Source organism: Bacillus cereus group sp. MYBK227-1 (assembly GCF_051916325.1).
Lineage (GTDB): Bacteria > Bacillota > Bacilli > Bacillales > Bacillaceae_G > Bacillus_A > Bacillus_A cereus.
On the sequence record NZ_JBQAGK010000005.1, the window covers coordinates 346,027 to 402,231 of the forward strand.

The window sequence follows — 56,205 nt, forward strand, 5'->3', positions numbered from 1 at the left end:
TGAAATCGCTCATGTCATCGCAGCTGCGGCGCCAGGAGGAAGTACTGCTGTAGACATCGCAGTTATTGTGAAGTTAACGCGCGTAGCAATGCTTGTGCCAGTAGCGATTTTAATTGGTCTATGGTTTGGTAAGAGTGAAGGTAGCAAAGAAAAGAAATCGTGGCGCGAACTTCCAATACCATGGTTCATTTTCGGGTTCTTAGCGATGAGTGCAGTGCATTCGCTCGGGATTATTCCAGAAGTTGTTGCGGGATACATTGTTGTTCTTGCTTACATGCTTATCGCAATGGCGATGGCAGGGCTCGGTTTAAATGTAGAGTTTAAAACGTTCCGTAAATTAGGAAGTAAAGCATTTGTGGCGGGGCTGATTGGCTCGGTTTGCTTATCGGTTCTTGGATACGTTCTTGTATATGCGTTAGGATTTATGTAGTAGAGGAGAAAGCTGTTCCCGAAGGTGTTTGGGGACAGCTTTTTCTTATGATTATAGTAGCGCTACGGATGTCGATATATTTGGAAAATCGCCGATATAAATGGAGTTGCGCTGATATATTTAGAAAGTCGCTGATATAAATTGAATTACTCTTGTACTTTGTTAGAGTAGATGTTCAATGAACCATTTTTCTAAAATTTGTAAAGATATCTTTACTTATAACTGGAAAATATTTATAATTTAAGTAAAGATATCTTTACTTTTGAAGGTGGATCCTATGGGTGTGAAAAATAAAATAAAAGAGTTAAGAAAGCAAAATCATATAACACAAGTTGAAATGGCAAAGGCGATGCAGGTGACGCGGCAGACGATAGTGGCGATTGAAAATCATCATTACAATCCGAGTCTAGAGTTATCTTTAAAAATTGCCCAATATTTTGGGGTGAAGGTGGAGGAAATCTTTACGCTGGAGTAAGGGGAGAGAAATGGTAGGAAAACGAGCATAGCGATAGGGGGAATAAAAAATGCAGGATGAGTTTGAGAGATTTCAGTCAGATAAAGCGTTTAAATATGTAGGGTTATTTTTTACGATTAGTTTAGCGATATGGAGTTTATATAATTTAATTGTTGATGGAAATGCTGGTATGCCGTTTGTTTTATTTGTACTAGGGCAGTGGGTGTATTTTCTTGTGAACTATTGGCCGAAGTGGAAATATAGAAATCGAAAAGAGGCTAATCATGTATGAGTAAGAGAGAGGTCATGAGATTCGTAGGGAGTTTGCTTGTAGCAGGAATTCTTTTAAATACGAGTTTAATGATTTTAAGTATTTCGTGGGGAACTATTTTTATATCAAATGTAGCGCTAGTCATTTTATATGGAATTTCGGAATATAAAGAGCAGAAGCGTTTGAAAGAAGAGGGAGTACCATCAATTGATGAGCGAGTTGTGAACAAGATGAAGTCATATTTTATGATTTGTATTACAAGCTTCGTTTTCTTGTTTATTATGTATCTTTGTGTAAATAAGTATTTAGATAGGCAAGCAGTACATGTAACTGAGCTATTATATATTGCTATTTTTGGTGTATTAATTAGTATCGCATCAACGAGTGTGTTAGCAACAAGGAATAATAGATAGAAAAAGGGGAACTGGGATGGGATTACCGGTGTTATGTGTCGCTACAGCTATATTTTCGCTTCTTTGGGGAATGCAAAACTTTTCTCGTAATCCAGTGCCGAGTATTTGTATTATGATTGGTACTGTAGGTTTATCGTATTATTTATTATTATTAGCCCATTATCATAAAACGGCAACGAGTGTTGTTGTTGGAGCACTTATTTTATTTTGTGGGCGCGCCATACAAAAGGGGTTATTTCCATAAAAGCTGTTTATACATTTTGTATAAACAGCCTTTTGTATTTTTTTTACAAAAAGCTTGAAAGTTACGTAACGTCATCTTTTATAATGAAAGGGAAGAGGTGATGGTAGTGATTTCAATACAAGAATTGACGAGAGAAACAGGGGTTACAGTACGTACACTACGTTATTATGATCAAATAGATTTATTAAAGCCGAGCGGAAAAACAGAGGGTGGACATCGGTTATATAGTGAAAATGACGTTATTCGTTTGCAACAAATTTTATTTTTAAAAGAAATGGGATTTTCATTAAAAGAAACTGCGAATATGTTAGTAAAAGGTGAGCTGGATTTAAAAAATTCGCTTGAAAAACAACTTCGGTTTGTACAGGAAGAACAAAAGAAATTTAATCGAATGGAGAGTGTTTTACAAGCAGTTGTTTATTCGGTAGATGTGGAGGGAGAACTCGATTGGAAAGTTATGTTTGAACTGATTCAGCTTTCGAAGCAGTCTTCTCGTATACGTGAAATATTTCAAAATGAAGTATTTTCAAAGGAAGAACAAAAATTGCTTCATAATTTACCAAACATGAGTAAGGAAGATCCGAATGTTTTAGAGTGGGTAGATTTATTAAAGCAATTACGCACTTTTATGAAAGACGGTAAAGAAGCTGCTAGTGATGAGGTACAAGGGGCAATGAAGAGATTAATGCAGAAGTGTTTAGAAATGGCCAATGGTGATGAAGCGTTTTTAGATAAGTTATGGGAAGTTAGAAAATCGAAGGAAGATTCACAGAAAATGAGCATGTATCCAATTGAAGAAGAACTTTTATTGTATATGGATGAGGCTTTTCGTATTTATGATGAAAGGGAGAAGGATAAATGAGCATACTCGCAGAATATCGTTGGTATTTTTTAATTGGGGCAGAAATTGTATTTTGGTTATCAGCTATCGGTTTCTTTTTACTTCGCTACGGATTCCGTTTGAAAAAGGCGAGTTTTATTATGGGAATTGTACTCCTCGTAAATGAAGTGTTTATTTTAACTTTAGGAGTAGTGGACTATTATCAAACAGGAAAGTTCTCTAACTTTCAAATTATTACTGTAATTATTTTATTGTATGCAGTTTTCTACGGGAAAAAGGATTTGAAGAAGCTTGATATATTTGCACAAAAATCAGTTGCGAAATGGCGTAATGAACCGGCGCCTATTATTGAAGAACAGGTAGAATTAACAGGCATGGCCTATGCAAAGCAGGAAATAAAAAATTGGGTATTACATCTTGTTTTATTCGTTGGTGTGCACATATTCTTTTTCTTCGCGTATGGATTTATTCCATTTGAACAATGGGGTAATTGGTTAGAATCGGGAATCGTTTTAAATAAAGCTGCAAGTCGCGTGAGCCAAGTGTGGGCGATTGTATTTTTAGTTGATACAGCAATTTCATTTTCATATGTGATTTTTCCGAAGAAGGAGAAAGGAAAAGAAAAGCTACTTTCATAGTTGAAAGTAGCTTTTCTGGTATACAAATAATTTTTATAGGAGAGGATGACAATAGAAAAAAGAATCAGCTGTATATGTCTATTTCTCTTTAGTTTAGTAGCATGTTCACCATCTAGCACTACAATTGATAAGAAGAATGATGTCATTGTAAAGGGAGTAGGAACTTCCAATCTAGATAAATTCGAACAGTTCGTTATGAACGTTGATCAAGGGGAAGTTGATAAAATAAGAATTGTACAGTATACCGATGAAGGTGACCCGGTTTTTCAAACGTTAGAGCATAGTGGGAAAGATATCCTTTATGTGTTAGATAGTAGACAAGACAAGTTTGCTGGTGACCATAAAGGATTACATAAAGATAGTTGCAAAAGTATTGTTAAAGAGCAGCGCGAATCAGAAAGTACTTATCGGTTAACAGATTGTACGAATGAAGATGGACGCAATGGATATGACTTATTATATGTATCAAAAAAATAGAGTTAGTAGAGGAAGGAAGTATTTACTCCTTCCTTTTTCTATGTGTATATTGTCGAAAACTTTACCGAATATCTGTTCGTTTTTTTAGGTTTTTTATAGGTATTCGTGGTAAAATAATAATACAGATTTTTTATGAGGAGGTCGGATTTTTTTGGAACGTCAATTTGAAATTGTCTCAGCGTATTCCCCGCAAGGTGATCAGCCGGTAGCTATAGAGAAGCTTGTAGAGGGAATTAATAGTGGAAAGAAAAAGCAAGTGTTGCTTGGAGCAACAGGAACGGGTAAGACATTTACGATTTCAAATGTCATTAAAGAAGTGCAAAAGCCAACACTTGTTATGGCTCATAATAAAACGTTAGCAGGGCAGTTATATAGTGAGTTGAAAGACTTTTTCCCGAATAATGCAGTTGAATATTTTGTTAGTTACTACGATTATTATCAGCCAGAAGCGTATGTACCACAAACAGATACGTTTATTGAAAAAGATGCGCAGGTTAATGATGAAATTGATAAATTGCGTCACTCGGCAACGTCTGCATTATTTGAACGGGACGATGTAATTATTGTTGCGAGTGTTTCTTGTATATATGGCTTAGGTTCTCCAGAAGAATACCGCGAGCTAGTTGTTTCGCTTCGAGTTGGTATGGAAAAAGACCGTAATCAATTGCTTCGTGAACTTGTTGATGTACAGTATGGACGTAATGATATTGATTTCAAGCGTGGTACATTCCGTGTGCGAGGAGATGTAGTTGAAATCTTCCCGGCATCACTTGATGAGCATTGTATTCGAATCGAATTTTTCGGTGATGAAATCGATCGTATTCGTGAAGTAAATGCGTTAACAGGTGAAGTATTAGCAGAACGTGATCATGTAGCAATCTTCCCAGCATCTCACTTCGTTACACGTGAAGAAAAGATGAAGGTCGCTATTGAAAATATCGAAAAAGAATTAGAAGAGCGTTTAAAGGAATTAAATGATAACGGCAAGTTGTTAGAAGCGCAGCGTATAGAACAGCGTACACGTTATGATTTAGAAATGATGCGCGAGATGGGATTTTGTTCAGGTATTGAAAACTACTCCCGTCATTTAACACTTCGTCCAGCGGGGGCAACGCCGTATACGCTATTAGACTATTTCCCGAAAGATTTCTTAATCGTTATGGATGAATCGCACGTATCAGTACCGCAAGTAAGAGCGATGTATAACGGGGACCAAGCGCGTAAGCAAGTGCTTGTGGATCATGGATTCCGTCTGCCGTCAGCTTTAGATAATAGACCGCTCACATTCGATGAGTTTGAAGAGAAAACGAATCAAGTTATTTATGTTTCAGCAACGCCAGGACCGTATGAGTTAGAGCAGTCGCCAGAAGTAATAGAACAAATTATTCGTCCAACAGGGCTTTTAGATCCACCAATTGATATACGACCAATTGAAGGGCAAATTGACGATTTATTAGGAGAGATTCAAGATCGTATTGCAAAAAATGAACGTGTATTAATTACGACTTTAACGAAGAAAATGTCAGAGGATTTAACGGATTACTTAAAAGATGTAGGAATTAAAGTTAACTATCTTCACTCTGAAATTAAAACGTTAGAACGTATTGAAATTATCCGCGATCTTCGCCTCGGTAAATTTGATGTACTTGTCGGCATTAACTTATTGCGAGAAGGATTAGATATTCCGGAAGTATCACTTGTAGCTATTTTAGATGCTGATAAGGAAGGGTTCTTGCGTTCAGAACGTTCATTAATTCAAACAATCGGTCGTGCCGCGCGTAATGAAAACGGCCGCGTTATTATGTATGCAGATCGTATAACGAAATCTATGGGAATTGCGATTGAAGAAACGAAGCGTCGTCGTAGTATACAAGAAGCTTACAATGAAGAGCATGGTATTACGCCGAAAACGATTCAAAAAGGCGTTCGTGATGTTATCCGTGCAACGACAGCTGCTGAAGAGACAGAAACATACGAAGCAACTCCTGCTAAGAAAATGACGAAAAAAGAGCGCGAAAAGACAATTGCGAAGATGGAAGCAGAGATGAAAGAAGCAGCAAAAGCGTTAGACTTCGAGCGTGCAGCTGAACTAAGAGATTTACTATTAGAATTAAAAGCGGAAGGGTGAAAAAAGTGAGTAAGAGCAAGGATTTTATCGTTGTAAAAGGTGCTAGAGCACATAACTTAAAAAATATTGATGTAACCATTCCGAGAAATCAGCTTGTCGTTGTAACGGGATTGTCTGGTTCGGGGAAATCATCATTAGCATTTGATACGATTTATGCAGAAGGGCAGCGCAGATACGTAGAATCGTTATCTGCGTATGCGCGCCAGTTTTTAGGACAAATGGATAAGCCGGATGTGGACACGATTGAAGGATTGTCACCAGCAATTTCAATCGATCAAAAAACGACGAGTCGTAACCCACGTTCAACTGTCGGAACGGTAACGGAGATTTATGATTACTTACGTTTATTATTTGCACGAATTGGTACGCCAATTTGTCCGAATCATGGCATTGAAATTACGTCACAAACGGTAGAGCAGATGGTAGACCGTGTTCTTGAATATCCTGAACGTACGAAATTACAAGTGTTAGCGCCTATCGTTTCTGGGCGTAAAGGTGCGCATGTAAAAGTACTTGAAGATATTAAGAAGCAAGGATATGTTCGTGTTCGCGTTGACGGTGAAATGCTTGATGTATCTGAAGATATTGCGTTAGATAAAAACAAGAAGCATTCCATTGAAGTTGTAATTGACCGTATTGTTGTAAAAGAAGGGATCGCAAGCCGTCTTGCTGATTCACTTGAAAGTGCATTAAAGCTTGGCGGGGGACGAGTGTTAATCGATGTTATGGGAGAAGAGGAACTTCTGTTTAGTGAACATCACGCTTGTCCGCATTGTGGTTTTTCAATTGGAGAATTAGAGCCGCGTATGTTCTCATTCAATAGTCCGTTCGGAGCATGTCCTTCTTGTGATGGACTTGGTTCAAAGCTAGAGGTAGATTTAGAGCTTGTTATCCCGAACTGGGATTTATCATTAAATCAACATGCGATTGCACCTTGGGAACCGACAAGTTCACAATACTATCCACAACTTTTACAATCTGTATGTAATCACTACGGCGTTGATATGGATATGCCTGTGAAAGATATACCGAAAGATTTATTTGATAAAGTGTTGTACGGAAGCGGGGAAGAGAAAGTTTATTTCCGCTATGTAAATGAATTTGGTCAAGTAAAGGAAAATGAGATTTTATTTGAAGGTGTTATTCCAAACATTGAACGTCGTTATCGCGAAACGAGTTCCGATTACATTCGTGAGCAAATGGAAAAGTATATGGCAGAACAAGCTTGTCCAAAGTGTAAAGGTGGACGCTTAAAGCCTGAGAGTTTAGCTGTATTTGTTGGCAATAAAACGATTGCTGACGTAACGAAGTATTCAGTTCAAGAAGTACAAGAATTCTTCTCGAATGTAGAGCTAACGGAGAAGCAACAAAAAATAGCTCATTTAATTTTAAGAGAAATTCAGGAGCGCGTTGGGTTCTTAGTGAACGTTGGTTTAGATTATTTAACGTTAAGTCGTGCCGCAGGAACTTTATCAGGTGGTGAGGCGCAGCGTATTCGTTTAGCGACGCAAATTGGTTCTCGTCTAACTGGCGTACTTTATATTCTTGATGAGCCTTCAATTGGTTTACACCAGCGTGATAACGATCGTCTTATTCGTACATTGCAAGAAATGCGCGATTTAGGTAATACGTTAATCGTTGTTGAACATGATGAAGATACGATGATGGCTGCTGACTATTTACTTGATATAGGGCCTGGTGCAGGTATTCACGGTGGACAGGTCGTTTCAGCGGGGACACCGGCTGAAGTTATGCAAGATGAGAATTCATTAACAGGGAAGTATTTAAGTGGTAAAGAGTTTATTCCAGTTCCACTTGAAAGACGTAAAGGTGATGGACGTAAAGTAGAGATTGTCGGTGCAAAAGAGAATAATTTAAAGAACGCGAAAATGTCATTCCCGCTTGGTACGTTTGTAGCGGTAACGGGTGTATCTGGTTCTGGTAAAAGTACGATGATTAATGAAGTATTATATAAATCGTTAGCACAAAAGTTATATAAAGCGAAAGCAAAGCCAGGTACTCATAAAGAGATTAAAGGTCTTGAGCATTTAGATAAAGTAATCGATATTGATCAATCGCCAATCGGACGTACACCACGTTCAAATCCAGCAACGTATACAGGTGTATTCGATGATATTCGTGATGTGTTTGCCCAAACGAATGAAGCGAAAGTGCGCGGATATCAAAAAGGACGTTTCAGCTTTAACGTAAAAGGTGGCCGTTGTGAAGCGTGCCGTGGTGATGGAATTATTAAAATTGAAATGCATTTCCTACCAGATGTGTATGTTCCGTGTGAAGTTTGTCACGGTAAACGATATAATCGTGAAACGTTAGAAGTGAAATATAAAGATAAGAATATTTCTGAAGTGTTAGGGATGACAATTGAAGATGGAGTAGAATTCTTCGCCAATATTCCTAAAATTAAGCGTAAACTTCAAACGCTTGTAGATGTTGGGCTTGGTTATATGAAATTAGGTCAACCAGCAACAACGTTATCTGGTGGGGAAGCACAGCGTGTGAAATTAGCTTCTGAATTACACCGTCGTTCTACAGGTCGTACGTTATACATTTTAGATGAGCCAACGACTGGTTTGCATGCGCATGATATTGCACGTCTTCTAGAAGTGCTGCAACGTCTTGTTGAGAGCGGTGAGACGGTACTTGTAATTGAACATAATTTAGATGTAATTAAAACAGCTGATTATATCGTTGACCTTGGACCAGAGGGCGGAGATAAAGGTGGACAAATCGTTGCTTCAGGAACGCCAGAGCAAGTAGTGAAAGAAGAACGCTCATACACAGGTAAGTATTTAAAAGAGATTTTAAATCGTGATAAAGCAAGAATGAAAGAGAAAATAAAAGAAGTAGAGTTATCGCAATAAGTTTATTGATGAAAACCGAGTGGAAATGACGCTCGGTTTTTATTTTACGAGGAAAAACTGGTAAGCATGTTAGTAGGTATACAAGCATGAAAGGTAGAATAAGTTGATATAAGTGTTTGTATCATACTTGCGTTTATTATCTATTAGCGTATGATGAAATATATATGTTTAAAAGGATGTGTGACGAAATGAGATGGATTGTATCACTTCTTGTAAATAGCGTTGTGTTAATCGCTGTATCGGGACTTTTAAAAGGGATTGCACCAGATGCATTTTACGTAGCAAATATACAAACTGCAATTATTGCGAGTATTATATTGGCGGTTTTAAATGTGTTCGTAAAGCCATTTTTAATTTTAATTACGCTACCAATTACTGTTGTAACTTTCGGCTTCTTCTTAATTGTTATTAATGCGATTACGTTAAAAATAGCAGATTCATTATTAGGAGATGCTTTTAATATATCAGGATTTGGTGTAGCGATTGTTGCGGCAATTTGTATTTCAATTTTTAATATGATAATTGAAAAGGCAATTGTTGAACCTCTATATGAAAAAAAGAGAAAGTGACAAAAAGAAAAACATTTCATTATTCGTATGAAATGTTTTTTTCTATTTATTAGAAACCGTATTTCTTGTTTCCAGAAAAAAATGGTACAATATCCGATAGAATGGAATTTTACATCAAACGAGACTGAACCCGCAGCGGAGTGGAGGTTTATACATATGCCGAAAGTAAGGACAAAAGATTTAATTGAACAATTTCAATTGGAGTTAATCAGTGGTGAAGAAGGCATTCATCGTCCGATTGATACAAGTGATTTATCACGACCTGGAATTGAAATGGCAGGATTTTTTACATATTATCCAGCAGATCGTGTGCAGCTTCTTGGAAAGACGGAGCTTACGTTCTTTGACACGTTAACGTCAGAGCAAAAACAAGAGAGAATGAAAGCGCTTTGTACTGAGGAGACGCCATGTATTATTGTAACTCGTAATCAAGATGTACCAGATGAGTTATTACAAGCATCACGTGAATCAGGTATGCCTTTATTACGTTCTTCTCAAACGACAACTAGATTATCAAGTCGTTTAACAAACTATTTAGAAGGTAAGTTAGCACCAACAACTGCTGTTCATGGTGTGTTAGTAGATATTTACGGTGTTGGTGTTTTAATTACAGGTCAAAGTGGTGTTGGTAAAAGTGAGACAGCTCTTGAGCTTGTAAAGCGTGGTCACCGTCTTGTTGCGGATGATAGTGTAGAAATTCGTCAAGAAGATGAAGACATGTTAGTCGGAAGCTCACCAGATTTAATCGAGCATTTATTAGAAATTCGTGGTCTAGGTATTATTAACGTTATGACGTTATTCGGTGCAGGGGCAGTACGAAATTATAAGCGTATTACACTTGTTATTAATCTTGAAATTTGGGATCAAAAGAAAAATTACGATCGCTTAGGTCTTGATGAAGAGAAGATGAAAATTATTGATACAGAGCTTACGAAGATTACACTTCCAGTTCGTCCTGGTCGAAACTTGGCTGTTATTATTGAAGTAGCAGCGATGAACTTCCGTTTAAAACGTATGGGAGTCAATGCAGCACAGCAGTTCTCTGAACGATTAATGAGTGCAATTGAGTTAGGAAATCAGGAGTAAACTTTGGAGAGGGAGGTCATATACATATGCTGTTAGCTTCTGTACCACAGCTTGACCGTGTAGCTATCCAACTTGGGCCGTTTCCTGTGTATTGGTACGGGATTATTATCGGTACAGGTGTGCTATTAGGTCTTTGGCTGGCAACTCGCGAGGGAGAAAGGCTAGGTATTCCAAAAGATACATTTGTTGACCTTGTATTAATTGCAGTACCGATCGCTATTCTTTTTGCGAGAATGTACTATGTTATTTTTGAATGGGAATATTACGCACAAAATCCGAGTCAAATTATTAATATTCGTCAAGGTGGTTTGGCGATTCATGGTGGTTTAATCGGGGCTGTTATTACAGGTGTTCTTTTTGCGAAACGACGCGGACTTTCTTTCTGGAAGTTGGCTGATATTGCTGCACCAAGTATTTTACTAGGACAAGCAATTGGCCGATGGGGAAACTTTATGAACCAAGAGGCGCATGGTGATGAAGTAACGAGACAGTTTTTAGAAGGTCTTCATTTACCGGATTTTATTATTAATCAAATGTATATTGAGGGTGTGTACTATCATCCGACGTTTTTATATGAATCATTATGGAATTTTGCAGGCGTAATTTTACTACTTGCATTAAGAAAAGTGAATTTACGTCGCGGGGAGTTATTCTTCACATATTTAATTTGGTATTCAGTAGGACGCTTCTTCGTAGAAGGCTTACGTACAGATAGTTTAATGCTAGGACCACTTCGTATTGCACAAGTAATGTCAATTGGACTTGTTGTTATTTCTATTATTTTCATTATTGTGAGACGAAAAATGGGGCAAGCTGATAAAAGATATTTAGAAAATTAGAGACAAGTAGCATCTTATTATAAGATGCTGCTTCTTTCATATTCAGGAAGGCGAAAGGACTAAGGCGATGAGAATAAATACAGTTTTATTTGATTTAGATGGAACTTTAATTAATACAAACGAACTTATTATTTCTTCTTTTTTACATACTTTAAATACATATTATCCAAATCAATATAAGCGTGAAGATGTATTGCCATTTATCGGTCCATCTTTGCATGATACTTTCAGTAAGATTGATGAAAGTAAGGTTGAAGAGATGATTACAAGTTATCGCGAATTTAACCATGATCATCATGATGAATTAGTAGAAGAATATGAAACTGTATATGAAACAGTTCGAGAGTTGAAGAAGCAAGGTTATAAAGTTGGTATTGTTACAACGAAAGCGAGACAAACCGTTGAGATGGGATTACAGTTGTCAAAGCTTGATGAATTTTTTGATGTTGTCGTGACAATTGATGATGTAGAGCATGTGAAACCACATCCAGAGCCACTTCAAAAAGCGCTTGAATTATTAGATGCAAAACCAGAAGAAGCATTGATGGTTGGGGATAATCATCATGATATTGTCGGTGGTCAAAATGCGGGGACGAAAACAGCTGCGGTTTCATGGACGTTGAAAGGTAGAGCGTATTTAGAGGCTTACAAGCCGGACTTTATGCTAGATAAAATGAGTGATTTGCTACCGATTTTGTCTAATATGAACCGTTCATAAAGGTCCAAGTAAGTTAGTAGAGGAGCGAGCTAAGTGCGACGGACAACGCGCTATCCTGTTTCAGGAGAAAATTCATTATGGAATGTGTATAAAACAGTGTCTTTTTGGAAGGTAATGAAAAACTTTATTATTATCCAAATTGCACGTTACACGCCATTTTTATCTGTGAAGAATTGGTTGTACCGCACTTTTTTACGGATGAAAGTAGGAAAGAAAACATCATTTGCGCTTATGGTAATGCCGGATATTATGTTCCCAGAAAAGATAACTGTGGGAGAGAATTCGATTATTGGCTATAACACAACGCTTTTAGCACATGAATATTTAATTCGTGAATATCGACTTGGAGAAATCGTCATTGGAAATGAAGTGATGATTGGAGCGAATGTAACAATATTACCAGGTGTGAAAATTGGAGACGGTGCGACTGTTTCAGCTGGCACACTTGTTCATAGAGATGTACCGAGCGGTGCTTTCGTAGGTGGAAATCCAATGCGTATTATTTATACGAAAGAGCAAATGACCGCCAGAGAAGGTTCATGGTGAAAATGTAACATTTCTCCTCTTTTTTTATGAATAAAAAGGAAATAATTGAGTATAATATACTGTTTTGTTTTTTACGGAATCGTTTATACTTATAGATAGAAGAATGTGTGAACGAAGAAAACAAAAAACTGGAGGATATATGGGGAAAAATCAAAGGATATATAAGGAGAACGGACAAGTTATCTCTTTTAATCAATTAGCGGACTTCTTTTATAAAAAAGGGATGAGAGCTTACAAAGGACAAAAATTGCAAGATGCAATTAAATATTTTCGAAGAGCGGCACAAAGTGAGAAGGAGCCGTTTATTTTATGTCAATTAGCAACAGTATTATCTGAGGCTGGTGAATATCAAGAGTCGAATCAAACCTTCTTAAAGTTAGTTAGATCTAATCCTGAACTTGAACAGTGCTATTATTTTATTGCAAATAATTATGCATATATGGGGTTATTTCAACAGGCGAAGAAATATGCGGATCGCTATTTAGAAGTTGCAAAAGAGAAGGAATTCGTAGAAGATACATTAGAACTTCTAGAGATTATGGAAGAAGAAGCAATGGGTGCGGAAGAGATTGAAGATGAAGATGATTTAATTGTTATGCAGGAAGAAGCGAATCGTTATATTCGTAATGGACAATTAGAAGAAGCAATTGCTACATTAGAAATTGTTACGAAAGATTATCCGGAATTTTGGTCAGGTCATAATAATTTAGCCATTGCACATTTTCAATCGGGTAATGTAGACAAAGCGCTGAAGTTAACAGAAATGATTTTAGAGAAAAATCCTGGTAATATACATGCGCTTTGTAATACACTTATTTTTCTATATTCAATTGGAGAGCATAAACAAGTAGAAGCATTAGCGGGACAGCTAGTTTCAGTATATCCAATTTCATTTGAACATCGTTTGAAACTGGGAACTACACTTGCAACAATTGGTTATTTCGAGCATGCATATAAATGGTTCAAACTATTAAAGCGTCAAGGATATGAGGGAGACGTTAGTTTTTATTATTGGTTTGCATATTCTGCTTATATGGTGAAAGATCAGCAACTAGCTGAAAAAATGTGGCAATATGTCGTGGAATTGCATCCTGATAAAAAGGGAAAAGAACCGTGGAATGCGCTGAATTTAACAGATGAAGGACAAAACGTGTTATTTGAAGAATTACGAAAATCATTTCAGCAAAGTGCGACGCTAGAAGAACAAATGCTAGCTTTATATTTAATGAATGAATTGTCAACGCCGGAGAAGGTGGGATTCTTCTTTGATATAACGCAAGCGAAGAACGGTGTTCCCATCGTATCACAACTTGCAAAGTACTTCTTTTTACTTAATAGTCATAAGAGTATTCCAGCTGATTTACAGCAATTTGAGCAGTGCGCGAGAATCGCGGATGCATTATACAATTATACGAAAAAAGATGATGAATTAATTGAAGAGTGTTTACACTTTTGGTTTTGTACGTTCATACGTTTATATACATCTGGAGACATATTTACAAATGTGTACGGCTGGTCAGCTGCGATTGAATACATTGTACGCGGCGAACAAGGAAATAAAATGACACAGTCGGAGCTTGGAGATGTATATAATGTATCTGTAGCGACTGTCCGAAAGTATGTGCAAGCTGTTAAGCGTACGCACACATAAGATAAGCAAATCATTGGGAAAAAAATGATGCTAACAGTATAATGAGGGTAACTTAATTGTGTAGGAATGGATAGGAGTGAATAGTGTGTCAGAAGAAAAAATTTATGATGTCGTTATTATTGGTGCAGGACCAGCTGGTATGACAGCTGCAGTATATACATCTCGTGCAAATTTAAGCACATTAATGCTTGAGCGTGGTATTCCAGGTGGCCAAATGGCAAACACGGAAGATGTAGAAAACTACCCAGGTTATGAGTCTATTTTAGGACCAGATTTATCAAATAAAATGTTCGAGCATGCGAAGAAATTTGGTGCTGAATATGCATACGGTGATGTGAAAGAAGTCATCGATGGTAAGGAATACAAAACAATTATTGCTGGTAAAAAAGAATATAAAGCACGTGCAATTATCGTTGCAAGCGGTGCAGAGTATAAAAAAATTGGTGTACCGGGTGAAACAGAACTTGGCGGCCGCGGTGTATCATATTGTGCAGTATGTGACGGAGCATTCTTTAAAGGAAAAGAACTTATCGTAATTGGCGGCGGAGATTCTGCTGTTGAAGAGGGTGTGTTCTTAACGCGCTTCGCATCAAAAGTAACGATCGTTCACCGTCGTGACACGCTTCGTGCACAGAAAATTTTACAAGACCGTGCTTTCCAAAACGAAAAAGTAGATTTCATTTGGAACCACACGATAAAAGAAATCAACGAAGCAAGTGGTAAAGTAGGAAGTGTAACACTTGTGGACGTAAATAGTGGAGAAGAGAAAGAAGTCAAAACTGACGGCGTATTCGTATACATCGGTATGTTACCTTTATCAAAACCATTTGTTGAACTAGGTATTACAAATGAAAATGGTTACCTTGAAACGAACGAGCGTATGGAAACGAAAAATCCTGGTATTTTCGCAGCTGGTGATGTTCGTGAAAAAATGCTTCGTCAAATTGTAACTGCAACAGGTGACGGTAGTATTGCAGCGCAAAGTGCACAACATTACGTAGAAGAATTATTAGAGGAATTAAAAACTGTATCAGAAAAATAAGGGATAATATACCTTGTGAGAAGAAAGCTACCGACAGGAGCTTTCTTCTTTTTTTGTGTGAAAATGTCAAAGTTTTGTCAAAAAATATAAGGATTATAAGCTTGCTTATTGATATACTGGACTTTACGGAAAAATCACTATAAGAAATGAGGAATTTATTCAGTATGGAATGGCGTAATATATATCGTGGATTTTGTATGGGCGTTAGTGATTTAATTCCTGGTGTGAGCGGCGGTACAATCGCTGTTGTGTTAGGGATTTATGAACAATTGCTTGCGGCAATTAGTGGATTCTTTAGTCGTGAATGGAAAAAACATTTAGGATTTTTAATTCCACTTGCAGCTGGTGTGGCAGCGGCATTTTTAACGTTAAGTCACGTTATTAAATATTTACTTGCAAATCATTATGAACCGACTCAATTTTTCTTCCTCGGTTTAATTATTAGTATATTACCGATGTTAATGAGGGAAGCTGATGCAAAGTCGTCGTTTAAAGGTAAGCACATCGTTTTATTAATAGTTGCAGCAATTCTTGTTGCGATTACAGCTTTCTTTAAACCAGATAAGGCAGCAGATCCAATTACGACGTTAACAATTTTAAATGCAATTGGTTTATTTTTCGCAGGATGGATGGCTAGCATGGCCATGCTGCTTCCTGGAATTAGTGGATCGTTTATTTTATTAATTATTGGTGTGTATCCAACAGCAATTAACGCTTTAACTACACTTAACTTACCTTTAATCGTGGTTATCGGTGCTGGTGTTATGGTTGGATTTGTTGTAAGTAGTAAAGGCATTAGTTTTTTATTAGATCGTTATAAAAGTATGACATTTGCGGCAATTATTGGACTTGTAATCGGTTCGATTGTAATTGTATTCCCTGGGATTCCGACTGGTGGATTTTCAATTATAAGTTCAATCATTACCTTTATTTTAGGATTTGCGATTGTTACTTATTTCGGTAAGAAATAAGGGCTTTAATCCCCTTGGCGATAAAAATCGTTAAGGGGATTTTTCATGCTATTCATTCAAAGTATAAGCATTTACATTGCTTGTTATAGAAAGCTTTTTTAAAATTGCTGAGTAGCATATGCTTAGCGAAAGAGGACTGGCTCCTTCGTTGTAGCAAACTGTTTTTGATAGTATAATGAAAGAAGTATGCAGTGAGAAATTTTACTGCAAGTAGCTGAGGTGAAGAAACATGCAAAGAGTGACAAACTGTGTGTTAATTAGAGATAATGAAGTACTCTTACTCCAAAAACCTCGCCGAAATTGGTGGGTTGCACCAGGCGGGAAAATGGAGCGTGGTGAGACTGTAAGAGATTCCGTTGTTCGCGAGTATCGTGAGGAAACAGGTATTTATTTGAAAAACCCAGCGTTAAAGGGGGTCTTCACCTTTGTCATCCAAGAAGGTGATAAAGTTGTTTCTGAATGGATGATGTTCTCCTTTTTAGCGACAGATTTTGCAGGAGAAAACAAACTAGAGAGCGAAGAAGGCATCATTGGTTGGCATACATTTGATAAAATTGATGATTTAGCAATGGCGCCAGGAGATTATCACATTATTGATTATTTAATTAAAGGAAATGGCATAATCTACGGTACATTTGTATATACCCCAGATTTTGAGTTGCTTTCATATCGATTAGATCCGAGTTAAACCGTCAAGGAGAGGATACAATGACAGAGAATAATGATATAAAAATGGTAATTATTACAGGGATGTCTGGAGCCGGAAAAACAGTAGCTTTACAAAGTTTTGAAGATTTAGGATATTTTTGTGTGGATAATTTACCACCGATGTTATTGCCAAAGTTTATTGAGCTTATGGCGGATTCAAAAGGGAAAATGAATAAAGTGGCACTTGGTATTGATTTACGTGGCCGCGAGTTTTTCGAACATTTATGGGGAGCACTTGATGATTTATCAGAACGTACATGGATTATTCCTCATATTTTATTTTTAGATGCGAAAGATAGTACGCTTGTAACTCGTTATAAAGAAACGAGACGTTCGCATCCACTTGCACCAACTGGTTTGCCGTTAAAGGGAATCGAAGCAGAGCGTAATTTATTAACAGATATGAAGGCACGAGCGAATATTGTGCTTGATACATCGGATTTAAAACCGAAAGAATTACGTGAAAAAATTGTTCACTTGTTCTCAACAGAAACTGAGCAAGCATTTCGTGTAAATGTTATGTCATTTGGATTTAAGTACGGTATTCCAATTGATGCAGATTTAGTATTTGATGTTCGTTTTTTACCAAATCCATATTACATTCCACATATGAAGCCATTAACAGGACTAGATGAAGAAGTTTCTTCGTATGTACTGAAATTTAATGAGACACATAAGTTTTTAGAGAAGTTGACGGATCTGATTACTTTCATGCTGCCTCATTATAAAAGAGAAGGCAAAAGTCAACTTGTAATTGCAATTGGATGTACAGGTGGACAGCATCGTTCTGTTACGCTTACAGAATACCTTGGGAAACATTTGAAACCAGAGTATAGTGTTCATGTATCTCATCGTGATGTGGAGAAGAGAAAGGGCCATTAAGGGATGAAAAAAGAGAGAAAGCCTAAAATTGTCATCATGGGAGGCGGAACTGGACTCTCTGTTTTATTAAGGGGATTAAAGCAATATCCTGTTGATATTACAGCAGTTGTTACAATTGCTGATGATGGTGGCAGTTCGGGTAGATTACGTGATGAGCTAGAAATTCCACCTCCAGGTGACATCCGTAACGTACTTGTTGCGTTATCGGATGTAGAGCCACTGGTGGAAGCTTTATTTCAGCACCGTTTCACAACAGGAGACGGACTGAAAGGTCATGCGTTAGGAAATCTATTGTTGGCAGGTATGACCTCGATTACAGGAGACTTTTTCCATGCAATTACAGAAACAAGTAAAGTATTAAATGTCAGAGGACGTGTATTACCAGCAGCGAATCAAAGTGCGGTACTTCATGCGGAACTTGAAGATGGGGAAATTGTAACAGGTGAATCAAAGATTCCTTATTACGGAAAGAAGATTAATCGTGTCTTTTTAACTCCAGAAGATGTAGAGCCATTGCATGAAACGTTGGCTGAGATTAAACGAGCTGATTTACTTGTTTTCGGTCCTGGAAGTTTGTATACGAGTATATTGCCCAATTTAGTTGTTAACAAAATTGGAGACGCTGTTCTTGCTGCAAAGGCGAAGAAGGTATATGTATGTAACGTTATGACACAAGCGGGTGAAACGATGGGATATACTGCTTTTGATCATGTGCAGGCGTTACACGATCATTTAGGGCAACCATTTATCAATACTGCAATTGTAAATAACCGTGAGATTCCTTGTGAATTACGCAAGTCATATGAGGAAGAAATGTCTACACCAGTTGTAGTGGATGAAGAACGTTTTGTTGAAAATAATATTGATGTTATTCAAGAGAGATTAGCGAAGTATGATGATCATGTTGTAAGGCATGATACGTTAAAGTTAGCGTCCATTTTATATTCATTGTTATAAATATGCGTTGCCTCGTTTGAGGTAGCGCTCCTCATTCATATAGGACAAGAATTTTGTTCCATAATAATCGTATAAGGAGGTGTTGACTGTGTCATTTGCATCAGAAACAAAGAAAGAGTTGACGAATCTTGAGATGAAGGAATGCTGTGAGAAAGCAGAATTATCAGCGTTACTTCGAATGAACGGGTCGCTTTCTTTTTCAAACCGTCGTCTATCTATCGATATTCAAACGGAAAATGCGGCAATTGCAAGAAGGATTTATACGCTTTTGAAAAAAGGATATGACGTGACGGTAGAATTGCTTGTCCGTAAAAAAATGCGCTTGAAGAAAAATAATGTATATATTGTGCGGCTTGTTGAGAAGTCTCGCGAAATATTAGCTGATCTTCATATCGTTCGAGATGACTTTTCATTTATTCGAAATATATCACAAGAATTGATTGAGAAGAAATGTTGTAAACGATCGTACTTACGTGGCGCATTTTTAGCAGGTGGTTCAGTAAATAACCCAGAAACATCATCTTATCATTTAGAAATCTTTTCGTTATATAAGGAACATAATGATGCTATATGTGAACTGATGAACGGATTTGATTTAAATAGTAAGACGTTGGAAAGAAGAAAAGGGTACATTACGTATTTGAAAGAAGCAGAAAAAATTACAGAGTTTTTAAATATTATAGGTGCTCATAATGCACTTTTAAGATTTGAAGATATTCGAATCGTACGTGATATGCGTAATTCTGTAAATCGTTTAGTGAACTGCGAAACAGCTAATTTAAATAAAACAATTGGTGCAGCACTAAGACAGATTGAAAATATTCGTTATATTGATGAGACAGTTGGTCTTGATATTTTGCCGGATAAATTACAAGAGATTGCACAATTACGAAGAGATTATCAAGATGTAACATTGAAAGAGTTAGGTGAGATGGTATCCGGGGGGAAGATTAGTAAGTCGGGTATTAATCATCGTTTGCGTAAAATCGATGAAATCGCAGAGAAATTACGCGCGGGGGAAACGCTAGTAAAAAAATAAGAGGTTAAAGGGGAAATGGAGCTGTGGTTCAAAAACGAGTTCAGGTTTCATTAAAAAACGGTTTACAAGCACGTCCGGCTGCGTTGTTTGTACAAGAGGCAAATCGCTTTCATGCAGATATCTTCATCGAGAAAGATGGAAAGACAGTAAATGCAAAGAGCATAATGGGGATTATGAGCTTAGCAATTGGAACTGGAAGCATGATAACAATTACAACAGAAGGTTCAGATGCAGAAGAGGCTTTAGAAGCATTAGCTGCATATGTACAATAAGAAGCTATCGCGTATATGCGATAGCTTTTTGTTTTGTTGTTTGTGCGGATTAGCGGGGAGGGGTATTTAGCTGGTTTGTCCTTGTCGGAGATTGTCGGTAAATCGATATGTTGTGTCGAACCGTTGATATATTAAAAAAATCGTTGATATAATTTAAGTTTTGTTCGATATAATTGAAAAATCGTTGATATATTTAGGTGAATACCAGGGTGGGTATCCAGAAGGAGGTGCATGATAATAAAAAAGCACCCTGTAATAGGGCGCTTTTTTATGTATCCAGCTCCAGCGGCTAGAATCTCCGGTCGCTTCGCCCCTTCATTCGAGGCAAAAAGCGCCTCGGAATCAGGTGCTCCATCGCCCTGCGATTCTGAACGAGCCGCTTCCGCTTTTAGTTATTAACGATTTGTAAAGATCTTATCGATTAAACCGTATTCTAAAGCTTTTTCTGCTGTCATGAAGTTGTCGCGGTCTGTGTCGCGTTGTAGTACTTCAAGTGGTTGACCAGTGCGGTCAGCAAGAATTTGGTTTAGTTTTTCACGTAAGAATAGGATACGTTTTGCAGCGATTTCGATTTCAGTCGCTTGACCTTGTGCTCCACCAAGTGGTTGGTGAATCATTACTTCACTGTTTGGAAGTGCATAACGTTTTCCTTTTTCACCTGCTGCAAGTAAGAATGCACCCATAGATGCAGCCATACCGATACAGATTGTTGATACTTGTGGCTTAATAAACTGCATTGTATCATAGATTGCCATACCCGCTGTGATAGAACCACCAGGGCTGTTGATGTAGATGTGAATATCTTTTTCTGGATCTTGAGATTCCAAGAATAAAAGCTGGGAAACGATTGAGTTAGCTACGTTGTCATCAATTGCACTACCAAGCATAATGATGCGGTCTTTTAATAGTCGAGAGTAAATATCGTAAGCGCGTTCTCCACGATTTGTTTGTTCAATTACTGTAGGAATTAAATTCATCTGTTATTTCCTCCTTATAAAGCTTTCTTAGTCTTATAATACAATTATGGTCAATAAAGGTCAAACGAAACCACTTTAAATCAAAAAAATATGTAGTTGTACCATGAAATATTCGCTATGTTTTCGAAATTCCCTGCTTATGTATCTTCAACATCATAACCGAATTACATAAATTTAAACGTTATGAAAACTGGAGAAAAAAGAAAAGAACGCCTTTTAACTGAAGCGTTCTTTCGATAATTAGTCTTTTAAAAGATAGGTTACTTTATTTAAAATCTTTTCGATTTGTTTGGCGTTTTTACTATACATTTCGCTTGCTGATTTCGACTTTGTTTCTAGGGAAAATAGTTCAAGATCAGCATGACATTTTTTTAAAGATGCTAATAATAAAGGTTTATTTTGAGGAGAAGGCATTTGGAGTTTGTCATTGTAAATGTCGATAGTAAGTTGTCCGTATGAATCCACTTGACCGAGGAAGACATTTTCAATAACAACACCGAGTTTTTCTAATTCTGAATGTAGCCAAGCGCGGTTATGTCCGCTTGCTGAAAGAGGTTCATCTAGTACATTTCCATCCATAATAACAGTTTGTGGTTCTTTCTCGTTTGGTACTTTTAAACCGATGTCTTTTGCTGTAAGTGGCTGAGAATCTTTCTTTAATAATACATTTAATTCTCCGCTCGGTTCTAAGACAGCAAATTCGACTTCAGCTACGCTGAACGCACTTTTTCCACGGAGAAGTTCCAGTAATTCGTCACTCGTATATTTTTCTTTCTTCAAGTTATCTTCGAGTATCTTTCCGTCTTTTATTAATACGGTAGATTTCCCTTCAAAGAAGTCCCGAGCTGTTTTGTTCTTTAAAGAGAGGATTCCTGTTAAAAAAGGTACCACAGCGAAAATGAGTATCGCAAAGACGCCGTGAAAAAATTTTGAATCGAGCCCTGTAGATACTTGGGCAGCGATGTCACCAATCGTCATTCCGGCTATGTATTCAAAAAAGGAAAGCTGAGAGATTTGTCTTTTCCCTAACCATTTCGTAATAGCGAATAAAATAATTAATATGAATACAGAGCGAAGAATGACAAGTGTCCATTCCGGCAGGTGAGACATAGTCGTTTCCTCCAGTCTACTTAAAACCCTTTATATTGAGGTTCTTCACGTTCTAATACTGAAATTCTATCCTTTAAATCAGCGATGACGCTGTCCATTTCTAACATACATTCATGAAATACGCGTTTTGATTCTTCGTCTTGTGAATTTAATGAAAGGGAGCTTAAACTTGCTTGGGCGCCCCTTACACTAGCAAGGCAAGTTTTTACGCTAGCGATAACAGTCATATAAATACCTCTTATCCTTTCGGTTTGAATAATAATGCTCCAATGAAGCCGAAAATAATAGCTGCTGATACACCAGCGCTCGTTACTTTAAACATGCCGGTAATAACGCCAACGATGCCATGTTTTGCAGCTTCTTCCATTGCGCCATGAACGAGGGCATTACCAAAGCTTGTAATAGGTACAGTTGCCCCGGCTCCAGCGAAATCAATTAATGGCTCATACAAATTAAATCCATCTAATATAGCTCCAGCAACAACGAGTGTTGCCATTGTATGAGCGGGTGTTAGTTTGCCGACATCAAACATAAGTTGGCCGATTACACATATGAGTCCGCCAATGACGAAAGCCCAGAAAAAAATCATTGCGTTGCACCTCCAAATTCAATCGAAACGGCATGAGCGATACATGGAATTGTTTCTTCTTGTTGGAATGTAAGTGGAGATAGTAAAGCGCCTGTCGCAACGACAAGTATTTTTTTGAACTCTCCTCTTTTCATTCGGTTTAATAAATGACCATACACGACTGTTGCGGAACATCCAGGCCCGCTAGCACCAGCTATGACAGGTTGTCCTTCTCTGTAAATGATAATTCCGCAATCTTGAAATTGTTCGCTCGTTACTTTCGTTCCGTGTTTATGTAGTAAGTCATAAGCAATTTCGCGTCCTACATGTCCGAGATCGCCTGTTACGATTAAATCGTAGTAAGAGGCATCAATTTGGCGTTCACGTAAATGGGCTTCAATTGTATCAACTGCAGCTGGAGCCATTGCGCCTCCCATATTAAACGGATCCGTTAATCCCATATCAATCACTCGTCCGATTGTTGCAGAGGTTACTCTTGGACCGTGTCCAGTATCGCTTAAAATAGCTGCTCCTGCTCCGGTTACTGTCCACTGTGCAGTAGGCGGCTTTTGTCCGCCGTATTCGGTAGGGTAGCGGAATTGTTTTTCTACAGCAGTATTATGGCTTGAAGCTCCAGTTAATAAATATTTTGCACCTTTTGCATTTACGATACTTGCCCCAAGTGCTAAACCTTCCATAGAAGTAGAGCAAGCCCCGAATAGTCCGAGATAAGGAGTGCCAAGTGTGCGGCAAGCAAAGCTTGTTGGAGTGATTTGATTAATTAAATCTCCTGCGAGTACGAATTGAATATCGTCTTTACGAAGTTCTGCTTTTTCAGTAGCGCGGCTACAAGCTTCTTCGAATAAAATTTTATGTGCTTTTTCATAGGAATCTTGTCCAAGCCATAAATCTTCATGAAGGATATCGAAGTCTCCTGGGATGTTCCCCTTTGCTTCAAATGGTCCACCGACAACCCCTGTTGAGATAATGACTGGTTTGTTTTCAAATACCCACGTTCGGTGTCCTTGTAACATTTATAGCCCTCCCCATTGAACGAGAATAGTTTTAATAAGTGCGATGACGAAAGCGGAAAATACACCAAATAAAATAACAGAACCAGCTAGTTTAAACATATTGCCGCCAACGCCAAGGACAAATCCTTCCGTTCGATGCTCAATACATGCGGCAATAACAGAGTTACCAAATCCAGTAACAGGTACAGCTGTACCTGCTCCGGCAAACTGTCCAAAACGATCGTATATACCAAATCCAGTTAGTAACATGGAGATGAAAATGAGAGTTGCGACTGTTGGATTGCCTGCTGAGCGTTCAGTGAAATCAAAATATGTGATATAAAAAGTAGAAATGAGTTGTCCGATGAAGCAAATAAAACCACCGACGAAAAAGGCTTTTATACAATTTTTTAAGACAGGTCGTTTCGGTTCGCGTTCTTGTTCGAATTTTTTATACTCCTGTTGTACAGGGGTTAAGTTTTTATCTTTACTAGCCATTGCAATCCTTCCTTTTCTTTTAAAAAGCGTTAAGTGTTAGACTCCATTTTTTTACCAATGAATTTTAATTGTTTATTAATTTCATCTTTAGATACTTCTTTTTCCTTAATTTTTCTTTCGAGTTTTTCGAGTAACATAAAGATTTTTTTATCTGTACTGACACGAACATCGAAAGTAGGGTGCTCATCACTTAGTTGCTTTTGAAGCTTTTTACGCAGCGGCTTTAATCCAAACCTTTCGTGATGCTCAGGTGTAACTGCTATGTAGAGATCTAAATTTGAATTTACTGCTGTGCTTTTTATAATTTCATCCATAGCGAGAGCTCTTTTTTTCGCTCCTTGTGATATAGATTGATTAAAGGATTCCGTACTCGTCTTTGTTAACTTTGGACCTTTTTCTTTCTCCGTTCGTTTTGCTTCTTCTTTCACTTTTTTATCTAAAGGACTATTATCACATCCGGTAAAAGAGCTAAATAGAAGTGCAAATAATGCGGTTATGAGGCCGAGTTTTCGCATAATTATCATTCCATTTCTATTGCAATATGTAATGTGATAGAAAAAGGATGACTGCATATCATCCTTTTTCTATTTCACAGCAAGACCGATTCGTTATTGCTGTGAGTATTGTGGTTCTTCTTGTTGGACTTCTTCAACGCGCGGGTTTAAAGAATCGATAATCGTTTGTGTTTGCTGCGCAGCTGTTTGGAAAAGTTGCTTCGCTTGTTGGTTATCCGTATCAAGAGCGAATCCCTCTAAGCTAGCTTGTGCACTTTTTAATCCAGAGACAGTTTGCTTTAATTTTGTAATTACAGTCATTGAATGAAGCCCCCTTTGGAATATCAATTCAAAGATTATAATTTGTGAGTTGGGCTGAATTTATGATTGGAAAATTTAGGGGTGGAATAGATTTTATATGCTTTTAGCTAAGGTGCATAAGGTATTATGGGGATATTTTTATTGATTTAGATGGATTTTATTGCTATTATTATGAGAAGAAAATGAAGTGTTTTCTATAATCATGCGCCCATAGCTCAGTCGGATAGAGCGGTGGTTTCCGGTACCACGTCTGGTATGGATAAGGAAGCTAATCGAGGGTTAGGCGCTATATAAAGCCGTTTGGTATTGTTTTTAACGCTTAACTTGAGCGAGAACAAACCGCAATTGTCCTACGAAGGCATTAGCGAGTTAGTGTCGCATAGTTAGGACATGCTACGGACTGTTAAATGAGAATAATGAAAATATATTTACGGAGAGCTTCCGTCTGAAAAAATTCAGATAGGGGGCTCTTTTTTATTATGTTAAAAAACAGACGAGTTGTAAAAAGACGAAGAGAAATAGTTGATTTTATCGATACTACCGAAGAATTAAGCACAGAAACGGTGATAAGAATTGTTACGCAGGCTTTTCAAGCGGAAGGGTTCAGAAAGCGTACCATCGATGATTACACAAAGCTTTTTCATTATTTTATGCGAGAGTTAAACATCGAAAAGGTTGAGATTATTACCGCGAAGCACGTGCAAATGTATATTAATAAATTACTTAGTCGGGAATTAGCTCCCGCTACTATAAATATTCGCATATCAGCATTGAAATCGGTTTTTAAGCGACTACATGAACAGGGATATATCAAAAGTAATCCTGCAGTGGACTTCGTGAAATTGCGTACTGATGAGGCACCGATCTTTACGCTAAATAATAATCAAATCAAGCGTCTCTTTCGTGTTGTAGATAAGACTACCTACGCAGGTTATAGAGATTACTGTGCTATGTTGCTTATGTTACATTGTGGTCTACGTGTGAATGAGGTTAATCAGTTAGAAGCTAATGATTTAGATTTTGATAACCTTACGATTATGTTATCAGGGGCTAAGAATAAGAATCGAAAAACTAGAGCCGTTCCTATGACAAAGAAAATTGCGGAAGAGCTACGAATGCTTATCGATGAAAGTCGGGAGTATTTCGAAGGCACTACAAATGTTTTTCTTACGCAAGATGGAAATTCGATAGATAATGATTTGTTGCGTAAGCGTATGTATCGCTATGGGCAGTTAGCGGGGCTTTCAAAAGAATGCCGTCCATCACCGCATAGTTTGCGTCATACTTTTGCTACGAACTTTTTGCGAAATGGTGGAAGTGTTAACGCACTAATGCGAATTATGGGGCATGCGGACATTACAACAACTATGCGATATGTTCGTTTAAACGACGAAGCAGTAAAAGAACAATACGAGAAAGTAGCCGCCAAGAACGACTACGGAGTATAACAACGAAAAAAGCCTCCAACCGCCATTGGAGACTCAAAACTATACATATCGAAACTAAATAACGGACAAGCCGTATCAGTCCGACCATCTACTTTGCATTCTATCGAAAAAATTCGAAGATTGCAAGGCGTCTTTAGTAATGTCTTTTTTAGGTACTGATGCGGTAAGTCAAAAAGCGGAAGCCGTACCGCTTAAAAAACGTAAAAGGTGAGCGAGAGCCGACGCAAATAAATCAGCGCTATACAACCAACATGTATCCCCTTCCGCATGCGTATAGGCTAGGTGATTGCGACCATTAACGGCAAGGAGTGGCAATACGTTGTTCTAAGGAACAGGGTGTATTATCGGGCTTAATCGTAAGATTGGGCGCATATTGGGACGTATGGATATGAGATAGTGTGTGCGAAAGTGCAGGGACGGAAGGGGCGTTACTACGATACACTACAAGCGATCCGACGCTAGTAAAACGCCTTACCCCTTATTTGCATAGATACTACGAAATTATGACAAAGTTTAAACGCTTTGTTATTTTTTATCGATGCGAATAGGGGTGAAAACTGCGCCCAACTCAACCTAGCTTCGCTCACCTCGGCTAGTCGCCGTCCACCGATTGTCAATAGCGTAAATTCGATATTGAACGCCACTAGCGGAAGTGAGTTGAATATCGGAGGGTACAGGTGCTATAAGAGGTGGAAGACTTACATATGGAAAGCAGACTTAATATAAGACAATACGCAAATAAAGGCGAAGACATAAGCGCAACATTAAATAGAATAGCGATACTGGCTAAAGAAGAAGTGGAAGATTATTACACTGGAATATGTGATAATAAGTATGTAGAAAAAATCGAAGCTCATTACATACCGTTGATTGAACGCTTAGCTAAAAATAATTGGTATAAGACAAATAACGAGGTACACTTTATCGATGATTGTTTTCGTAGGATAAGATATGCGATTAGAACTTTTGATATAAATAAGGGCGATTTCGATAAGAGGGTTAAGTGTTTTATTTATCAGGCTTTACGTAAATATTGTGGAGAAAGAGGAAAAAGAAGAACGGTACTAACACTTATAAGTGATATAAACGTACTTGAAACGCTAGAGGTTTGTGCAGAAAATGCGGAAGAGAAAGCGATCTGCAATATAATGACTACCCGAGATACTTACGCAAAGCTATATGAAAACATATGCAAGAAGAAAATAGATTTTATTGTACTAGATACTATGATACATACGGCAGAGAATTACAATAGGGTTACAGAAGCCGAAATCTCTAGAGTATTATCGAAAAAGACGGGGCGATCATTTGATTCCGCTAGAAGTACGGTGAGAGGATTTAAGCAAAGAATCCGAAAAAGAAATATTAGAAAGGAAGATAGGGCGTGAAGGATAGAAAGAAAGAGAAAAATACAAGGGTGAATCTGTTAATAGTTGCATTTGTATTGCTGGTTGTTACAAAGATAATTGGAAACGTCATTATAGGTGGGGTAGCAGTATTGTTTGCGATGGCTGTAGTCGCATCGGTTATTACTGCGAGAATAGGGGGCTTTATGCGGAAGAAGAAAGAAGAAGAAGAAGAAGAAGAAGAAGAGGACATATAAAGATTTGGAAAAGATGGAGGAATTATGCTATGAGGAACAAGCGTAAAGAGAGATATTTAATTATATTCGCATTTTTATTTATGTGCGCAGCGAAGGCATTCGGAAACCTATATGTAGCAGCATTCGGTGTTGTATTTGGATTATCGGTAGGTTTGGCATGTGTTACTGAGATGGTTGGCGATTTTATACGCAGGAGGAAAGGAGAAGGAGACGCCTGATGAATTGATTTAATAAAGATTGTGGTGAATACATAAAGGGTAATATCGAAGTATGTTACGTATGGGAATTTGAGTGTCCTTTTTGAAATCTACTATTAATATATAACAAATTAACATAGGTTGATTGATATGCATTAAAATACACGGGGGAATTACTATGAAGCCATTGAAGAAAGTAGTTTTATTAGGTGTGGCGACAATGTCAATCTTTAGTGCTTGCTCTACGAAAGAAAAAGCGGATTATGAGCCATATAAGAAACAAGAATCTGTTGAAACTGCGCAAGGAGAAGAGGAAACATCCAATCCGTCTAAGGTCGAGAGGATTGAATATGAACCTACGAAGGATGAGAAACCGCAACAAGTGGAGGAATCCACGAAGGAAGATGCGGAGATTAACGACAGACGTCCATATTATAAAGATGCAAATAACGACGCGCCAACCGTATCACTAGAACAGTATGACGGCATCAAGGTCGGAATGTCTGCGAATAAAGTCAAGGAGATAGCGGGAATGCCTAGATTCATCGAGAAATATAAGTCGTTCTCTATCTACGGATATTTAGGGCGTGGTGGAGAAGGCACGATGACTATAACGTTTAATCCTGATGGTAGTGTAACGAAGAAAGAGCAAGATGGTCTTAGAAATACTCAAGTTAATGAAAATAGTTCAACTGGTAATGGTGACCGTAATTCTAAACCTGCTACGAAATCTAGTACTAAAATTCCGAACGATTACTGCGGACATGGGCACGATGAAACGAAGGAACCAGAGCATGACTGCGATAAGATTATTGATGAAGAGGCACACCGAAGACATCTAGAGCAACAGGAAAGAGAATATGAAGAACAGCAACGTAAGGAAGCGAAAAAATACCAAGATGAAATGACTGAAGAGGATAAGGCGAGAATCTTACGTCAAGAAAAACGTTGGAATACGCCTAGCGGTGGTATTGGTGCTACTTGGCAAGATGAATTAAAAGAAATAGAAGAGAAGGAAGCGCAAGAGAATGCACAACAATAGCACATTACAACGGGCGGTGGGAACTGATTTTTTGTGACTGGCGGAATAAAAGGGGGATGTATAATGGACGTAATTTCAAAATGGACTAATCATCATATGAGCATTAGGGGAAGAAAAAATTTGGTTTCCTCTGATGAAATGTGGAGTGAAAAGTTTATAGATTTACAAAATAATAAAGGTAATTTAGAAATTGTTAAATCAAATACTTTGCTATTCAGGGTTCATAATGGTGGGAATGATGAGCCAGATTATGATGATTATAATGATCGGGGAGAAAATCAAAACGAGGAGTATGCGTATAATTATAATAACTGGCTAGATGAGAATAATGTTGAGCGTATTCGTTTTGATAATCATTGGGTATCATTTACAAAAAGTGTAGATGTTATCGGTTCAAATTATTTTGGTGAAAATGGACGCAGAGGATTTGTTATAGTGATTTCTTCTGATAAGGCAATTGATATTTCTTCTTTGAGAACTAGAGGATTCGATGAGCAAGAAGTTGTTGCTCCAATGGATAGAAAAACACTAAGAGAAATATTGAATTTCAAAGACTTCATAAAGAAGTATGGTACTGGAAATTCTGATTATGAAAAAAGCGAAAAATACCAAGACGAAATAAAGGGAATGGAGATTCAGAAATAAAATAACGTAGCCGACGCAAAAGAACGCATAATAGCAAAGGCAAAGGCAAAGGCAAAGGCATTTGCGTCGGTATATGTGTAGCGAGAGTATTGCGCATGTGCAACGCCAGTTGTTGTTAAGTTGTTGTTAATTGAGCGTTTTGTATTGAAATGTTGCTTAGAGCAACGTTATAATAGGAATATGGATGCATTGGCAGTGCATTGTAAAAGCAGAGGCTAAAGCAAAAGTATTGCAAACGCAAACGTAAAAAGCAGACGCTTAAATGTATACAAAAGCCAGAGCGTTTTATAATATGCAGAATATTTACTGGCATTTAAGGAATACTATATAAAGAAAAAAGTCTCTCAAGTGCTACCAACACTGAAAGACTTTAGATAAAAATATTACTTCTTTCCTTTGCTCATGTTAATCATTCCCATAACAACCATGAGTAAAGAGCAAACCGCAGTAACGGTGATTGCATCCATATGTATTCACCACCTTACGAAGCTTGTCGTACTACCAATACGACGGGCTTTTTTCGTATATTCGTATTATAACCCAACTTGGTTATAGATTCCAAAAGTTATTTTCTATACAAAAAACTAAATCTTTATTTTGAAACTAATAGGAACAAGCCTAAAGTAATCATGAACTACTATGCTTTGAGGTATGCGAAATTGTATAATAATTTCCTAACACTTCTAAGCGAAGCGGTACGCATTAATTTGCGCCCACTTCGTTTTTTTTGTTTTATTGTTTAGTAATGTATCTCGCCATTCTTTCTATAAATTACCAATAATTAGGCGATATGCAAAAGCTGCTTTTTACTTTCTCATTTTTTCTTTTCTTGTCAAAATATCTTGTTTATAAAATAATTTATCGCGAGTTGTCTCTTTAATCGGTGTTATTTTCCCCTCTTTTACCAATTTGTTTAAATACTGTCTAGAACACCCGAGAATATCTAATGCTTCCGATGAATTTAAAATTTCATCTTGTATAAATTTTGTTAGTTGTTCTTTTGTTTCAAATTTAAACATTCTTCTTCTCCTTTATATACAGGATAATTATATTAACCAACATTAAAAATACAGCTATTCCAGTAAAAATAATGTAGATATAACTCCCCGTATCTAGATTGTTATAATCAAGGGTTGTTAAAACAAAAATTAAAAATATAGCAACAGGGACATTTGTCCAGATGAATTTTTTCATAATTAGTATGAATGTGTTATAATCTTAGGTATAGGAGAGGCTTCTCTCTCCCTGTGGTTACTTTGAGTCGTCTTCTTGGTGGGAGCGACTCTTTTCTCTTTAACCTTGTAGTATATGTATCTACACTGTTTTCACTTAGTAATGATAACTGGCTCAAGGCTACTATTACAGCACCTAAGACTATCCACAAATTCATGCTTTCACCTCCATTTCCTTATAACCTTATTATACAATATAGTTGATATGAGGCAATTGATTCGTATGCTTTTTCCTTAAGTTGATTAAAAACGCAAGTAGCGAAAATCTATTTCTCTTAAAAGAATACTAAATAAATGATAAAAGGGTGCTAGGTTGATTAGTCTATTTACTATTTTCCACCTTTCCCGCATTTGTTTCGTACCTCTGTTTATTTATATTTCATACTGTATAAATCGAATGTTAATATTAATGTAAACTCGTGTAATATTTCCGATGAAACGGCGAATCCCTTGCGAGAGTAAGGTTTACGTTGGTTACGTCTAGTGAAGATAGTTACAACCGTTTACGTATATACGACCTCATAGGGATTGGTACACTTCGCTACATTTCGGTAGTTATCGCTAGTGATTTATGATAGATTGCGTATAGTGAGCGTTTTACATCAATACATATGTGTAGTACTTTGTGTAGATTTGTAGTTATAGCTATACATCAGCAGAAGCTGATTGTGGAGGTCTATTCGAAATTTCAAGGGGTGAAGAAGTCAGCACATAATAAAAAGACACCGACCTATTCTGTCGATGCTTCTTGCTGGTCCCGTTGCTTTCTAGCGAATCGTTGTAGCGTACTCATGCTAATACCCGTTGCTTCCGATAGCTGGCGGAATGAGTAGCCCATTTTCTCTTTCATACGCATAGCTTCGACTAGTTTTTTATCTGAATGCGACTTCGGGCGACCTTCCTTGTAATTCGGATTCTGTCTAGCTACTATTTTACCTTCTTGTGTTCTTTCTAAGATTAGGTTGCGCTCCATTTCTGCGACTGCTAATAACGTTTGTAAGAAGAATCGCCCCATTGTCGTATCTTCTAGTAGTCCTACGTTGAGAACGTGAACCCTTATACCTCTTTTGAATAGCGCTTCAATTATCTCGATACCTTCCTTTGTATTACGTGCAAGGCGATCTAGCTTCGTTACTGTCAGTGTATCTCCTTCGCTTAATACTGTGAGTACCTTCGATAGTTCGGGGCGATCTGTAGTCGTTCCCGTGAACTTTTCCGAATAAATGACATCGCATCCTTCTACTTTTAACGTTTGTAGTTGTGATTCTAAATCTTGAGTTACCGTTGAGACACGAGCGTATCCATATTTCATAATTAATCCGTCCTTTCTGCGCCATCACTTTTGACATAGAGTTACGACATAATAAGATGATGCTATATTACTACACTTTAAAATCTGTGTCAAATCTCGAGAGTTATGACATAAATATGATGACATTGCACCAATTACCCACGGACTTATAAGAATAGAAATACCCCGCTATATGTTTTATATTTTCACAAGTCTGCACATCATTCGACCAATAGCCCGCATCATATTACCAAACCATCGATACATAATTGCAATACCCCGACGCATTTAACCCGTCATACCATACCGCCACAATGCGCACCATATAGGCTCATATAGGCGCTTCTATCTGCGTATGTCGTAAGTATTCTAAGTAATTAACGACTCGTTCGCGAAGTCCTAGACGTTGCTAAATGATGACCTATTCCGTAATACACCACGCCAATACCATCGGCACACCACACGATACCACGGCGGTATGATACGATACCACAACGCAATGATGTGATAAGGCAATGGCGTGAAGAGTTACGTTGTGTTTGCGCGAAGAACTTCGATTGAATTATTCTGCTGAGAACTTTCGTGGAGAAGGACTTCGAAACTCAAGGGGTTGAAAAAGAATGCGACGAAAACTTTATGCAATCTTTTATTCATCTTCTTCGAATCGAATGCGAAAGAAGAATGCTTTCAAATCAACGTTTCTTTTAATGCATAAAACTTTTATCGAAATGAATGTTCGTCGAAAGTGCGAAGAAAGTTATTAAATCAACGTTTCAAAACAACTTCCGAAAGTAACACAAAGTCCTTCTGTTGCATTCGTTATTCATTCGATTGAATATCGCATTCACCAAGCCGACATCCCATTCCCCGAAATCTCACAACCCCCCAAGCCCACCGTCAACACCCCCTGAAGCAAGCCCCTACAAAAAGTACCCGCAATTTTTGAACTGAGGGCGTTGTTCTTGACGCAATCACTTACGAAATCCTTCCGCATATCTATTAACAATATTACGCAATGTATTGGTGTTTATATATACGAAGGGACAAACAATCTTATTAACGGACGTAGCGTCCTTATTATATTGTAACTGACGCATTGCGTTAGATTACTATCACTGGTGACGGCTTCCCCACCGTCCCTCTTTCTTCTATATAAAGAGTATCGGCGCTTCGCTTCGAGTGTTCGCACTGCTCTCACTATCAACTATATTACTGCGTTATTTATTAAAGAGATTATCGCATTCTACAAATAATACTGGGAGCGCTAGCGAGTAGTGATGGAGCGCAATCTTTCTATTTGTGCGTAGTCATAATTAGTTATCAGTCGTTGTTATGTAGTTGATGCGTAAAAATAAACATACCCAAGATATACAATAATAAGAAGGGATTCAGACCTATAAACAGCGAAATCCCTTGTGGGAGTAAGAGTGAAGTCACTTTTGTACATTGCACATTTTGGGCATGATTTGAGTATTTTGTTGCACATTTTGGGCATCTGTTTACACCAGCCTATAGTGTATATCTGATTGCTTATGAATAAAAAGTAGCATATTTTGTGTAATTTCCACACGATATACAAAAAACACTCCTTTGGACGGGTTAATAAGTGTAAGGGATTAAACATCTTTTATAAACCACCACAAAGGAGAATGGACAATATGGACTTAAATAACTTAGGAAATCAACTAATAACAACGGACGGCGAAATTATCGATATAGAGTCGTTAAAAGTAGCGTTAATCAACGGTGTGATTAAAGCACAGAACCGCCAAAAGGACGGTTATAAAAAGGCGTTACGAAAAAAGAAAACACGAGATGGACGTGCATTCGCGAAGGTAGCGAGAGCGATCTCAGAGCAAAACGATGACCTGAAGGGCGCAGATTTAGGCGTACTACTCGATTTAATGCAACATATCTATTATGAGCGTGGCGGATTATTAATGAATAGTAGCTGTCGTGGAAGGCGTGAACTCGACCCGATGACGATTAAAGATATTATGAACGTTACGGGGAAAAGTCGCAGGGGTATCGACCAAATTATCGCTAGACTAGAAGAGAAAGACATCGTAATTGTCGATAGAACTAATAAGACTGCGAAATATTATCTAAACGAAAAATACATCGCTTGCGGAAAAGGCGACATGGAGGATGATTATGTAATGGTATATAAAACGCACACGAAACGAATCATGGACAGATTAGCGGACGCAGAAAAAGGAATCATATTTAAACTATTACCGTACATTCATATGGAATCCTGCCTACTCGTTGAAAATCCAAGTGAGCGTGACTTAACGAAGATTGAGCCATTAACTATGAGCCGTATCGCAGAAGTTACGGGATTAAGTAGGAAATCAATCACGAATCGCTTAAAAACAATGATTAATGCGGGGGCTATCGCACGAATCGAATGTAGCAGAACTGCTTACTCAATTAACCCACGTGTAGCATGTCGAATCCCTAGTGAAGACGTACCAAGTGATATTATGATGCAATTCGATATCTTAGAATCTAAAGTTCAAAACTAATAATGCGGAGGGCTTAACGGCTCTCCTATTATTTAAAATAAATTAAAGAACTTTGCGTTAGGTATGCAAATAAATGGCTGTTAGCCACCGATACAGTATGAAGGGGTAAAAATACTTTATCTAAACTTAAAACATATAAAATACATGGTTTTTATATTACTAACTTAACTTTGCTCTGTGTTCACCTGCACTGAGCTGATTCATAGGGGGACAGGTATGTCAATCCTGTCTCCGCCTCCATTTTAATTTGGAACCATATCAAGTATATGGTAGTAATATCAATCGATTAAATATAAGGAGTTGATAGAAAGTGAGCGAAACAGCTAAACGAGCAAATGCGAATAGGATACGTCTCATCAGAAAAATCCTTGGTATGACTCAAAAGGAGTTCGCAAAGCAATTCGGAGTACAACCACTTGCAGTAACTCGGTGGGAAACTGCGAAGCAGGTCCCTAACGGTTACCGAATGCGTAAAATGGAACAATTAATCGGTAGTAATAACTTATATAAGCTAGACATTCTTATTAGGGATATAGCGACAAAAGGTGCAAGACAGGCGGTATCATCAGAAATTAAAAAGCTGAAACAGGAGGGGAGCGATCAAAATGACGAAGTCAACGAACGTAAATCGACCGATTCTAGTAACGAATATTCATAAATTACACGGTAAAGAGTTTCTAGTTTCGTATGTCTATGATTTTGGTAAACAAGTAGCTGAATTCGTAGTGCCAGTCGATGAAGTGCGTCATTTACCAACACAATTCCGAGAGTACGTACATAAGAACTGCAAGGCGCATAATCCAGCGTTTGATTTATTAACCTGCACCGAAGAAATATTCAAAATGTGTATCAATGAAACGGATGTCTCACAATTCTTCAAACATAAGTCGGAAGTGAGCGAAACATTCCGCACAATGGAACATCCGAAAGTTACTAATGCGTTATGTAGTATTTACGAATTAGTACCCCCTGAAGAAATACCAAAGAAGAAAGTATCTAAAGCAGAGAAATTCTTCATTAAAGTATTAAACAAAGTAGCGGAAACACTTAATAAACTGACTAAATTAATCAAAGGAGATGTTGAGTAAAATGGAACTAATGCGTTGGGATGGGAAAACTAGATGGCTATCGAAGAACACTAAGGAGAATGAGTTTGACGCGAAATACAAAAAGGCTGTAGCAGAAGCCAAAGAATCCGTGAAAAAAGCGACCGAGAATTACGAAGCTATCTTATTGAAAGAGTTTGCAGGTGATGATGTAGTTGCTGATAAAAAGAAAGCGTTGGTGTCCATTGAAAAGGCGAATAAGATACTAAAGATCGCCGAAGACGAATTAAAAAAAGCAGAGGAATATTCGTCAGTAAATCTAAGGGATAACATGACTATCGATGAGTTAGCGGATAGTTGGTGGCAATATAGAGCTGAAGTTCGTGCGACACAATTAGCGCCGATTATTGAACGGCAAAGAAACGCATTGAAAGAGTTTTATGAATCCCTAATAGAGTATGAGAAATTCGCAGATAAATATGAAGAAGACCACAAGTGGGCTAGTGACTTAACGCGTAGAATTAGAGGGGAGAAGGGCTATTATTCCCTAGGCAGGATAACAGATAGGCGCGATATTATATATCCTTCTGACAAAGAGTTAGAACTAGCACGAGTACACAGACGTGTACCAACTAGATTACTAAAAGGAGATGAATAATATGAACTCAATGAATCTAAATGAAATGAGAGCAGATATTCTTAATAAGTTACGAAATGGTGTGGAATTAACACAAGGAGACATGACAAGCGCAAGCCGTGTTGCATCAAGTAGTGGGCATATTAACGATAAGGTTACATATGTAACGGTTAAAAATACGTTACAGTCTCAATTAAAGAAAAGGGGTAAGTAAGGTAAGTACGATTTAAACAAATAAAGAACAGCGATTAGGACGTTATCCGCAGAGGGTAGCGTCTTTTTGTTGCATTTAAACAATGAAGGGAATGAGGAATATGTCAGCATCAGCAGGTGAAGTCAGGGCAAGGCTTGTCCTAGATAACGCTCAATTCCGTGCAGGGGTTGCACAATCTCGTGCGGATATGCAAGGACTCGACAGAGGTTCTCAAAGTACATCGAAAGGAATGTCAGCACTAGGAAAGGCGTCGGCTATCGCAGGAGTTGCGATGGTGGGCGCTATTGGTGCTTCGATTAAATCTGCGATGAACTTCGAGCAATCTATGGCGAAGGTTAAGGCGATATCAGGAGCAACGGATAATGAGTTCGCTCAATTAACGAATACAGCGAAGCATTTAGGTGCTACCACACAATTCAGCGCAAGTCAAGCAGCGGAAGGTCTATCGTTTCTATCGATGGCAGGATTCAAAGCGCAGGACAGTATGGACGCACTTCCATCCGTTCTTAACCTTGCAGCGGTCGGCGGAATCGAACTCGGAAAGAGCGCAGATATCGCATCGAATATCATGACAGGATTCGGATTGAATGCGAAAGATACCGACAAGGCAGTCGACGTTTTAGCGAAGACAATGACAACGGCGAATACCGATCTTGACATGTTAGGTATGGCAATGAAATATGTTGCGCCAGTTGCGAAGTCATTAGGTTGGGGAATCGAAGACTCGGCGACAGCAATTGCGAAGATGTCCGATGCAGGTATTCAAGGTTCGCAAGCAGGTACGTCATTGAGGGCAGCCCTACTATCGTTAGCGAATCCGACAGGACAAACCGAGAAAGCATTCAAGAAATTAGGGATTTCCGTAGTAGATGCGAATGGGCAGTTTAAACCACTTCCTGAACTAATCGGACACATCAGCGGAAAGATGGAAGGAATGACGGACGCACAACGTACCGTGACCGCTGCAAGGTTAGTAGGTACGGAAGCATCAGCAGGTTTCCTTGCGTTACTAGACCAAGGACAAGGTTCATTACAAAAGTACAAGAACGAACTAGAACTGTCAGGTGGAACAGCCGAACGAGTAGCGAGAATTCAGCAAGAAACACTTCAGGGGGCATTTACGCAACTACAATCCGCAACGGAAGGCGTAGCAATTGCAATAGGTGAAGCAATGCTTCCTGCGTTCACGAACCTAGCAAGCGGTATGACATCGATGGTCGGCGTTCTCGGAAAGCTAGACCCGCAATTCGTATCATTCGGATTAACACTCGGAGCAGTTACGGCAGGAACGGCGCTTATCGGTGTCGGAATCTACAAAATAATTACCGCAATGAGAGCATTATCTGTCGCTATCGTAACGAACCCAGCTACGATGTGGATTGCAGGTATCTCAGCAGGTCTTGGAGTACTGACGGCTGCGATGGTGCATGGCAAGAGCGAAGCGGAACAGTATAAAGCGGTCAGTATGGATACGTATAGGGAAATCGGCGAACAAGCACGTACAGTCGACGACTTAGCGACTCAATTCGATGAAATGCGTGGGGAAATCAACCTAAGTAATGACGAGTTACTTCGTTACAGGGACGTAATGAAAGAGGTTGAGAGAGTTGAAAATCCTGAAAAGAAAAAAGCACTAGTTGATGAAATGGATAGACTCGCTAAAGCGTCAGGTGTATCGCATGAAGAATTGAAAAAGTTCTTAGGCGTCAATGACGAAATGATTGCGAAAGCACCTGCCACGGCGCAAGCATACAGCAAAAACGGCGAAGCTATCGCATTAAGTGCGGACGCAGCTCGTGAGTTGGTTTCCGCCCTTAAAGAGAAGCAGAAACTCGAATTAGACCAGCAGTTAAACCAGTCGTACAAGAACCAAGCGAAAGACCTGAAGGACTACGCGCAAAATGTCAAGGAAGGAAACGAGAAAATCGCCAATCGTAAGAATCTCGTTAAAGACGTAGAAACGCAACAGAAGAAAGTAAATGAACTAGAAGCAAAGTACAACGAAGCGGTTGATAAAGGACAAAAAGGTAAAGCACACATGCTCAAGAAGGAGTTGTCTCATGAAGAAGCGATCTTGGGCAAGAAGAAGGAAAAGATAGATGCGAATGAACTCGCAATCTCCCAGCACCGTACCGAGATTCAATCGATTGTAGACAAACGAAAAGAAGCGGAAAACATCGTACGTACTCGTGTAGCTGAAGCGATGCAAGCAACGAAAATCTCGTATGAAGTCGGAAAGGAAGTCGAAGCAATCGATAAGGCTCTCGAAGGTCATAATAAAACGATTGCATCTTACGAGAAGAAGCAAGCCAATCAGCAGAAGATTACCGAGAAACAACAGGAAGAGTACGAGAATGCGGTAAAGAATAAGGGTGTGTTAGAAGAGACAAAGAACTCTATCGGAGAGTTGCGAGAGAAGCATGCGAAGAATACCGAAGAGTACGATAAGCAACTCGAAAAGGCTGGGAAGTTGAACGAGAAGACGAAAGAGCCTGTCGATAAGAAGGTGAATCTCGAAACTGACGAAGCTAAGTCGAAGAACAAAGAAGTCGAAGGTGAAATCGAAAAGCAGAAAGACAAAAAGATGGGAGTGGACGATAAGCAAGCACAAGACGGTATCAAGAAAACCGAGAAAGATATCGAGAATAAAAAGGATAAGAAAATGGGCGTCGATAAAAAGGACGCTGAGAAGGGAATCGCCGATATCGATAAGAAAGCGGTAGCCGAAAAAATCAAGAAAATCTTCGGTAACACGACAGCAGCGAAGCTACTTATCGACCTTCTCGACAAGCAAGCAACGGCAGAGAAAACGAAGAAAGTCAAGGCAGACAAGTCGCAAGCTGACTCGGCAATTGCGGATACTGACCGCAAAGCCCTAGCAGAGAAAGTCAAGAAGATTCTCGGTGACGGTAAGATGGCGGACGCAGTAATCAAAGAACTCGATAGTAGTGCGGAGAAGAAAAAGACAAAGCCGATAGATGCGGATACGTCGAGCGCAGATTCAAAGCATGAGACATTAATGGGCAAAATCGTGAAAACAGCAACGAAGCGAATCTCACTGGAATGGCTGGGCGATCTTAATCCGCTAAAGTACTTCCATTCAGGTGGAACGGTCGGTGCATCTCCTTCGAATAGGTCTACTCGACCAAAGTATCACAGTGGCGGGAATCCTCGTGGACTAGTCGGCAAGGGAGCGAAGTTCGACGAAGTAGATGCGAGATTACTGAAGAACGAGATGGTACTTACGCAAGCACAACAGTCGAATCTATTTAACTTCATTCGTACTGCGAATCGACCTTCGACAATGGGCGCAGTAGCGCCGAATAAAGGTGGAGGACAGGTCGGAAATACTATGATGACTGTAAACGTCAATGTCGCAGAAATGAATGTACGTGACGACCAAGACTTACCGAAGTTGGCGAAAGAAATCAGTCAAGAGATGGCTAGAATGGAACGACAAAAATCAAGAGCGAGGGGGCAATGGTAGCAGGGGAGAAATGGCGATGCTTAACGGTGTCGCCTTCTTTTTGGCGAGAAGAAGGTCGCCGAGAATCGCAATTCTATCGATTTATCTTTTATTTCGTGGGTAGTAGGGTATCTAATTGCGTCAGAATCGCACCCTAAAGCTCGTGTAGAAGAGATTTTTATGCTTGCCTATTAGGATAGCGTCAGGATATAATATCCATATGTAAAGAAGCGAACGTCTATGTGTTGGTGTTCGTATCCTACGTTTAACTTTCGATAAGAACAAATCGGAAGAAGACGGAGGCAAACCGTTGATATTATCATAATCTCATGCGCCCATAGCTCAGTTGGATAGAGCGGTGGTTTCCGGTACCACGTCTGCCGGGGGTTCGAATCCCTCTGGGCGCGTCAAAAAGTCCTAACTTACGTTTTGTAGGTTAGGACTTTTTTTATTTCCCTCTTGTTATATCTGGTAATAAGATTTACTATTAGTACTTGATGATAATTTTTAACCTTATTATTTTCTTTCAATATTATTCAAATTTCGGTTGTAAGTTGTAAATCTCATTAATACATATAAATTAATAATATTTTGGAATGGGTGTCTGCGTGAGGATTCTCCTTTTACCAAACTTATTGTACAATAGAAACAAGGGGGAGATTAGTTTGAAGGCAAGTCTTTTACAAGAACAAAGCTTACGTTTGGCAATGACACAAGAGTTAAGGCAAGCGATTACAATGCTCCAGTATAATGTACAAGAATTATCGGAGTTTTTGTATGAGCAATCGTTAGAGAATCCCCTTATTGAGTTAGGTGGTTTTGAGAGGGAGAAGAAAAAGAGCTCTAACAACAGTAAAAGTACCAGCAAACAAGTCGAGAATCAGATGGAGATCTACAGTGTGGATTCTACAACGATTCAGCAACATTTATTAAATCAAATACAGTATTATAAAATAGATGAAGAAGAGCGAAAAGTAGCTTCCTTCATTATTATGAACATGGATGGAAATGGATATTTACAAGAAACGAATGAAGAGTTAGCAGAGCTCCTTTCTGCGCCCATTCATGTAGTCGACCGCTCTGTAGAGCTTGTCCAATCACTGGAACCAGCAGGGGTAGGGGCGCGTAATATTCAGGAATGTTTAACCTTGCAATTGAAGCGCTTACAAAGACGTAATGGATTAGCAGAAGAGGTTGTAGAAGATCATTTCGCTTATTTCGTGAAGAAAGATTGGCGAAAGCTCGTTCAAGTGTTGAAGTGTAGTAATGAGGAATTGCAGAGTGCGGTAAATTGTATAACGTCATTACAACCAAAACCAGGTCTTGCGTTTTCTTCAGATAAACCACTTTACATTGTACCTGATATGGCGGTGAAAAAAGATGGCGATCGCCTCGTCTTACAAATGAACGAGAGAAATATGCCGAGAATTGAAATTCATTCTGAATATAGTGCGCTTCTTAATAATAGTGAAAGTGAAGTAGCATCTTACGTATCAGAAAAGTATCAGCATGTGCAGTGGATTATGCGCAGTTTGAAGCAGAGAAAACAGACATTGCTGCAAGTAATGACTATTATTATGGAAAAACAACGTGATTTCTTCTGGAAAGGTCCAGAGTATTTAAGACCTCTCGCTTTAAAAGAGGTAGCTGAAGAGTTAAGTGTGCATGAATCGACAATTAGTCGTGCGACGCGAAATAAATATGTGCAAACACCACACGGTTTATTTGAGATGAAATCGTTCTTTAGCAATGCCGTTTCGACGACTGAAGATGAAGCAGTTTCTACAAAACGTGTAAAACAATTTATTCAAACGTTAATTGGGGCAGAGGATAAGAAAAAGCCACTTTCAGATCAAAAGATTTCAAAATTATTAGAAGAAGAGCATGAAATTGTTATTTCTCGAAGAACAGTGGCGAAGTATAGAGAACAAATGCATATCCCAGCTTCGTCATTACGAAAAACGATCGGATAGGTGAAGAAGATGAAAGTTGTACTGTATACTAAAAAAGATTGTGGCCTTTGCGTGAAGGCAAAACAAGTTTTACAGGAAGTACAATGTGAATATTCTTTTCAAATCGAGGAAATAGATATATATGAAGATAATGACCTTTTAGAAAAATATCACTTAATGATTCCGGTTGTAGAAATGGACGGAAAACAAGTAGAATATGGTAACATTCACAAAGGTGTCATAATAAACTATATAAAGAATGCAGTTAAGAGTTGAATAAGTTTCTATCTCCTGTTACAATAATACACGTAGCAGGGATTATTTTTTTAACCTATGTGGGACACAAAATGTCACTACGGGACGTAAAGTGACCACGAAGGAAAAATGAACCGATGTAGTGAGGAGAAAAGATATGCGCTCATGGATTCAGAACACAAAAAAATTATTACCTGATCTGCTACCTGTTATGCAAACGAGAATGCAAATTCTTCAATACATTAGGCTCATGCAGCCGATTGGAAGAAGAAACTTATCAGCAAGTCTCGGTATGACAGAACGAGTATTGCGAAGTGAAGTTCAAGTTTTGAAAGAACAAAACTTAGTTCACGTCGCTTCTTCTGGAATGACTTTGACAGAAGAAGGAACAGCTTTAGTTCTTGCTTTGGAAGACTTTATGAAAGAAATTTCCGGGTTAAAGGTTTTAGAAAAGCAACTTAAGGAAACATTAGACTTGGATGAAGTTTTCGTTGTCCCTGGTGATAGTGATGAATCACCTTGGGTCAAACTGGAGATGGGCCGTGCTTGTGTGACTTGTATAAAAGACCGTCTGACAGCGAATAATATCGTTGCTGTGGCTGGAGGAACTACGCTAGCTGCTGCTGCGGACATGATGCAACTTGATTGCAAAGATTTACATATGCTATTTGTCCCAGCACGTGGTGGAATTGGAGAAGGCGTCGAATTAGAAGCCAATACCATTTGTGCCAAGATGGCACAAAATACGATGAGTAATTATCGCTTATTGTATGTTCCAGACCATGTTAGTAGCGAAGCATATGCGTCTATTGTGACAGAGCCTTCCGTGAAAGAAGTTCTTGAGTTGATTCGATCTTCCAATATCGTCATTCATGGAATAGGTGATGCGTTAACAATGGCACGTCGCAGAAGTACTTCAGAAGCAGATTGGTTAAAGATTCAGGCAAGCGAAGCAGTTGGCGAAGCTTTCGGTTACTACTTTAATGAAGAAGGAAATGTTGTTCATAAAGTAAGAACAGTTGGTATGCAACTAGAGGATTTACAAAATGTATCTCACGTTGTTGCAGTCGCTGGAGGTTCTTCAAAGGCAAAAGCAATACAGGCTGTAATTAAACAAGGGCACACTTCAATTCTAATTACAGATGAAGGTGCAGCAAAACAGTTAACAAAGGGTTTTACCCTTTAATATAATCCCCCAAGGAGGAAATTCAAATGACTAAAATTGGTATTAATGGATTTGGACGTATCGGACGTAACGTATTCCGCGCAGCTCTTAACAACTCTGAGGTAGAAGTAGTAGCAATCAACGACTTAACAGATGCTAAAACATTAGCTCACCTTTTAAAATATGACACAGTTCACGGAACTTTAAATGCAGAAGTATCTGCTAACGAAAACAGCATCGTTGTTAACGGTAAAGAAATTAAAGTTATCGCTGAGCGTGACCCAGCTCAATTACCATGGAGCGACTACGGAGTAGAAGTAGTAGTAGAATCTACTGGCCGTTTCACTAAAAAATCAGACGCTGAGAAACACTTAGGTGGATCAGTTAAGAAAGTTATCATCTCAGCTCCAGCTTCTGACGAAGATATCACTGTAGTTATGGGTGTTAACCACGAACAATACGATGCAGCTAACCACAACGTAGTATCTAACGCTTCTTGTACTACAAACTGTCTAGCTCCATTCGCTAAAGTATTAAACGAAAAATTCGGCGTAAAACGCGGAATGATGACAACAATTCACTCTTACACTAACGACCAACAAATCTTAGACTTACCACACAAAGATTTACGTCGTGCTCGTGCAGCAGCTGAAAACATGATCCCAACATCTACTGGTGCAGCTAAAGCTGTAGCATTAGTATTACCAGAACTTAAAGGTAAATTAAACGGTGGCGCTGTACGTGTTCCAACTGCTAACGTTTCTCTAGTTGACCTAGTTGTTGAACTTGACAAAGAAGTAACAGTTGAAGAAGTAAATGCAGCATTCAAAGCAGCAGCTGAAGGCGAATTAAAAGGTATCCTTGGATACAGCGAAGAGCCATTAGTATCTATCGACTATAACGGATGTACAGCTTCTTCTACAATCGATGCATTATCTACAATGGTAATGGAAGGTAACATGGTTAAAGTACTTTCTTGGTACGATAACGAAACTGGTTACTCTAACCGCGTAGTAGACCTAGCAGCTTACATGACTTCAAAAGGTCTTTAATTCTTAATTATATAAGTTATCAATGACAAAACGAGGGAGAGGGTTTGTTCCCTCTCTCTCTTCTTTCGTTTTAAAAGCAAATGTGTTAAGCTTTTGAGTGGGTTTTGTCAATCCTAACTAGTAGTCGGAGGGAAATCCAATGAACAAAAAATCAATTCGTGACGTAGATTTAAAAGGTAAGCGTGTATTTTGCCGCGTTGATTTCAACGTACCTATGAAAGAAGGCAAAATTACAGATGAAACTCGTATCCGTGCAGCTCTTCCTACAATTCAATATTTAGTAGAGCAAGGTGCGAAAGTTATTTTAGCAAGTCACTTAGGCCGTCCAAAAGGTCAAGTAGTAGAAGAAATGCGTTTAACTCCAGTAGCAGCACGTTTAGGTGAGCTTCTTGGTAAAGACGTTAAAAAAGCGGACGAAGCATTCGGACCAGTTGCACAAGAAATGGTTGCAGCAATGAACGAAGGCGACGTATTAGTTCTTGAAAACGTACGTTTCTATGCGGGCGAAGAAAAGAACGATGCAGAACTTGCGAAAGAATTTGCAGCACTTGCTGACATCTTCGTAAACGATGCATTCGGTGCAGCTCACCGTGCTCACGCTTCTACAGCAGGTATCGCAGACTACCTACCAGCAGTATCTGGTCTATTAATGGAAAAAGAGTTAGATGTACTTGGTAAAGCACTTTCTAACCCAGAACGTCCATTTACAGCTATTATCGGTGGTGCGAAAGTAAAAGATAAAATCGGTGTAATTCGTCATCTATTAGACAAAGTAGATAACTTAATCATCGGTGGTGGACTTGCTTACACATTTGTTAAAGCTTTAGGTCATGAAATTGGTCTATCTCTATGTGAAGACGACAAGATCGAACTAGCTAAAGAATTTATGCAACTTGCAAAAGAAAAAGGCGTAAACTTCTACATGCCAGTTGATGTTGTAATCACTGAGGAATTCTCTGAAACTGCAACAACTAAAATCGTTGGTATCGACTCTATCCCTTCTAACTGGGAAGGCGTGGACATCGGTCCTAAAACACGTGAAATTTATGCAGATGTAATTAAAAATTCTAAGCTTGTTGTATGGAATGGACCAATGGGTGTATTCGAAATGACTCCATTCGCAGAAGGTACAAAAGCAGTAGGACAAGCATTAGCAGATGCAGAAGATACATACTCTGTTATCGGCGGTGGTGACTCTGCAGCAGCTGTTGAAAAATTCGGTATGGCTGATAAAATGAGCCACATTTCTACTGGCGGCGGTGCGTCATTAGAATTCATGGAAGGTAAAGAGCTTCCAGGTGTAGTTTGTCTTAACGACAAATAAGTAGCAGCCAAAGAAAAAGGACGGTGCAAAGCATGCGTAAACCAATTATCGCAGGTAACTGGAAAATGAATAAAACTCTATCAGAAGCAGTTAGCTTCGTAGAGGAAGTTAAAGGTCAAATCCCAGCAGCTTCAGCTGTTGATGCAGTAGTTTGCTCTCCAGCTCTATTCTTAGAGCGCCTTGTAGCAGCAACTGAAGGAACTGACTTACAAGTAGGTGCACAAAACATGCATTTCGAAAAAAATGGTGCATTCACTGGCGAAATTAGCCCAGTAGCACTTAGCGACTTAAAAGTTGGCTATGTAGTACTTGGCCACTCTGAGCGTCGTGAAATGTTTGCTGAAACTGATGAGTCAGTAAACAAAAAGACTATCGCAGCATTTGAACATGGTTTAACACCAATCGTATGTTGTGGTGAGACTTTAGAAGAGCGCGAAAGCGGAAAAACATTTGATCTAGTAGCAGGTCAAGTGACAAAAGCACTTGCAGGTTTAACAGAAGAGCAAGTTAAAGCAACTGTTATCGCTTATGAGCCAATCTGGGCTATCGGTACAGGTAAATCTTCTTCTTCTGCAGATGCAAACGAAGTATGTGCGCACATCCGTAAAGTTGTTGCAGAAGCTGTTTCTCCAGAAGCTGCAGAAGCTGTTCGTATCCAATACGGCGGTAGCGTAAAACCAGAAAACATTAAAGAGTATATGGCACAATCTGACATCGACGGCGCTTTAGTTGGCGGTGCTAGCTTAGAGCCAGCTTCGTTCTTAGGTCTTCTGGGGGCGGTAAAATGAGAAAGCCAACAGCTTTAATCATTCTTGACGGTTTCGGACTTCGTGAAGAAACTTACGGGAATGCTGTAGCACAAGCTAAGAAACCTAATTTTGATGGTTACTGGAACAAATTCCCTCACACAACGCTTACAGCTTGTGGCGAGGCAGTAGGTCTTCCAGAAGGTCAAATGGGTAACTCTGAGGTTGGTCACTTAAATATCGGTGCTGGCCGCATTGTATATCAAAGCTTAACACGCGTTAACGTTGCAATTCGTGAAGGTGAGTTCGATAAGAACGAAACGTTCCAAAGTGCAATTAAAAGCGTAAAAGAAAAAGGTACTGCACTTCATTTATTCGGTTTACTTTCTGACGGTGGTGTGCACAGTCACATGAACCATATGTTTGCTCTTCTTCGCTTAGCAGCTAAAGAAGGCGTTGAGAAAGTATACATTCATGCATTCTTAGATGGCCGCGATGTTGGACCAAAAACAGCACAAAGCTATATCGATGCAACAAATGAAGTAATTAAAGAAACAGGAGTAGGACAATTCGCGACTATCTCTGGTCGTTATTACTCCATGGACCGTGACAAGCGTTGGGATCGCGTAGAAAAATGTTACCGTGCTATGGTGAATGGTGAAGGCCCTACTTATAAATCAGCAGAAGAGTGTGTAGAAGACTCTTATGCGAACGGTATTTATGATGAATTCGTATTGCCGTCTGTAATTGTTAACGAAGATAACACGCCAGTTGCAACAATCAATGATGATGATGCAGTTATCTTCTATAACTTCCGTCCAGACCGTGCAATTCAAATTGCTCGTGTATTTACAAACGAAGACTTCCGTGAGTTCGATCGTGGTGAAAAAGTACCTCACATTCCAGAATTCGTATGTATGACACACTTCAGTGAAACGGTAGATGGTTACGTGGCATTCAAGCCAATGAACCTTGATAACACTTTAGGTGAAGTTGTTGCGCAAGCGGGATTAAAGCAACTTCGCATCGCGGAAACTGAAAAGTATCCGCACGTTACATTCTTCTTTAGCGGTGGTCGTGAGGCTGAATTCCCAGGAGAAGAGCGTATCTTAATTAACTCACCAAAGGTTGCAACGTATGACTTGAAACCTGAAATGAGCATTTACGAAGTAACGGACGCTTTAGTAAATGAAATCGAAAATGATAAACATGATGTTATCATTCTTAACTTTGCGAACTGTGATATGGTTGGCCATTCTGGGATGATGGAACCAACAATTAAAGCAGTAGAAGCAACTGACGAATGTTTAGGAAAAGTTGTAGAAGCGATTCTTGCAAAAGATGGTGTAGCACTTATTACTGCTGACCATGGTAATGCGGATGAAGAATTAACTTCTGAAGGAGAGCCAATGACAGCTCATACAACTAACCCGGTTCCTTTCATCGTTACTAAGAACGACGTAGAATTACGTGAAGATGGTATCTTAGGAGATATCGCTCCAACAATGCTTACACTTCTTGGTGTTGAGCAACCGAAAGAAATGACAGGTAAAACAATTATTAAATAATTTGCTTATATAAAAAGGAGAGAATTTATTATGTCAACAATTATTGATGTTTATGCTCGCGAAGTCCTTGACTCTCGTGGTAACCCAACTGTAGAAGTAGAAGTTTACACAGAAAGCGGCGCTTTCGGACGCGCTATCGTACCAAGTGGTGCATCTACTGGTGAGCACGAAGCAGTAGAATTACGTGACGGTGACAAATCTCGTTACCTTGGTAAAGGTGTTGTTAACGCAGTAAACAACGTTAACGAAATTATCGCTCCAGAAATCGCTGGTTTCGATGTAACTGACCAAGCTGGTATCGACCGTGCTATGATCGAATTAGATGGCACTCCAAACAAAGGTAAACTAGGCGCTAACGCTATCCTTGGTGTATCTATGGCAGTAGCTCACGCAGCAGCTGACTTCGTAGGTCTTCCATTATACCGTTACCTTGGTGGATTCAATGCAAAACAATTACCAACTCCAATGATGAACATCATCAACGGTGGTTCTCACGCTGATAACAACGTTGACTTCCAAGAGTTCATGATCTTACCAGTTGGTGCTCCAACATTCAAAGAATCAATCCGTATGGGTGCTGAAGTATTCCATGCACTTAAAGCTGTATTACATGACAAAGGTCTTAACACTGCAGTAGGTGACGAAGGTGGATTCGCTCCAAACCTTGGTTCTAACCGTGAAGCTTTAGAAGTAATCATCGAAGCTATCGAAAAAGCTGGTTACAAAGCTGGCGAGAACGTATTCTTAGGAATGGACGTTGCTTCTTCTGAGTTCTACAACAAAGAAACTGGTAAATATGACCTTGCAGGCGAAGGCCGTACTGGCTTAACTTCTGCAGAAATGGTTGATTTCTATGAAGAGCTTTGCAAAGACTTCCCAATCATCTCTATCGAAGATGGTTTAGACGAAAACGACTGGGATGGTCACAAATTATTAACTGAGCGTATCGGTGATAAAGTACAATTAGTTGGTGATGATTTATTCGTAACTAACACTCAAAAACTTGCTGAAGGTATCGAAAAAGGTATCTCTAACTCAATCTTAATTAAAGTTAACCAAATCGGTACTTTAACTGAGACTTTCGAAGCTATCGAAATGGCTAAACGTGCTGGTTACACAGCAGTTGTATCTCACCGTTCTGGTGAAACTGAAGATGCTACAATCGCTGACATCGCAGTTGCAACTAACGCTGGCCAAATCAAAACTGGTTCTATGAGCCGTACTGACCGTATTGCTAAGTACAACCAATTATTACGCATCGAAGACGAGCTAGGCGAAGTAGCTGTTTACGATGGTATCAAATCTTTCTATAACATCAAACGATAATTGTAGAAAATAAACGACAGACCGTGAGAAATCACGGTCTGTTTTTTTATGCTAAAATTGTTCACCCGTCATAAGTGACATGAAATGTTTGAAGAAGCGGTTATAATCAAAATCAATTGCTATTTGATGACTCGGCCAATCAATAAATGGTTTAGATTCTCCTAAAGAGCGAAATTCTCCAATGCTTGCCCCCTGTGCATAAGATTCTGTCATGACAACGATAGGTGATTTGTGATAGGTAAACATAGAGTTATCAAGTAAAGCGAGTATTGGTATTGTGTCATGGAAGGGGCTCCCCTTTAAATGTGGTAGGGCGTCTTTATAATATCCGTAGTAATAATGATCAAATAACGGTTTGACAAGTGGAACTTTTCCTTTTGCCTCAATGTATTCTGCCATTTCTGGTGTAATGATGGAGTATTGAGTGACGTTTAATGGGTATATGTACATGTTAGCTGTGGATTGAAGGACTATATTAGCGGCAGTAGGATCGCCATAAAAGTTTGCTTCGGAAATAGGGGTAACATTACCAGGATGTAAAAAGGCACCGCCCATTACGTAGTAAGATTTAATTTGTTTCATTAACTGTTTGCACATGATAAACAAAATTGCTAGGGAGGTAAGTCTTCCTAAACTCACAATAATTAATTCATCCTTATACTGTTCAATAAGAGGAATAACTTCAAAAAAATTCTCCATTTCTCCGTTAGTCACATTCACCTTTGGAATAATTGGACCGAGCCCCTGTTTTCCATGTACATCCGTAAAAAACGCAGGTGGGGCACCAGTAAGGGGACGTTCTGAACCACCGAATATCTTGATATTTCTATTCTTTGTTTCGTTATTAAAAAAATGAGCATTTTCTACGGCCATTTTTTTTGGAACATTGCCGTAATCAGCAACGATACCGACGATTTCTATTTCATCGATAAAGAATGCTAAGAGGAGAGCCATCGTATCATCAATCCCAGGATCACAAAAAATGAGAACTTTTTTGGGCATATGTTCACCACCTATCTTGTTTATCCCGTACAAACCAGCTTGGTGAGGGCTAATAATCAATAAGGATGAGGGGAATCTCATGGATTAAAGTTTCACTTTATATATATGTAAGTTTAAGAATAAAAAGATTATTTTATTGAAATAATAGTCTTTTAAATTCAGAAAATAAAAACTTTTTATATTAGGTCAAGGTTTTTGACTTAATTTTCGTTTAGAAATGCAGTCGTATCAAGGTTGTAAGCGTATAACATAGGCTGTTTTTGCTGTCAAGTTGATAAATTGCAGCTTTTTACAATTTATACTATGATAAAGATATTAACAGAAGATCGTATAAACATGAGGGATGATGAACATGAAATTTACAAAGATTCTTGTCCAAATTGCAGCTCTTTACGTGTTTTATATGGTTGGAACTTGGGTACAAGAAATGTTAAATATTCCGATCCCAGGAAGTTTGATTGGAATGTTCCTCTTACTTGTTTTACTTAGCCTAAAAGTTCTTCCAGTGAAATGGTTCGATTTAGGAGCAGAAACACTCGTTGCTATTATGCCGTTTTTATTAATTCCGCCAACGCTTGGCCTAATGAATTACGGTGCTTTTTTTATGAGTAAAGGAATTTCTCTTTTCATTACAGTTGTAGCGAGTACATTTTTAATTATTATTGTCGCAGGACATACAGGACAATATCTTGCGAATAGGAAGGAAAGAGAGTCGCGATGAGCCAAATATTAATCGGAGTCAGTTGGGTTCTTTTTACGGTGCTATTATATCAATTATCTAAAAAAATCTATAAATTATTTCCAACACCATTCACCATTCCAATGCTTGTAGCAACAGGATTAATGGCTTTCCTATTTATCGTGCTTGATATACCATATCAACATTATATGGAAAGTGGTGGTGGCTGGATTGCAAAGCTACTTGGACCCGGTGTTGTAGCATTTGCAATTCCTCTTTATAAACAACGTCATGTTCTGCAAAAATATGTTGTACCGATTGCTGGTGGCGTATTAGTAGGTACAACGGTTGCGATCGCTAGTGATTTTGCGATTGCTTCACTTATGGGAACGGATAAAAGCTTAATCTTATCGTCTTTACCAAAATCGGTGACAATGCCAGTTGCGATGAGTGTTTCTGAACAAGTTGGTGGTGTACCTTCCTTAACAGCAGCTTTCGTTGTTATCGCAGGTATTACTGGAACGATTACAGGACCCCTTTTATTAAAATGGAGCCGTGTTACAAACTCAGTTGGTAAAGGTATCGGATTTGGATGTGCTTCTCATATTATGGGTGTTATGAGAGCAATGAAAAATAATGAGCATGAAGGTGTTATTGGATCGGTAACAATGACATTAACAGCAATTTTGACATGTTTACTTGGACCGTTATTTGCGATGATGTTTATGTAATAGAAGAAAAGCGAGAGCGCCTCTATAGCTCTCGCTTTTCTATAGAATTTATGCTACAGTTACAATAACTGAATCTTTGTAGGAGGTACGCCAAGTGCATACGTTATTATCAGTTTTACTTATTATTGTATCGATTTTAATGATTGTTATGGTACTTATGCAATCTAGTAATAGCTCAGGCCTTTCAGGTGCAATTTCAGGCGGTGCGGAGCAATTATTTGGTAAGCAAAAGGCACGTGGAATTGAAGCGGTATTAAACCGTATTACAATTGTTTTAGCTGTATTGTTCTTTGTATTAACAATTGGTGTTACGTACTTCAATTTATAGAATTGAAAGAAGAAGCGTTAGTGAATGGTACTAATGGTTCTTCTTTTTTTGTTTTGCTATTTGAAAGATGTTTCTAATTAGATTATAGAAATACAAATATGGTACACTAGATATAGAAAGAATACGACTAGATTACAGAAGAGAAAGAGGAGAAATACATGATGAAATTAGCATCTCCGAAACCATTTACATTTGAGGGTGGAGACCGCGCTGTTTTATTACTACATGGATTCACAGGGAACTCAGCTGATGTACGTATGTTAGGGCGTTTCTTAGAAAAGAAAGGCTATACTTGTCATGCGCCAATTTATAAAGGGCACGGTGTACCACCAGAAGAGCTTGTTCATACAGGGCCTGAAGATTGGTGGCAAGATGTAACGGAGGCATATCAGCTTTTAAAAGATAAAGGTTTTGAGAAAATTGCTGTTGTTGGATTGTCACTTGGCGGCGTATTTTCTTTAAAATTGGGTTATACAGTACCGGTTTTAGGTGTAGTACCAATGTGTGCACCTATGTATATTAAGAGCGAAGAAACGATGTACCAAGGTATATTGGCATATGCCCGCGAATATAAAAAACGTGAGCAAAAATCACCAGAACAAATTGAACAAGAAATGTTGGAATTCCAAAAGACACCGATGAATACATTAAAAGCATTACAACAATTAATTGCTGACGTACGTAACAATGTGGATATGATTTATGCGCCAACATTTGTTGTACAAGCACGTCATGACGAAATGATTAATACAGATAGTGCTAACATTATTTATAACGGTGTAGAATCTACGTTAAAAGACATTAAATGGTACGAAGACTCTACGCATGTCATTACACTTGATAAACAACGTGACGAGCTACATGAGGATGTATATAACTTCTTGGAGCAACTAGATTGGTAAGATCTAGTTGCCTCTTTTTTTCATAAGGAATTTTTTGTGAAAACTGTAAAAATCATAAGGGGAGTATTGAAGTTTCACTTTATACATCCCCTATCTTTCGGATACACTAAATAATATAAGGTTTTAAAGGAGGTATTTTTGCTTGGAAGAAATCATACAAGAACATATTGATAAGTTGTTATTATTTATGAGAGAAGAAGCGTATAAACCGCTAACGATACAAGAGTTAGAAGAGGCATTTGGGATTGAAGGTTCTGAGGGCTTTAAAGATTTCGTAAAGGCACTTGTAACGATGGAAGAAAAGGGACTTGTTATTCGTACTCGTAGCAACCGTTACGGTCTTCCTGAAAAGATGAATTTAATACGCGGTAAGTTAATTGGACATGCACGTGGTTTTGCATTCGTTGTACCAGACGAGAAGAAAACTGGAGATGATGATCTTTTCATCCCGCCTACAGAGTTAAACGGTGCACTTCATGGCGATACAGTATTAGCACGCCTTAGTTCCCAATCGAGTGGTTCACGTCAAGAAGGGTCTATTGTACGCATTTTAGAGCGTGGAACGAAAGAACTAGTTGGTACATATACAGAATCGAAAAACTTTGGATTTGTTATACCTGACAATAAACGCTGGACAAGTGACATTTTCGTATTGAAAAGCGCATCAATGGGTGCTGTAGAAGGCCATAAAGTAGTTGTAAAAATTACGAGCTATCCAGAGAATCGTTTAAGTGCGGAAGGTGAAGTTATTCAAATTCTAGGTCATAAAAATGATCCAGGAGTAGATATTTTATCTGTCATCCATAAACATCACTTGCCTTTAGCGTTCCCTGAAGAAGTGATGGAACATGCCAACAGTGTACCAGAAACGATTTCAGAAGAAGATTTAAAAGATCGCCGTGATCTACGTGACCAAATGATCGTAACGATTGACGGTGCAGACGCAAAAGATTTAGATGATGCTGTTACAGTAACGAAACTTGAGAACGGTAACTACAAGCTAGGCGTTCACATTGCGGATGTAAGTCATTACGTTCAAGAAGGTTCTCCAATTGATGTAGAAGCAGCGGAAAGAGCGACGAGTGTGTATCTTGTTGACCGTGTAATTCCGATGATTCCACACCGTCTATCTAACGGTATTTGTTCATTAAATCCGAAAGTAGACCGTCTGACATTATCTTGTGAAATGGAAATCAACAACTTAGGTGATGTTGTTAAACACGAGATTTTCCAAAGTGTGATTAAAACGACAGAGCGTATGACTTATGCTGACGTAAGAAGCATTTTAGAAGATGAGGACGAAGAGTTAATTAAGCGTTATGAGCCGCTCGTACCGATGTTTAAAGAGATGGGTCAATTGGCACAAATTTTACGTGAAAAACGTATGCGCCGTGGTGCAATTGACTTTGACTTTAAAGAAGCGAAAGTATTAGTGGATGAAGAAGGAAAACCGACAGACGTTGTCATGCGCGATCGTTCTGTATCAGAGAAGTTAATTGAAGAATTTATGCTTGTTGCGAATGAAACAGTAGCAGAGCACTTCCACTGGATGAACGTACCATTCATGTACCGTGTCCATGAAGATCCGAAAGAAGATAAGCTTGAGCGTTTCTTCGAGTTTGTAACGAACTTCGGATATGCAGTAAAAGGACGTGCGAATGAAGTGCATCCTCGCGCGCTACAACAAATTCTTGAAATGGTTCAAGGACAGCCAGAAGAAGTAGTTATTTCAACAGTTATGCTTCGTTCTATGAAGCAAGCTCGTTACGATGCGGATAGTTTAGGACATTTCGGTTTATCAACTGAGTTCTACACACACTTCACATCACCAATTCGTCGTTACCCAGATACAATCGTTCATAGATTAATTCGTGAATACATTATTAACGGTAAAGTCGACAACGAAACGCAAGCAAAATGGCGTGAAAAATTACCTGAGATTGCAGAGCATTCTTCTAATATGGAACGTCGTGCTGTTGAAGCAGAGCGTGAAACAGATGAGATGAAAAAAGCAGAGTATATGGTTGATAAGATCGGTGAAGAGTATGACGGTATGATTAGCTCTGTAACAAACTTCGGTTTATTCGTAGAGCTTCCAAATACAATTGAAGGTCTTGTACACGTTAGTTATTTAACGGATGATTACTACCGTTATGACGAGCAACATTTCGCTATGATCGGAGAACGTACAGGAAACGTATTCCGCATCGGTGACGAAATTACAATTCGCGTTATTAACGTAAACAAAGACGAGCGTGCAATCGACTTTGAAATCGTTGGCATGAAAGGCACACCTCGCCGTAAGTTCAAAGATCGTCCAGTCGTTATCGAGCAGCCAAGAACAGGCAGAAAGAAACGCGGTGGACGTAGCGAGCGCAGTAATGAGCGCGGCGGTGAACGTGGCACAGGTAGAAAATTTGACCGTGGTGGTAAAGGAAAAGGAAGAGGATCTGCATCTGCATCCGCTTCTGCTAGCCAGCCGGGAAAAAAAGATGGTAACGGTAAGAAGAAAAAAGCATTCTTCGAAAATGTACCAGGATTCAAGAAGAAAAAGAAAAAGCGTAAGTAAGAAAAGGATGGCTTCGCTTTGATGAAAAGCGGGGCCGTTTTCTTTTTTCTTCGTGGCTTGAGAGCGAGCCACTTTCGCTTTTAATGGAATCCAGCTACAGTGGCTAAAATGTTTGGCGGCTTCGCTTCTTCCCCAGAGGCAAAGAGCGCCTCAAGGTCAGAAGCTCCATCCACCTCACATTCTGAACGAGCCACTTTCGCTTTTTGATGGAATCTAGC

The 56,205-nt window shown here is 38.7% G+C and carries 60 protein-coding genes and 1 tRNA gene (1 of these 61 only partly in view); 50 read left to right on the forward strand and 11 right to left on the reverse strand.

The window, feature by feature from the left end; genetic code table 11:
- From ACTFRM_RS23005 to ACTFRM_RS23115, 23 genes are all read left to right on the forward strand, one after another.
- Positions 1 to 430, forward strand: partial view of a YeiH family protein gene (locus tag ACTFRM_RS23005; RefSeq protein WP_000438432.1) — the 3' end only. 593 nt of this gene lie to the left of the window's left edge; 430 of the gene's 1,023 nt are visible here — the last part of the coding sequence; its start codon lies off the left edge, out of view; the stop codon is at positions 428 to 430.
- 277 nt (positions 431 to 707) lie between these two features.
- Positions 708 to 905 (forward strand): helix-turn-helix transcriptional regulator, encoded by a 198-nt coding sequence (locus tag ACTFRM_RS23010; RefSeq protein WP_000538367.1) that lies wholly within the window; start codon positions 708 to 710, stop codon positions 903 to 905.
- A 49-nt stretch (positions 906 to 954) separates the two neighbouring features.
- Positions 955 to 1,176, forward strand: a complete 222-nt coding sequence (locus ACTFRM_RS23015) for a hypothetical protein (protein WP_001150200.1) — start codon at positions 955 to 957, stop codon at positions 1,174 to 1,176.
- The gene (locus tag ACTFRM_RS23020; protein WP_000043992.1) at positions 1,173 to 1,568 is read left to right on the forward strand and encodes a hypothetical protein; all 396 of its coding nucleotides are present in this window, start codon (positions 1,173 to 1,175) and stop codon (positions 1,566 to 1,568) included. Before ACTFRM_RS23015 ends, ACTFRM_RS23020 begins: the two co-directional genes overlap by 4 nt.
- A gap of 16 nt (positions 1,569 to 1,584) precedes the next feature.
- The gene (locus tag ACTFRM_RS23025; protein ID WP_000524139.1) at positions 1,585 to 1,812 is read left to right on the forward strand and encodes a hypothetical protein; all 228 of its coding nucleotides are present in this window, start codon (positions 1,585 to 1,587) and stop codon (positions 1,810 to 1,812) included.
- A 100-nt stretch (positions 1,813 to 1,912) separates the two neighbouring features.
- The gene (locus ACTFRM_RS23030; RefSeq protein WP_139019799.1) at positions 1,913 to 2,674 is read left to right on the forward strand and encodes a MerR family transcriptional regulator; all 762 of its coding nucleotides are present in this window, start codon (positions 1,913 to 1,915) and stop codon (positions 2,672 to 2,674) included.
- Entirely contained in the window at positions 2,671 to 3,291 is a 621-nt protein-coding gene (locus tag ACTFRM_RS23035) for a hypothetical protein (RefSeq protein ID WP_000025211.1), read from the forward strand. The genes ACTFRM_RS23030 and ACTFRM_RS23035 overlap by 4 nt, the downstream gene beginning before the upstream one ends.
- Positions 3,292 to 3,336: 45 nt before the next feature.
- On the forward strand, positions 3,337 to 3,768 hold the full coding sequence (locus ACTFRM_RS23040) for a DUF4362 domain-containing protein (RefSeq protein WP_000151273.1): 432 nt from the start codon (positions 3,337 to 3,339) through the stop codon (positions 3,766 to 3,768).
- 151 nt (positions 3,769 to 3,919) lie between these two features.
- Positions 3,920 to 5,896: an excinuclease ABC subunit B gene (uvrB, locus tag ACTFRM_RS23045; protein WP_075676781.1), complete on the forward strand. Its 1,977-nt coding sequence runs from the start codon at positions 3,920 to 3,922 to the stop codon at positions 5,894 to 5,896.
- A 5-nt stretch (positions 5,897 to 5,901) separates the two neighbouring features.
- Complete coding sequence (uvrA, locus tag ACTFRM_RS23050; protein WP_086404133.1) at positions 5,902 to 8,778, forward strand: excinuclease ABC subunit UvrA; 2,877 nt, start codon at positions 5,902 to 5,904, stop codon at positions 8,776 to 8,778.
- A gap of 188 nt (positions 8,779 to 8,966) precedes the next feature.
- Positions 8,967 to 9,347, forward strand: coding sequence for a phage holin family protein (locus tag ACTFRM_RS23055; protein WP_001267308.1), 381 nt, complete (start codon positions 8,967 to 8,969; stop codon positions 9,345 to 9,347).
- 156 nt (positions 9,348 to 9,503) lie between these two features.
- Complete coding sequence (gene hprK / locus ACTFRM_RS23060; protein ID WP_001127250.1) at positions 9,504 to 10,433, forward strand: HPr(Ser) kinase/phosphatase; 930 nt, start codon at positions 9,504 to 9,506, stop codon at positions 10,431 to 10,433.
- A 26-nt stretch (positions 10,434 to 10,459) separates the two neighbouring features.
- The gene (gene lgt, locus ACTFRM_RS23065; RefSeq protein WP_000922849.1) at positions 10,460 to 11,272 is read left to right on the forward strand and encodes a prolipoprotein diacylglyceryl transferase; all 813 of its coding nucleotides are present in this window, start codon (positions 10,460 to 10,462) and stop codon (positions 11,270 to 11,272) included.
- A 67-nt stretch (positions 11,273 to 11,339) separates the two neighbouring features.
- Positions 11,340 to 11,990, forward strand: coding sequence for a pyrophosphatase PpaX (gene ppaX, locus ACTFRM_RS23070; protein ID WP_001222403.1), 651 nt, complete (start codon positions 11,340 to 11,342; stop codon positions 11,988 to 11,990).
- Positions 11,991 to 12,023: 33 nt separating this feature from the next.
- A complete protein-coding gene (locus ACTFRM_RS23075; RefSeq protein ID WP_001255070.1) occupies positions 12,024 to 12,536 on the forward strand; it encodes an acyltransferase in 513 nt (170 codons plus the stop codon).
- A 139-nt stretch (positions 12,537 to 12,675) separates the two neighbouring features.
- Complete coding sequence (locus tag ACTFRM_RS23080) at positions 12,676 to 14,187, forward strand: tetratricopeptide repeat protein (protein ID WP_000517742.1); 1,512 nt, start codon at positions 12,676 to 12,678, stop codon at positions 14,185 to 14,187.
- An 85-nt stretch (positions 14,188 to 14,272) separates the two neighbouring features.
- Positions 14,273 to 15,229, forward strand: coding sequence for a thioredoxin-disulfide reductase (gene trxB / locus ACTFRM_RS23085; RefSeq protein ID WP_440043610.1), 957 nt, complete (start codon positions 14,273 to 14,275; stop codon positions 15,227 to 15,229).
- A gap of 164 nt (positions 15,230 to 15,393) precedes the next feature.
- Positions 15,394 to 16,200, forward strand: a complete 807-nt coding sequence (locus tag ACTFRM_RS23090; RefSeq protein WP_000455196.1) for a DUF368 domain-containing protein — start codon at positions 15,394 to 15,396, stop codon at positions 16,198 to 16,200.
- Positions 16,201 to 16,429: 229 nt separating this feature from the next.
- Entirely contained in the window at positions 16,430 to 16,888 is a 459-nt protein-coding gene (locus ACTFRM_RS23095; protein WP_001190080.1) for an NUDIX hydrolase, read from the forward strand.
- A 20-nt stretch (positions 16,889 to 16,908) separates the two neighbouring features.
- Complete coding sequence (gene rapZ / locus ACTFRM_RS23100) at positions 16,909 to 17,790, forward strand: RNase adapter RapZ (protein WP_000138459.1); 882 nt, start codon at positions 16,909 to 16,911, stop codon at positions 17,788 to 17,790.
- 3 nt (positions 17,791 to 17,793) lie between these two features.
- Complete coding sequence (locus ACTFRM_RS23105) at positions 17,794 to 18,747, forward strand: gluconeogenesis factor YvcK family protein (protein WP_173600700.1); 954 nt, start codon at positions 17,794 to 17,796, stop codon at positions 18,745 to 18,747.
- Positions 18,748 to 18,835: 88 nt separating this feature from the next.
- The gene (whiA, locus tag ACTFRM_RS23110) at positions 18,836 to 19,786 is read left to right on the forward strand and encodes a DNA-binding protein WhiA (protein WP_000006558.1); all 951 of its coding nucleotides are present in this window, start codon (positions 18,836 to 18,838) and stop codon (positions 19,784 to 19,786) included.
- A gap of 23 nt (positions 19,787 to 19,809) precedes the next feature.
- Complete coding sequence (locus ACTFRM_RS23115; protein ID WP_000250307.1) at positions 19,810 to 20,058, forward strand: HPr family phosphocarrier protein; 249 nt, start codon at positions 19,810 to 19,812, stop codon at positions 20,056 to 20,058.
- Positions 20,059 to 20,453: 395 nt separating this feature from the next.
- Here ACTFRM_RS23115 and clpP read toward each other — a convergent pair whose 3' ends face one another.
- From clpP to ACTFRM_RS23155, 8 genes are all read right to left on the reverse strand, one after another.
- A complete protein-coding gene (clpP, locus tag ACTFRM_RS23120; RefSeq protein ID WP_001049162.1) occupies positions 20,454 to 21,035 on the reverse strand; it encodes an ATP-dependent Clp endopeptidase proteolytic subunit ClpP in 582 nt (193 codons plus the stop codon).
- 240 nt (positions 21,036 to 21,275) lie between these two features.
- A complete protein-coding gene (locus tag ACTFRM_RS23125) occupies positions 21,276 to 22,145 on the reverse strand; it encodes a DUF421 domain-containing protein (RefSeq protein WP_000018924.1) in 870 nt (289 codons plus the stop codon).
- Positions 22,146 to 22,165: 20 nt separating this feature from the next.
- Positions 22,166 to 22,372 (reverse strand): DUF1657 domain-containing protein, encoded by a 207-nt coding sequence (locus ACTFRM_RS23130; protein ID WP_000215909.1) that lies wholly within the window; start codon positions 22,370 to 22,372, stop codon positions 22,166 to 22,168.
- A gap of 11 nt (positions 22,373 to 22,383) precedes the next feature.
- Positions 22,384 to 22,734 (reverse strand): stage V sporulation protein AE, encoded by a 351-nt coding sequence (spoVAE, locus tag ACTFRM_RS23135; protein ID WP_000575919.1) that lies wholly within the window; start codon positions 22,732 to 22,734, stop codon positions 22,384 to 22,386.
- On the reverse strand, positions 22,731 to 23,747 hold the full coding sequence (spoVAD, locus tag ACTFRM_RS23140) for a stage V sporulation protein AD (protein ID WP_173600699.1): 1,017 nt from the start codon (positions 23,745 to 23,747) through the stop codon (positions 22,731 to 22,733). The genes spoVAE and spoVAD overlap by 4 nt, the downstream gene beginning before the upstream one ends.
- Complete coding sequence (gene spoVAC / locus ACTFRM_RS23145) at positions 23,748 to 24,224, reverse strand: stage V sporulation protein AC (protein ID WP_000146953.1); 477 nt, start codon at positions 24,222 to 24,224, stop codon at positions 23,748 to 23,750.
- 29 nt (positions 24,225 to 24,253) lie between these two features.
- On the reverse strand, positions 24,254 to 24,739 hold the full coding sequence (locus ACTFRM_RS23150; RefSeq protein WP_001228545.1) for a YhcN/YlaJ family sporulation lipoprotein: 486 nt from the start codon (positions 24,737 to 24,739) through the stop codon (positions 24,254 to 24,256).
- A gap of 93 nt (positions 24,740 to 24,832) precedes the next feature.
- A complete protein-coding gene (locus tag ACTFRM_RS23155) occupies positions 24,833 to 25,039 on the reverse strand; it encodes a DUF1657 domain-containing protein (protein ID WP_000216166.1) in 207 nt (68 codons plus the stop codon).
- Positions 25,040 to 25,518: 479 nt separating this feature from the next.
- Between ACTFRM_RS23155 and ACTFRM_RS23160 the strand changes: the two genes are divergently transcribed.
- The 6 genes from ACTFRM_RS23160 (at position 25,519) to ACTFRM_RS23185 (ending at position 29,974) form a co-directional block, all read left to right on the forward strand.
- The gene (locus ACTFRM_RS23160) at positions 25,519 to 26,487 is read left to right on the forward strand and encodes a tyrosine-type recombinase/integrase (RefSeq protein WP_000916954.1); all 969 of its coding nucleotides are present in this window, start codon (positions 25,519 to 25,521) and stop codon (positions 26,485 to 26,487) included.
- A 704-nt stretch (positions 26,488 to 27,191) separates the two neighbouring features.
- Entirely contained in the window at positions 27,192 to 27,875 is a 684-nt protein-coding gene (locus ACTFRM_RS23165; RefSeq protein WP_000445878.1) for a hypothetical protein, read from the forward strand.
- Positions 27,872 to 28,090 (forward strand): hypothetical protein, encoded by a 219-nt coding sequence (locus ACTFRM_RS23170; RefSeq protein ID WP_440043611.1) that lies wholly within the window; start codon positions 27,872 to 27,874, stop codon positions 28,088 to 28,090. Before ACTFRM_RS23165 ends, ACTFRM_RS23170 begins: the two co-directional genes overlap by 4 nt.
- A 29-nt stretch (positions 28,091 to 28,119) precedes the next feature.
- Entirely contained in the window at positions 28,120 to 28,308 is a 189-nt protein-coding gene (locus ACTFRM_RS23175; protein ID WP_001244915.1) for a hypothetical protein, read from the forward strand.
- 157 nt (positions 28,309 to 28,465) lie between these two features.
- Entirely contained in the window at positions 28,466 to 29,329 is an 864-nt protein-coding gene (locus tag ACTFRM_RS23180) for a hypothetical protein (RefSeq protein WP_440043612.1), read from the forward strand.
- Positions 29,330 to 29,392: 63 nt separating this feature from the next.
- The gene (locus ACTFRM_RS23185) at positions 29,393 to 29,974 is read left to right on the forward strand and encodes a hypothetical protein (protein WP_440043613.1); all 582 of its coding nucleotides are present in this window, start codon (positions 29,393 to 29,395) and stop codon (positions 29,972 to 29,974) included.
- Between the two features lie 806 nt (positions 29,975 to 30,780).
- Here the strand turns inward: ACTFRM_RS23185 and ACTFRM_RS23190 are convergent.
- A complete protein-coding gene (locus ACTFRM_RS23190) occupies positions 30,781 to 30,993 on the reverse strand; it encodes a helix-turn-helix transcriptional regulator (RefSeq protein WP_000472089.1) in 213 nt (70 codons plus the stop codon).
- Between the two features lie 943 nt (positions 30,994 to 31,936).
- Positions 31,937 to 32,518, reverse strand: coding sequence for a recombinase family protein (locus tag ACTFRM_RS23195; RefSeq protein WP_000873669.1), 582 nt, complete (start codon positions 32,516 to 32,518; stop codon positions 31,937 to 31,939).
- Between the two features lie 599 nt (positions 32,519 to 33,117).
- Between ACTFRM_RS23195 and ACTFRM_RS23200 the strand changes: the two genes are divergently transcribed.
- The 16 genes from ACTFRM_RS23200 to eno all read left to right on the forward strand — a co-directional run bounded on the left by ACTFRM_RS23200 (position 33,118) and on the right by eno (position 49,776).
- The gene (locus ACTFRM_RS23200) at positions 33,118 to 33,261 is read left to right on the forward strand and encodes a hypothetical protein (RefSeq protein ID WP_157462696.1); all 144 of its coding nucleotides are present in this window, start codon (positions 33,118 to 33,120) and stop codon (positions 33,259 to 33,261) included.
- Positions 33,262 to 34,155: 894 nt separating this feature from the next.
- On the forward strand, positions 34,156 to 35,025 hold the full coding sequence (locus tag ACTFRM_RS23205; RefSeq protein WP_232487795.1) for a hypothetical protein: 870 nt from the start codon (positions 34,156 to 34,158) through the stop codon (positions 35,023 to 35,025).
- Positions 35,026 to 35,335: 310 nt separating this feature from the next.
- Complete coding sequence (locus ACTFRM_RS23210; protein ID WP_000004753.1) at positions 35,336 to 35,683, forward strand: helix-turn-helix domain-containing protein; 348 nt, start codon at positions 35,336 to 35,338, stop codon at positions 35,681 to 35,683.
- On the forward strand, positions 35,631 to 36,113 hold the full coding sequence (locus ACTFRM_RS23215; protein WP_061139637.1) for a hypothetical protein: 483 nt from the start codon (positions 35,631 to 35,633) through the stop codon (positions 36,111 to 36,113). Before ACTFRM_RS23210 ends, ACTFRM_RS23215 begins: the two co-directional genes overlap by 53 nt.
- A gap of 1 nt (position 36,114) precedes the next feature.
- Complete coding sequence (locus tag ACTFRM_RS23220) at positions 36,115 to 36,729, forward strand: hypothetical protein (RefSeq protein WP_440043615.1); 615 nt, start codon at positions 36,115 to 36,117, stop codon at positions 36,727 to 36,729.
- Position 36,730: 1 nt separating this feature from the next.
- Complete coding sequence (locus tag ACTFRM_RS23225) at positions 36,731 to 36,922, forward strand: hypothetical protein (RefSeq protein WP_001087498.1); 192 nt, start codon at positions 36,731 to 36,733, stop codon at positions 36,920 to 36,922.
- A gap of 100 nt (positions 36,923 to 37,022) precedes the next feature.
- Positions 37,023 to 40,409, forward strand: a complete 3,387-nt coding sequence (locus tag ACTFRM_RS23230) for a phage tail tape measure protein (protein ID WP_440043616.1) — start codon at positions 37,023 to 37,025, stop codon at positions 40,407 to 40,409.
- Positions 40,410 to 40,719: 310 nt separating this feature from the next.
- Positions 40,720 to 40,795 (forward strand) — tRNA-Arg (locus ACTFRM_RS23235).
- A gap of 258 nt (positions 40,796 to 41,053) precedes the next feature.
- A complete protein-coding gene (rpoN, locus tag ACTFRM_RS23240; RefSeq protein WP_000647959.1) occupies positions 41,054 to 42,361 on the forward strand; it encodes an RNA polymerase factor sigma-54 in 1,308 nt (435 codons plus the stop codon).
- A gap of 9 nt (positions 42,362 to 42,370) precedes the next feature.
- Positions 42,371 to 42,616 (forward strand): glutaredoxin family protein, encoded by a 246-nt coding sequence (locus ACTFRM_RS23245; protein ID WP_000869730.1) that lies wholly within the window; start codon positions 42,371 to 42,373, stop codon positions 42,614 to 42,616.
- A 136-nt stretch (positions 42,617 to 42,752) separates the two neighbouring features.
- Positions 42,753 to 43,781 (forward strand): gapA transcriptional regulator CggR, encoded by a 1,029-nt coding sequence (gene cggR / locus ACTFRM_RS23250; RefSeq protein WP_001258185.1) that lies wholly within the window; start codon positions 42,753 to 42,755, stop codon positions 43,779 to 43,781.
- A 26-nt stretch (positions 43,782 to 43,807) separates the two neighbouring features.
- The gene (gap, locus tag ACTFRM_RS23255) at positions 43,808 to 44,812 is read left to right on the forward strand and encodes a type I glyceraldehyde-3-phosphate dehydrogenase (protein WP_000161236.1); all 1,005 of its coding nucleotides are present in this window, start codon (positions 43,808 to 43,810) and stop codon (positions 44,810 to 44,812) included.
- 139 nt (positions 44,813 to 44,951) lie between these two features.
- Positions 44,952 to 46,136: a phosphoglycerate kinase gene (locus ACTFRM_RS23260; protein WP_001036350.1), complete on the forward strand. Its 1,185-nt coding sequence runs from the start codon at positions 44,952 to 44,954 to the stop codon at positions 46,134 to 46,136.
- 32 nt (positions 46,137 to 46,168) lie between these two features.
- Positions 46,169 to 46,924, forward strand: coding sequence for a triose-phosphate isomerase (tpiA, locus tag ACTFRM_RS23265; RefSeq protein WP_001231038.1), 756 nt, complete (start codon positions 46,169 to 46,171; stop codon positions 46,922 to 46,924).
- Entirely contained in the window at positions 46,921 to 48,450 is a 1,530-nt protein-coding gene (gpmI, locus tag ACTFRM_RS23270; protein ID WP_001231152.1) for a 2,3-bisphosphoglycerate-independent phosphoglycerate mutase, read from the forward strand. Before tpiA ends, gpmI begins: the two co-directional genes overlap by 4 nt.
- A 30-nt stretch (positions 48,451 to 48,480) precedes the next feature.
- A complete protein-coding gene (eno, locus tag ACTFRM_RS23275) occupies positions 48,481 to 49,776 on the forward strand; it encodes a phosphopyruvate hydratase (RefSeq protein ID WP_000103954.1) in 1,296 nt (431 codons plus the stop codon).
- Between the two features lie 51 nt (positions 49,777 to 49,827).
- Here eno and ACTFRM_RS23280 read toward each other — a convergent pair whose 3' ends face one another.
- The gene (locus ACTFRM_RS23280) at positions 49,828 to 50,778 is read right to left on the reverse strand and encodes a nucleoside hydrolase (RefSeq protein WP_001125052.1); all 951 of its coding nucleotides are present in this window, start codon (positions 50,776 to 50,778) and stop codon (positions 49,828 to 49,830) included.
- 352 nt (positions 50,779 to 51,130) lie between these two features.
- Between ACTFRM_RS23280 and ACTFRM_RS23285 the strand changes: the two genes are divergently transcribed.
- From ACTFRM_RS23285 to rnr, 5 genes are all read left to right on the forward strand, one after another.
- Positions 51,131 to 51,499 (forward strand): CidA/LrgA family holin-like protein, encoded by a 369-nt coding sequence (locus ACTFRM_RS23285; protein ID WP_000673222.1) that lies wholly within the window; start codon positions 51,131 to 51,133, stop codon positions 51,497 to 51,499.
- Positions 51,496 to 52,188, forward strand: a complete 693-nt coding sequence (locus ACTFRM_RS23290; RefSeq protein WP_173600697.1) for an LrgB family protein — start codon at positions 51,496 to 51,498, stop codon at positions 52,186 to 52,188. Before ACTFRM_RS23285 ends, ACTFRM_RS23290 begins: the two co-directional genes overlap by 4 nt.
- 94 nt (positions 52,189 to 52,282) lie before the next feature.
- A complete protein-coding gene (gene secG / locus ACTFRM_RS23295) occupies positions 52,283 to 52,516 on the forward strand; it encodes a preprotein translocase subunit SecG (protein WP_000557264.1) in 234 nt (77 codons plus the stop codon).
- Positions 52,517 to 52,677: 161 nt separating this feature from the next.
- Positions 52,678 to 53,418, forward strand: coding sequence for a carboxylesterase (estA, locus tag ACTFRM_RS23300; protein WP_000761976.1), 741 nt, complete (start codon positions 52,678 to 52,680; stop codon positions 53,416 to 53,418).
- Between the two features lie 142 nt (positions 53,419 to 53,560).
- Positions 53,561 to 55,987, forward strand: coding sequence for a ribonuclease R (gene rnr / locus ACTFRM_RS23305; protein ID WP_000391087.1), 2,427 nt, complete (start codon positions 53,561 to 53,563; stop codon positions 55,985 to 55,987).
- Positions 55,988 to 56,205 lie beyond the last annotated feature (218 nt).

Excerpts from the sequence above, each read along its gene's own strand:
- ACTFRM_RS23090 (WP_000455196.1), top strand. The coding sequence starts at position 15,394 with ATGGAATGGCGTAATATATATCGTGGATTTTGTATGGGCGTTAGTGAT.
- eno (WP_000103954.1), top strand. The coding sequence starts at position 48,481 with ATGTCAACAATTATTGATGTTTATGCTCGCGAAGTCCTTGACTCTCGT.
- ACTFRM_RS23125 (WP_000018924.1), bottom strand. The coding sequence starts at position 22,145 with ATGTCTCACCTGCCGGAATGGACACTTGTCATTCTTCGCTCTGTATTC.
- ACTFRM_RS23130 (WP_000215909.1), bottom strand. The coding sequence starts at position 22,372 with ATGACTGTTATCGCTAGCGTAAAAACTTGCCTTGCTAGTGTAAGGGGC.
- ACTFRM_RS23150 (WP_001228545.1), bottom strand. The coding sequence starts at position 24,739 with ATGCGAAAACTCGGCCTCATAACCGCATTATTTGCACTTCTATTTAGC.
- ACTFRM_RS23225 (WP_001087498.1), top strand. The coding sequence starts at position 36,731 with ATGAACTCAATGAATCTAAATGAAATGAGAGCAGATATTCTTAATAAG.
- ACTFRM_RS23040 (WP_000151273.1), top strand. The coding sequence starts at position 3,337 with ATGACAATAGAAAAAAGAATCAGCTGTATATGTCTATTTCTCTTTAGT.
- cggR (WP_001258185.1), top strand. The coding sequence starts at position 42,753 with ATGCGCTCATGGATTCAGAACACAAAAAAATTATTACCTGATCTGCTA.
- gap (WP_000161236.1), top strand. The coding sequence starts at position 43,808 with ATGACTAAAATTGGTATTAATGGATTTGGACGTATCGGACGTAACGTA.
- ACTFRM_RS23215 (WP_061139637.1), top strand. The coding sequence starts at position 35,631 with ATGACGAAGTCAACGAACGTAAATCGACCGATTCTAGTAACGAATATT.
- gpmI (WP_001231152.1), top strand. The coding sequence starts at position 46,921 with ATGAGAAAGCCAACAGCTTTAATCATTCTTGACGGTTTCGGACTTCGT.
- spoVAC (WP_000146953.1), bottom strand. The coding sequence starts at position 24,224 with ATGGCTAGTAAAGATAAAAACTTAACCCCTGTACAACAGGAGTATAAA.
- ACTFRM_RS23245 (WP_000869730.1), top strand. The coding sequence starts at position 42,371 with ATGAAAGTTGTACTGTATACTAAAAAAGATTGTGGCCTTTGCGTGAAG.
- ACTFRM_RS23175 (WP_001244915.1), top strand. The coding sequence starts at position 28,120 with ATGAGGAACAAGCGTAAAGAGAGATATTTAATTATATTCGCATTTTTA.
- ACTFRM_RS23015 (WP_001150200.1), top strand. The coding sequence starts at position 955 with ATGCAGGATGAGTTTGAGAGATTTCAGTCAGATAAAGCGTTTAAATAT.
- ACTFRM_RS23185 (WP_440043613.1), top strand. The coding sequence starts at position 29,393 with ATGGACGTAATTTCAAAATGGACTAATCATCATATGAGCATTAGGGGA.
- ppaX (WP_001222403.1), top strand. The coding sequence starts at position 11,340 with ATGAGAATAAATACAGTTTTATTTGATTTAGATGGAACTTTAATTAAT.
- ACTFRM_RS23025 (WP_000524139.1), top strand. The coding sequence starts at position 1,585 with ATGGGATTACCGGTGTTATGTGTCGCTACAGCTATATTTTCGCTTCTT.
- ACTFRM_RS23020 (WP_000043992.1), top strand. The coding sequence starts at position 1,173 with ATGAGTAAGAGAGAGGTCATGAGATTCGTAGGGAGTTTGCTTGTAGCA.
- ACTFRM_RS23080 (WP_000517742.1), top strand. The coding sequence starts at position 12,676 with ATGGGGAAAAATCAAAGGATATATAAGGAGAACGGACAAGTTATCTCT.
- hprK (WP_001127250.1), top strand. The coding sequence starts at position 9,504 with ATGCCGAAAGTAAGGACAAAAGATTTAATTGAACAATTTCAATTGGAG.
- tpiA (WP_001231038.1), top strand. The coding sequence starts at position 46,169 with ATGCGTAAACCAATTATCGCAGGTAACTGGAAAATGAATAAAACTCTA.
- ACTFRM_RS23230 (WP_440043616.1), top strand. The coding sequence starts at position 37,023 with ATGTCAGCATCAGCAGGTGAAGTCAGGGCAAGGCTTGTCCTAGATAAC.
- ACTFRM_RS23155 (WP_000216166.1), bottom strand. The coding sequence starts at position 25,039 with ATGACTGTAATTACAAAATTAAAGCAAACTGTCTCTGGATTAAAAAGT.
- ACTFRM_RS23205 (WP_232487795.1), top strand. The coding sequence starts at position 34,156 with ATGGACTTAAATAACTTAGGAAATCAACTAATAACAACGGACGGCGAA.
- lgt (WP_000922849.1), top strand. The coding sequence starts at position 10,460 with ATGCTGTTAGCTTCTGTACCACAGCTTGACCGTGTAGCTATCCAACTT.
- ACTFRM_RS23095 (WP_001190080.1), top strand. The coding sequence starts at position 16,430 with ATGCAAAGAGTGACAAACTGTGTGTTAATTAGAGATAATGAAGTACTC.
- ACTFRM_RS23280 (WP_001125052.1), bottom strand. The coding sequence starts at position 50,778 with ATGCCCAAAAAAGTTCTCATTTTTTGTGATCCTGGGATTGATGATACG.
- ACTFRM_RS23180 (WP_440043612.1), top strand. The coding sequence starts at position 28,466 with ATGAAGCCATTGAAGAAAGTAGTTTTATTAGGTGTGGCGACAATGTCA.
- ACTFRM_RS23290 (WP_173600697.1), top strand. The coding sequence starts at position 51,496 with ATGAGCCAAATATTAATCGGAGTCAGTTGGGTTCTTTTTACGGTGCTA.
- ACTFRM_RS23285 (WP_000673222.1), top strand. The coding sequence starts at position 51,131 with ATGAAATTTACAAAGATTCTTGTCCAAATTGCAGCTCTTTACGTGTTT.
- spoVAE (WP_000575919.1), bottom strand. The coding sequence starts at position 22,734 with ATGATTTTTTTCTGGGCTTTCGTCATTGGCGGACTCATATGTGTAATC.
- clpP (WP_001049162.1), bottom strand. The coding sequence starts at position 21,035 with ATGAATTTAATTCCTACAGTAATTGAACAAACAAATCGTGGAGAACGC.
- ACTFRM_RS23195 (WP_000873669.1), bottom strand. The coding sequence starts at position 32,518 with ATGAAATATGGATACGCTCGTGTCTCAACGGTAACTCAAGATTTAGAA.
- ACTFRM_RS23160 (WP_000916954.1), top strand. The coding sequence starts at position 25,519 with ATGTTAAAAAACAGACGAGTTGTAAAAAGACGAAGAGAAATAGTTGAT.
- ACTFRM_RS23055 (WP_001267308.1), top strand. The coding sequence starts at position 8,967 with ATGAGATGGATTGTATCACTTCTTGTAAATAGCGTTGTGTTAATCGCT.
- ACTFRM_RS23035 (WP_000025211.1), top strand. The coding sequence starts at position 2,671 with ATGAGCATACTCGCAGAATATCGTTGGTATTTTTTAATTGGGGCAGAA.
- ACTFRM_RS23105 (WP_173600700.1), top strand. The coding sequence starts at position 17,794 with ATGAAAAAAGAGAGAAAGCCTAAAATTGTCATCATGGGAGGCGGAACT.
- ACTFRM_RS23010 (WP_000538367.1), top strand. The coding sequence starts at position 708 with ATGGGTGTGAAAAATAAAATAAAAGAGTTAAGAAAGCAAAATCATATA.
- ACTFRM_RS23220 (WP_440043615.1), top strand. The coding sequence starts at position 36,115 with ATGGAACTAATGCGTTGGGATGGGAAAACTAGATGGCTATCGAAGAAC.
- ACTFRM_RS23030 (WP_139019799.1), top strand. The coding sequence starts at position 1,913 with ATGGTAGTGATTTCAATACAAGAATTGACGAGAGAAACAGGGGTTACA.
- estA (WP_000761976.1), top strand. The coding sequence starts at position 52,678 with ATGAAATTAGCATCTCCGAAACCATTTACATTTGAGGGTGGAGACCGC.
- ACTFRM_RS23190 (WP_000472089.1), bottom strand. The coding sequence starts at position 30,993 with ATGTTTAAATTTGAAACAAAAGAACAACTAACAAAATTTATACAAGAT.
- ACTFRM_RS23260 (WP_001036350.1), top strand. The coding sequence starts at position 44,952 with ATGAACAAAAAATCAATTCGTGACGTAGATTTAAAAGGTAAGCGTGTA.
- spoVAD (WP_173600699.1), bottom strand. The coding sequence starts at position 23,747 with ATGTTACAAGGACACCGAACGTGGGTATTTGAAAACAAACCAGTCATT.
- ACTFRM_RS23200 (WP_157462696.1), top strand. The coding sequence starts at position 33,118 with ATGCGACGAAAACTTTATGCAATCTTTTATTCATCTTCTTCGAATCGA.
- ACTFRM_RS23165 (WP_000445878.1), top strand. The coding sequence starts at position 27,192 with ATGGAAAGCAGACTTAATATAAGACAATACGCAAATAAAGGCGAAGAC.
- rapZ (WP_000138459.1), top strand. The coding sequence starts at position 16,909 with ATGACAGAGAATAATGATATAAAAATGGTAATTATTACAGGGATGTCT.